Here is a 57671-nt window from a genome sequence, read left to right as displayed (position 1 = left end):
ATTGATGCGGCGTCCACGCTGCGTATGAAAGAGGATGCCATCATCATCCTCGATCCGGTAAACCAACAGGTTATTCGTCAGGGCATTGACAGTGGTCTCAATACCTTTGTCGGCGGGAACTGTACCGTAAGCCTGATGCTAATGTCGCTCGGCGGTCTGTTTGCGCAAAATCTGGTTGAGTGGGCCTCGGTGGCGACATATCAAGCTGCATCAGGTGGCGGTGCGCGTCACATGCGCGAACTGCTGACTCAAATGGGCATGTTGCACGATCACGTAGCGAAATCGCTGCAGAATCCCGCCTCAGCGATTCTTGATATCGAACGTAGCGTGACTGACTTCACTCGCTCCGGCACGCTGCCAACCGATAACTTCGGCGTGCCGCTGGCGGGCAGCCTGATTCCATGGATCGACAAGCAGTTGGACAATGGCCAGAGCCGCGAAGAGTGGAAAGGCCAGGCCGAAACCAACAAGATTCTGGGCACGCAGCACACTATTCCAGTCGATGGCTTGTGCGTGCGCGTCGGCGCGCTGCGCTGCCACAGTCAGGCATTTACCCTGAAGCTGAAAAAAGACCTGCCGCTGGCCGACATTGAACAACTGCTGGCTTCGCACAATGAATGGGTAAAAGTCGTGCCAAACGATCGTGAATTAACGATGCGTGAACTCACGCCTGCCGCTGTCACCGGCACGCTGACTACGCCAGTGGGTCGCTTGCGCAAGCTCAATATGGGGCCGGAATACCTTTCCGCCTTTACGGTTGGCGATCAACTGTTGTGGGGCGCTGCTGAGCCGCTGCGTCGTATGCTGCGCCTGCTGGTCGACTAATTCTGAAAACCTCTTCCAAAGGCCGAAAAACTTCGGCCTTTTCTCTTTTTATCCTGTAATAAGTCAATTAGCTTGCCTCCCGGAAGTGATCCGCTTCCCCTTTTTGTCTGTTAGTTAATAATTTTTTTGGTTTCTTCCCTGGCAACTTCTCTCGCCAAGCTATGATTTAACAATGATGTGCCGCTAGTAAACTGTTTTGATTTTTGAACTGAATGGTTGTTGTACACGGCAAAGACTCTTTCCCACGGACTGGCTTATCTCCCTTGCCGTTGTACTCATGGCTCAATGAAGAGCAGTGCATCTGTTGCGCGAGACAAGTCGCATCCATTTCGCCTGCCAAATATCACAGGAAGAAAGTCATGTCAGAGCTTCCCGATCGCCAGGCGATCAATGCCCTGTTTGCGGGTAATTACGCCGATCCCTTTTCGTTATTAGGGATGCACCAGACTGAGCAAGGACTTGAAGTGCGAGCCTTGCTACCCGAAGCCTCGGAAGTCTGGGTTATTGAAACCAACACCGGGCGTAAACTGGCCCAACTGAAATGTGTCGATTCGCGTGGCTTTTTTAGCGGCGTGATTCCGCGTCGTAAAAAGCCGTTTCGCTATCAGCTGGCGGTAAACTGGCACGGCCAGCAAAATTTACTGGATGATGCTTATCGCTTTGGCCCGCTGCTGGAAGAGATGGATGCGTGGTTGCTGGCGGAAGGGACGCATTTACGTCCTTATGAAACCTTAGGCGCACACGGCGCGGTGATAGATGGCGTTAACGGTACGCGCTTTTGCGTCTGGGCGCCGAATGCACGCCGCGTTTCGGTGGTAGGCGATTTCAACTTCTGGGATGGACGTCGTCACCCGATGCGCCTGCGTCAGGAGATGGGCATCTGGGAACTGTTTGTTCCCGGCGCGTTTAACGGTCAGCTCTACAAATTTGAAATCATCGATGCCAACGACAAGTTGCGCATCAAAGCTGATCCCTTTGCCTTTGAAGCGCAGATGCGTCCAGAAACCGCGTCAATGATTTGTGGCCTGCCCAACAAAGTGGAGATGAGTGCCGAGCGCAAAGCCGCCAATGCTTTCGACCAGCCTATCTCAATCTATGAAGTGCATCTGGGCTCCTGGCGTCGTCACACCGACAACAATTTCTGGCTGAGTTACAAAGAGCTCTCTGAGCAGCTGATTCCCTACGTCAAAGAGATGGGTTTTACCCACCTTGAATTGCTGCCGATTAACGAACATCCGTTTGATGGAAGTTGGGGGTATCAGCCGCTGGGTATGTACGCACCAACGCGTCGTTTTGGTGCGCGCGATGAATTCCGTGACTTCATCGCCAGTGCTCATGAGGCGGGCCTGAACGTGCTGCTGGATTGGGTGCCGGGCCATTTCCCTAGCGATGATTTTGGTTTAGCGAAATTTGACGGCACCGAACTCTACGAGCACAGCGATCCGCGTGAAGGCTATCATCAGGACTGGAACACGCTGATTTATAACTTCGGTCGCCGTGAAGTCAGTAATTACCTCTCCGGCAACGCGCTGTACTGGCTGGAGCGGTTTGGCATTGATGGATTGCGCGTAGATGCGGTGGCATCAATGATTTACCGCGACTACAGCCGCGCTGAAGGTGAATGGGTTCCCAATCATTTCGGTGGCCGTGAAAACCTCGAAGCCATTACCTTCTTACGTTACACCAACCGTACTTTGGGCCATGCGGCAGAAGGCACGATCACCATGGCGGAAGAGTCCACCGATTTCCCTGGCGTTTCACGTCCACCGGAAAGTGGCGGATTGGGCTTCTGGTTCAAATGGAATCTCGGTTGGATGCACGACACGCTGGACTACATGAAACTCGATCCGGTGCATCGTCGTTTTCATCACAATCTGATGAGTTTCGGCATGATGTACAACTACACCGAAAACTTTGTGTTGCCGCTGTCGCACGATGAAGTGGTACATGGCAAGCGCTCTATTTTGGATCGCATGCCGGGCGATGCATGGCAAAAATTTGCCAATCTGCGGGCTTATTACGGCTGGATGTGGGCGTTTCCCGGTAAAAAGCTGCAGTTCATGGGCAATGAATTTGCCCAAGGCAGAGAGTGGAATCACGATACCAGCCTCGACTGGCATCTGCTGGAAGGCGAAGACAACTGGCACCACGGCGTACATCGCCTGGTGCGCGACCTTAACTTCACTTATCGCCACTACACGCAGCTCTATCAGCTTGACTACGATCCGGCAGGCTTTGAGTGGCTAGTGGTTGATGACGCTGAAAATTCGGTATTTGTGTTTATCCGCCGCGATCGTGAAGGTAACGAGATGATTGTTGCCAGTAACTTCACGCCAGTTACGCGTCCCGGTTACCGTTTTGGTGTGAATCAAGCGGGCAACTGGCGCGAGGTGCTTAACACCGACCAGCACGAATATCATGGCAGCGATGTACGTAACCATTTAGTGCATACCGATCAGATTGAAAGCCATGGACGACCACAATCGCTGAGTCTGAGTCTGCCACCGCTTGCCACTGTGTGGTTGGTGCGGGAGGCCGAATGACATTAAAACCCGGTCAGCCTGAACCGTTAGGTGCTGTTTACGATGGTAAAGGGGTTAACTTTACCCTGTTTTCACAGCATGCCGAACGCGTCGAACTTTGTCTGTTTGATGATCATGGCGTTGAACACCGTTTTGACTTGCCGGGCCGCACTGAAGATATCTGGCACGGCTATTTTCCTGCGCTTAAACCAGGCCAGCGCTATGGCTATCGCGTTCATGGCCCTTGGGCACCGCAAAAAGGGCATCGCTTTAATCCGGCCAAGCTGTTGGTGGATCCTTGTGCCCGCGAGGTGGTGGGCGATGTACCGGATGATCCGCGTTTTCAAAGTGGTGAAGTTGAACCCGATCCCTTGGATAACGCGGCGATAGCGCCTAAGTCGCTGGTGGTGGCGGAAGATTTCGACTGGGAAGATGATATTGCACCGCGCACGCCGTGGGGAAAAACGGTTATTTATGAAGCTCACGTGCGTGGGTTAACCCTCCAGCACCCGGATATTCCGGAAACGCTGCGCGGGACTTACGCGGCGCTAGGCCATCCTGTTATGGTGGATTATCTCAGCCACCTTGGCATCACCGCCATCGAACTGCTGCCGATTGCCCACTTTGCCAGCGAGCCGCGTTTGCTGCGGCTTGGATTAAGCAATTATTGGGGCTACAACCCGTTTGCACTTTGGGCTGTCGACCCACGTTACGCCGCTGGGCAGGATGGTGCAACGCCTTTGCAGGAGTTCCAACAGGCGGTGAAAAATCTGCACGCCGCAGGTATTGAAGTGCTGCTGGACGTGGTGTTTAACCACACCGCAGAACTGCACGAGGCGGGCCCAACGATCTCGATGCGTGGTATCGACAATGCCAGCTATTACTGGCTCAACGAGCAGGGCGATTACGAAAACTGGACCGGCTGTGGCAACACAGTCAACCTTAATCATCCGCGGGTAATGGAATGGACGCTGGAAGCGCTGCGCTATTGGGTACGCGTTTGCCACGTTGATGGTTTCCGTTTTGACCTCGCTACGGTAATGGGCCGCACACCCGATTACCAGCGCGATGCGCCGCTATTCGAGGCGATACGCGCTTGCCCGCTGCTGTCGACGTGCAAATTGATTGCCGAGCCTTGGGATATCGGTCCCCACGGTTATCAGGTGGGTAACTATCCGCAGCCCTTTGCTGAATGGAACGATCAGTTTCGTGATACTGCGCGCCGCTATTGGCTACGCGGCGAAATGAGCAACAGTGATTTTGTCCGGCGCTTTGCGGCTTCCAGCGATCTTTATCAGCGTGAGGCAAGGCAACCTCATGCCACGATTAATCTCATTACCGCCCATGACGGTTTTACGCTGTGCGATCTGGTGAGCTTCAACAATAAACATAACGAAGCCAACGGCGAAGACAACCGCGACGGTCATGGCAGTAACTTTAGCCACAATCACGGCAAAGAAGGGCTTAGCGTTAGCTTCGATGTCATTGAGCGCCGACGCCTCAGCGTGCATGGCTTACTCACCACGCTGCTGCTGTCGCAAGGCACACCTATGCTGTTGGCTGGCGATGAGCGTGGCAACAGCCAACACGGAAACAACAACGCTTATTGTCAGGACAACGCGCTTAGTTGGCTTGACTGGCAGGAAGGCGATAACGGCTTGGTCGATTTCACCGCTGCATTGATCCATCTGCGCCAGCGCATTCCCGCGCTGACCAAGGATCGCTGGTGGCAGCCGGGTGACGACAATGTGCAGTGGCTCAATGCCAGCGGCAAACCACTGCAGCACGAAGAATGGACGCAGGGGGCGCATAGATTGCAGATCCTGCTCTCCGGCCGCTGGTTAATAACAATAAACGCCACGGAATCGGTGAGTGATATCGCCTTACCAGACGGAGAATGGCGTGCCCTTCCTCCTTTCGCCGGGGACGATAACCCCATTTTGTTAACTGTCTGGCATGGTCCCGCACACGGTGTGTGCGTGTTCCAAAAGCAATCATAAGGAGTCAGACATGGTTAAATTAGATAGAACAGAACACCTGATGTTGGCCCGCCAACTCCCTTCACAAACGGTGGCCCTGATCCTCGCGGGAGGACGCGGTACGCGCCTGGTCGATCTGACGGCAAAACGTGCCAAACCGGCGGTGCATTTCGGTGGCAAGTTTCGCATCATCGACTTTGCGCTTTCCAACTGCGTCAACTCCGGCATCCGCCGCATTGGCGTTATCACTCAATACCAGTCGCATACGCTAACCCAGCATATTCAGCGTGGCTGGTCGATCTTCAACGAAGAGATGAATGAGTTTGTGGATTTGCTGCCAGCGCAGCAGCGTTTAGCCACCGACCAATGGTATCGCGGCACCGCCGATGCTGTGACCCAAAATCTTGACGTCATTCGTCGCTATCAGGCGCAATACATCGTGATTCTTGCCGGGGACCACATTTATAAAATGGATTACTCGCGCATGCTGTTGGATCACGTGGGCAAAGAGGCGAAATGCACCATCGCCTGTTTACCGGTGCCGGTGCATGAAGCGACGGCATTCGGCGTGATGGCGGTAGATGAAGAGAATATGGTGGTGGATTTTGTTGAGAAACCGCCAAAACCGCCGACCATGCCGGGTGATGACACCAAGGCGTTGGCCAGCATGGGCGTCTACGTTTTTAACGCAGATTATCTTTATCAACTGCTAGAAGAAGACTTACAGGAACCTAATTCGAATCACGATTTTGGTAAGGATATTTTGCCAAAAATCGTGGCGAGCGGCGAAGGTTATGCCCATTCGTTTGTGCTCTCCTGTGTACAAAACGATGACAACGCGCCGCCTTATTGGCGCGATGTGGGGACGCTGGAAGCTTACTGGCGTGCCAACCTCGACCTGGCTTCGGTAACACCTGAGTTGGATATGTATGACTCTACCTGGCCAATACGCACGCATATGGAACCGCTGCCGCCTGCCAAGTTTGTGCAGGATCGATCCGGTAGCCACGGCATGACCATGAATTCGTTGGTCTCCGGCGGCTGCATTATCTCCGGCTCAGTGGTGGTGAACTCCGTGCTTTTCCCACGCGTGCGCGTTAATTCTTTTTGCAATATCGATTCCACCGTGCTGCTGCCTGATGTGGTAGTGAGCCGATCCTGTCGTCTGCGCCGCTGTGTGATTGACCGCGCCTGCGTGCTGCCAGAAGGGATGGTGATTGGTGAAAATCCAGATGAAGACAGTCGCCGGTTTCACCGTTCGGAAGAGGGCATCGTACTGGTTACCCGCGCCATGTTGGCCAAATTGGCTACTGCGGGGCAGTAAGCGATAAGCGGCACACGCAATCGGCACGCGGATCGTGTCCGATAACTTAATGAGGTCGAGGATGCAGGTTTTACATGTCTGTTCAGAACTTTTTCCGCTGCTAAAAACTGGCGGGTTGGCTGATGTAGTCGGGGCATTACCTCAAGCACAAATTGCAGGTGGAACGGATACGCGGGTGCTGCTTCCCGCGTTTCCTGCATTGCGTAAAGGCATTCCTGATACACAAGTCGTTGCCGAGCTACAGACCTTTGCAGGTCCTGTAAGCTTACTTTTTGGACAGTTCGATGGTGTGGGTATTTATTTAATCGATGCGCCCGGACTTTATAACCGACCGGGAAGTCCGTATCACGACGAATCGCAGTTTGCCTATGTCGATAACTATATGCGTTTTGCGCTACTGGGTTGGATGGGGTGCGAGCTGGCGTGTGGGCTTGATCCTTACTGGCGTCCTGACATTGTGCATGCGCACGACTGGCATGCGGGACTCACCTGCGCCTACATGGAAGCGCGCGGGCGTCCGGCAAAATCGGTGTTTACGGTGCACAACCTGGCGTATCAAGGCTTGTTCTCTGCGCATCACATGGCTGAGATTCAGCTGCCGCAGTCGTTTTTCAACATGCACGGCCTTGAATTTTTTGGCCAAATTTCTTTTCTTAAAGCTGGGCTGTTTTATGCCGATCATATTACGGCAGTGAGTCCAACTTATGCGCATGAGATTACCTCGGCAGAGTTTGGTTACGGCATGGAAACCTTGCTGGCGCAGCGCATGCTCGAAGGGCGGTTGAGTGGCATCTTAAATGGCGTGGATCCCTCCATATGGGATCCGGCGCACGATCTGCTGCTCAGTGCCCGCTACAACCGCGACACGCTGGAAGCCAAAGCGGAAAACAAGCGCCAGTTGCAGGTCGCGATGGGGTTGAAAGTGGATGAAAAAGCCCCGGTGTTTGCCGTCATCAGCCGCCTGACGCGGCAGAAAGGGCTGGATTTAGTGCTCGAAGCGTTGCCCGGCCTGCTGGCGCAGGGTGGACAGCTGGTGCTGCTTGGCCAGGGCGATGCGGAATTGCAGCAGGGCTTTTTAGCGGCGGCAGCGGAGCATCCTGGCAGCGTAGGGGTACAAATTGGTTATCACGAAGCCTTCTCCCACCGCATTGTTGGCGGTGCAGACGTCATCATGGTGCCAAGCCGTTTCGAACCCTGCGGACTCACGCAACTTTATGGATTGAAATATGGCACCTTGCCGCTGGTAAGAAGAACCGGTGGTTTGGCGGATACGGTTAACGACAGTTCTCTGGAAAACCTGGCAGACGGCATCGCCAGCGGTTTTAGTTTTGAAGACAGTAACGCCTGGTCACTGTTACGGGCGATTAGACGCGCTTTTGTACTGTGGTCCCGTCCCTCGCTCTGGCGTTATGTCCAGCGTCAGGCGATGGGAATGGATTTTAGCTGGCAGGTGGCAGCGCAAGCCTACCGCGACCTTTACCAACGTTTGTTGTAACGGATGGGATACTGGATATGAATGCACCTTTCACTTACGCCTCACCGACGTTGACGGTTGATGCTTTAAAGCACTCGATTGCCTATAAGCTGATGTTCACCATTGGTAAAGATCCTTCCATTGCCAATAAGCATGAGTGGCTCAACGCCGCGCTGCTGGCGGTACGCGATCGCATGGTCGAACGCTGGCTGCGTTCCAGCCGTGCTCAGCTATCGCAGGATGTGCGCCAGGTTTATTACCTGTCGATGGAGTTTCTGATGGGCCGCACGTTGGGGAATGCGCTGTTGTCGATGGGCATTTATGACGATCTTAGCCAGGCATTAGACGAAATGGGTCTCGATCTGGCTGAACTCATGGAAGAGGAGAACGATCCGGGCTTAGGTAATGGCGGGTTAGGCCGTTTGGCTGCTTGCTTCCTCGATTCTCTCGCCACTTTGGGCATGCCAGGCCGCGGTTATGGCATTCGCTACGATTACGGCATGTTCAAACAGAACATTGTGGATGGTGAGCAGAAAGAGTCGCCCGATTACTGGCTGGAATATGGTAATCCGTGGGAATTTCAACGTTTCAACACCCGATACAAAGTGCGTTTCGGTGGACGTATTCAGCATGAGGGCACCAAGGTGCGTTGGCTGGAAACGGAAGAGATCCTGGCGATGGCTTACGATCAAATCATTCCTGGTTTTGACACCGACGCGACCAACACGCTGCGATTGTGGGGAGCGCAGGCCAGTAATGAAATCAACCTGGGCAAGTTCAATCAGGGTGATTACTTTGCGGCAGTTGAAGATAAGAACCATTCAGAAAACGTCTCGCGCGTGCTCTATCCCGATGATTCAACCTATTCTGGGCGTGAGCTGCGTTTACGTCAGGAGTATTTCCTGGTGTCGGCAACGGTGCAGGATATTCTTAATCGTCACTGGCGCATGCATCAAACGTGGGACAATCTCGCGGATAAAATCGCCATTCACCTCAATGACACGCATCCCGTGTTAGCGATTCCTGAACTGATGCGCCTGTTAATTGATGAGCACAAGTTCACGTGGGACAACGCGTTTGAAGTGATTTGTCAGGTCTTCTCCTACACCAACCATACGTTGATGACGGAAGCGCTGGAAACCTGGCCAGTGGACATGATCGGCAAAATTCTACCGCGCCATCTTGGCATCATTTTTGAGATCAACGATTACTTCCTGAAAACTATTCAGGACTATTACCCAGATGACTGGGAATTGCTGTCGCGCATCTCCATTATCGATGAAAAAGATGGCCGACGAATTCGTATGGCGTGGCTGGCGGTGGTGGTGAGCCATAAAGTTAACGGCGTCTCGGAATTGCACTCTAATCTGATGGTGCAGTCGCTGTTTGCTGATTTCTCGCGTCTATTCCCTGGGCGTTTCTGCAATAAAACCAATGGTGTAACGCCGCGTCGCTGGCTGGCGTTGGCTAACCCAGCGCTGTCTGACGTGTTAGATGACGAGATTGGTCGTAACTGGCGTACCGAACTGAGCCAGTTAAATGAGTTGAAAGCGCAGATTGATTACCCGGCCTTTATCAAAAAAGTGGCTGATGCCAAATACCAGAACAAGCGTCGCTTAGCGGATTGGGTTGCCAAAAATCTTGATGTGGTGCTCGATCCTAATGCGCTGTTTGATGTGCAGATCAAGCGTATTCACGAATACAAACGTCAGTTGCTCAACGTGTTGCACGTGATTACCCGTTACAACCGAATTAAAGCTGAGCCGGATGGAGATTGGGTGCCGCGCGTCAATATCTTCGCCGGTAAAGCCGCGTCGGCCTATTACGTCGCGAAGCACATTATCCATTTGATCAACGATGTCGCGAAAGTGATCAACAACGATCCGCAGGTAAAGAACAAGCTGAAAGTGGTGTTTATTCCCAACTACAGCGTGAGTCTGGCGCAGATCATTATTCCCGCCGCCGATCTCTCTGAGCAGATCTCTACCGCAGGAACAGAAGCCTCGGGCACCAGTAACATGAAGTTCGCACTCAACGGCGCGCTGACCATTGGGACGCTGGATGGCGCCAATGTTGAAATGCTCGACCATGTTGGTGAAGAGAATATCTTTATTTTCGGTAACACTACACCGCAGGTCGAAGCGTTGCGCCGGGGAGGTTATAACCCGCGTAAATATTATGAAGAGGATGCGGAGCTGCATCAGGTGCTGACCCAAATTGCCTCGGGCGTATTTAGCCCTTCCGATCCGGGTCGCTATCGTAATCTGTTCGACTCGTTGGTGAATTTCGGCGACCACTATCAACTCCTGGCCGATTATCGTAGCTATGTGGATACGCAGGACAAAGTGGATGCGCTGTATCGTCAGCCGGATGAATGGCAACGTCGCGCCGCGTTAAATATTGCTGGGATGGGTTACTTCTCGTCGGACAGAACGATTCAGGAATATGCGGATGAGATTTGGCACATTGCGCCGGTAAGGTTGTAATCTTGCCGCGTGGATGAGAATCCAGAAGCGTAAAATGCAAAACGCAGAGAACAAAAAGCGTCCTCTGCGTTTTTTTATCGTCTGAATACTCTTCGGCTAACCGAAGAGTGGACGACTCACATTATCATGAAGCCAGCGACAACGCCGGTTTAGCCGCCAGCCACTCAGCCACACGCGCCTGCTGCTCTTTGGTCAGCCACATGCCTTGCTTGGTGCGGCGCCAGATTGCATCATCCAGTTCGCGAACCCATTCGTTCTGCACTAAATAACGCAGCTCTGCTTCATAGAACTCATGACCAAAGTTCTCACCTAAATCTTCCCGGCTTTTCGCGCCTTCTAACAAAACTTCAGTATTGCTGCCATAGGTACGTGAATAATGACGCGCCATGTTTTCACTGATAAACGGATAACGACGACGCAGGCTAGCTGCATAATCTTCACGCGTTCCCGCGATGTTACCGCCTGGCAATACGCAGGTTTTGGTCCAGGCTGGACCCGCATTTGGGAAATACTTGGTCAGTTTTTCCAGCGCATGCTCCGCCAGTTTGCGATAGGTGGTCAGCTTGCCACCAAACACTGACAGCAACGGTGCCTGGCCATTTTCATCACGCACGTCCAGCGTATAGTCGCGGGTGATGGCCTGCGGTGAATCAGATTCATCATCACATAACGGACGCACACCGGAATAAGTCCAAACGATATCGTCAGCAACCAGCTGTTTTTTGAAGTGACCGTTGTACACCTTCAACAGATAATCGATCTCGTTATCATCGATCTTGACGCTTTTCGGATCGCCTTTGTATTCGACGTCGGTGGTGCCGACAATCGAGAACTCATCCATCCACGGAATGACAAACACAATGCGGTTATCTTCGTTCTGCAGGATATAAGCCTGTTTCTCAGTATGAACGCGCGGCACCACAATGTGGCTGCCTTTGATTAAGCGAATGCCGTAAGGCGATTTCAGCTTCAGGCCGTCGTCAAAGAACTGTTTCACCCACGGACCCGCCGCGTTCACTAATCCTTTAGCGCGCCAGGTGAAGGTTTTTCCGCTGTCGACATCTTCAGCTTCTACCATCCACAAACCGCCTTCACGCCAGGCACGCGTCACACGAGTACGCGTTTTAACTTCACCGCCGTGCTTCACCACTTCCTGCGCATTTAAGACAACCATGCGCGCATCATCAACCCAGCAGTCGGAATATTCGAATCCGCGCGTGATCTCAGGCTTCAGGGCGGAATCCGCGCCAAAACGCAGGCTTTTGCTGCTGGGTAAGCTGGTGCGCTTACCGAGGTGATCGTACATAAACAGGCCGGTACGAATCATCCATGCTGGACGCAGGTGCGGGCGATGCGGCAGACGAAAGCGCATTGGAAACGCAATGTGTGGCGCCATTTTCAATAGCACTTCACGCTCAGCCAGCGCTTCGCTCACTAAGCGAAACTCGTAGTGCTCAAGGTAGCGCAGGCCACCGTGAATCAGTTTTGAACTGGCAGAAGAGGTCGCGCAAGCCAGATCCCGCGCCTCCAGCATCAGCACCGACAGTCCGCGTCCTGCAGCATCCGCTGCAATGCCGGCACCGTTGATGCCGCCGCCGATCACGATCAGGTCTTTGGTTTCCACGTCATCTCCTCCGATGTTCGGAATAGTTCATTAATGTTCGTTTTCGAGCATAATAATAATCGTAAACCAACATTGATGCCAGCTTTTAACCCGGTAAAAACATTTTTGCGTGATATAGCTAACATTCTGAACGTGAAAAAAATACAAGTCCGCAGTGTTTGTCAGGTTATTGGCGCTAATTCTCGGGTTACACTAAGCGCTAATTGTGACGCAGTAATGAGAGACACCATGGAAACCTTCGAATGTATTGATGTTCAGCAGGCACAGGCGCAGCTGGAGCAGGGCGCGCTGCTGGTGGATATACGCGATCCACAAAGTTTCGCGCTTGGCCACGCTGCGGGAGCCTTGCACCTGTCAAACAGCAACCTCAACGCCTTTATAGCGGATGCCGATCAAACATTACCGGTGTTGGTGATGTGTTATCACGGCAACAGCAGCAAAAGCGCAGCACAATATTTATTGAGTCAGGGATTTGCGGCGGCTTACAGCATTGATGGCGGTTTTGATGCCTGGCGTGCTGCTTTCCCGATGCAGGTCGCTAACGGCAGCGTTTAAACAGCACATCGTCACATGGAGAGTTACGTATCATGCGCATTACCCAATTCAATCAGCCGCGCATGGCGCAGGCGTTCGTCGATTACATGGCAACGCGCGGCGTTACGCTGCGTATTGAGCACGAAAGCCATTACGTCATCATGTTGGATGATGAAAGTAAACTGTCGATGGTCGAAAACGAACTTCAACAGTTTGTGCACGATCCGAATCATCCACGGTATCGAGCAGCCAGCTGGCACAGCGGCAAAACCGACAGCGGTTTGCGCTATGAGCGCACTAACTTCTGGGCGAATATCCGCGAGCGAGCGGGGCCGCTAACGCTTACTGGAATGGTGGTCTGTATTGCGGTGTTTATTCTGATGCAGATTGTTGGCGACCGTACCGTAATGTACTGGCTCGCCTGGCCAGATGGCCCGGATCAATATCTGGAAGTGTGGCGCTGGTTCAGCCACGCCTTTTTGCATTTTTCGCTGCTGCACATTTTGTTCAACCTGATGTGGTGGTGGTATCTCGGCGGCGCCGTCGAAAAACGGCTAGGCAGCGGTAAGCTGTTTGTCATCCTGCTGATTTCCGCCCTGCTTAGTGGCTGGATGCAGGCTAAATTCAGCGGTATCTGGTTTGGTGGTTTGTCGGGTGTGGTTTACGCCTTGATGGGATATTGCTGGCTACGCGGCGAACGCGATCCCGACAGCGGTATTTACCTCGAACGAGGTTTGATTGGATTCGCCCTTGTCTGGCTAGTGATTGGCTGGTTTGGCGCATTGGGTCTGGCCATTGCCAACGCGGCGCACGTTGCCGGTTTAGTGGTGGGATTAGCCATGGCTTTTGTTGATACGCGCAAAACGAAGCGCCGTTAGGCGTAATAAAAAGAACAGCGGCCACCGGCCGAAAACAGGAGAGCAATGTGAAGCAGACGCAACGTCATGACGCCATTATCGATCTGGTTCGGCGCCAGGGTTATGTCAGTACCGAAGAGCTGGTAGATCACTTCGAAGTGAGCCCGCAAACCATTCGTCGTGATTTGAACGACCTTGCCGATCAAAACAAAATTCAACGCCATCATGGTGGCGCGGCGCTGCCCTCCAGCTCTGAAAATACCGCCTGGCAAGATCGTAAAATGATGTTGTCGGAAGAAAAAGCGCGTATTGCTCAGCGTGTTGCTAGCCAGATCCCGGACGGCGCTACGCTGTTTATCGACATCGGTACCACGCCGGAAGCGGTAGCGCATGCGCTACTCAACCATAACGATTTGCGGGTTGTGACCAACAACCTTAACGTAGCGATGCTGTTAATGGGCAAACCTGATTTCCGGGTGATTATTGCGGGTGGCGAAGTGCGCACCCGCGACGGTGCGGTCATGGGTGAAGCCACGCTGGACTTCATTTCGCAGTTCCGCCTCGATTACGGCATTCTCGGTATCAGCGGCATTGATATGGATGGCTCGCTGCTGGAGTTTGATTATCATGAAGTTCGTACCAAGCGTGCCATCATTGAGAACTCACGCTGCGTCATGCTGGTGGTGGATCACTCTAAATTCGGTCGCAACGCGATGGTTAATTTGGGCAATATGAGCCTGCTCGATTATCTCTACACTGACCAAGCGCCACCTGCCAGCGTATTAAAAGTGATTGAACAACACGAAGTTCACCTCGAACTCTGCTAATCCCCTCAGCGCCAGCATAATGCTGGCGTTTTTCTTTGATTGCTGTCGCTTTTTTTTGCACTCGCGTCTTTACTTAACTCTTCGCTGGCTCGTTGTGGTCAGCCCGTGCGCATGCCGGTTTCGCGTAACCTCCAACGGATTCAGAAGGGAGTGATATGTCGCTGCAAAATCTCGAAAAAGCACATTTTGAAGCCGCTCTAATCCATCAATGGCAACACTCAAAGCACGCTAAATGCTAAGGAGCGGCGATGAAAGAAAATGCACTTGATAAGGCAGCGCGTGCTGCTGGAATTTCGCTGGAATATATCAATGCCAAAGGTCAACCCGAAGCGATCAGCGATGAAACCAAACGCGCTTTGCTGGCAGTGATGAATAACCCCGATAAAGGCAAAAAAACGCCCTTACCACCGGTTGCGGTATTCAGTGGTAGTCGCAAACGTCAGCTGACACCGCAAGGGCGGGGCGAGTATCACTGGCAGCTGCGCAGTGAAGCAGGGAAGCAGTTTGAAGGAACACTTGTTGGCGGTGAACTTTTTACCCTGCCTTCGCCGCTCGGACAGGGTTATCACCAGCTGACACTCAGTAAGGGCAAGCAGCAATGGCAAACGCGTATTATCGTTACGCCGCGCCGTTGTTATCTGCCGCCAGCACTGCGTGACGGTGAAAAGCGTTGGGGCGCGCTGGTGCAGTTATATACCGTGCGCTCAGCCAAAAACTGGGGTATCGGCGATTTCGGTGATTTAAAGCAGTTGGTGCAACAGCTTGCTGCAAACGGCGGCGACTTTGTAGGGTTGAATCCACTGCATGCGCTCTATCCCGCCAGTCCCGACTTCGCCAGCCCTTACAGTCCTTCTTCACGACGCTGGTTGAACATCATCTATATAGACGTGTCGCAAGTGGTGGATTTCCAGCAGAGCGCGGCGGCACAAAAGTGGTGGAAAAGCGCCAAAACACAGCGTGCGCTGGCTGAAGCTCGTGAAAATGATTTGGTTGATTACGAGGCGGTGATGGCGCTGAAACTGACGGCGCTGCGCCATGCGTGGACAGCATTTCAGCCACGAGACGAAGAGAATGAAGAGAAGCGCGCCTTTGCGGCTTTCGTGCGTGAAGGCGGAGATAGCCTACGTTATCAGGCGGTATACGAAGGCGTGCAGGCAGAGCGTCGTGCAGGCAATGCACAGCATTGGGGCTGGCCGGCCTGGCCAGAAGGGTGGCGCAACAGCCAGCTTCCTGACGTGCAACATTGGTGTGAACAGAACGAAGATGAAATCGCTTTCTGGCAATGGCTGCAATTTTTGGCGCAGCAACAGTTTTCCCAATGCTGGCAAGTCAGTCAAACATTGGGCATGAGCGTTGGGCTGTACCGGGATTTAGCCGTTGGCGTGGCGGAAGGCAGCGCGGAAACCTGGCTCGACCCGGAGCTCTATCGCCTGAAAGCTTCCATCGGCGCGCCGCCCGATCGGCTGGGGCCGCTGGGTCAATATTGGGGATTACCGCCGATGGATCCGCATGTGATGAAAGCGCGGGGTTATCAGCCGTTTATCGATATGCTGCGCGCTAATATGCGCGATTGTGGGGCGCTGCGTATTGATCACGTCATGTCGCTACTGCGGCTCTGGTGGGTGCCCGCTGGAGAAACCGCGGATAAAGGCGCTTACGTCGCCTATCCGGTAGACGATTTGCTGGGCATTTTAGCGCTGGAAAGCCAGCGCTTGCGCTGCATGGTGATTGGAGAAGATCTTGGCACCGTGCCGAAAGAGATTATCAGCCTGCTGCGCAACAGCGGTATTTTCTCCTGGAAGGTACTGTGGTTTGAACAACAGCGCGACGGGGAGTATCGCTCACCCGAGGAATATCCACGGCAGTCGATCTCCAGCGCCAGCACCCACGATCTGCCGACGTTAAGCGGTTTTTGGGATGCCGGTGATTTGCAGTTGGGCGAAAAGATAGGTTTGTATCCCGCTGACGCGGTGCAGCCGCTGCTTGAACAGCGAACGGCGCAGAAACAGGCGCTGCTGAATGCGCTGCATAAAGCCGGATCACTGCCGGCACGCAGTGCAAAACAGGCAGATAAATTAGCGATGTCGCCGCAGCTTAATCAGGCGATTCATCGATTTTTGGCCGATACCCAAAGTGCATTACTGGGATTGCAGCCGGAAGATTGGTTGGGAATGACCACGCCAGTCAATGTGCCGGGCACGGTTGAGCAATATCCCAACTGGCGACGCAAATTGACGCAGCCGTTAGAGGAAATCTTTGCGGATAAAGAGGTGCAGAAATTGCTGAAAACGGTGAGTCAGCGACGTAAAGCGAACTGAAAATGAAAGCGCGACAGCTAAACTGTCGCGCTTAATGATCGTTAAATCTGATCAGTAATAAGAGTGTTCGCCACGCTGGTGTTCGGTCAGATCACGCACGCCTTTTAACTCTGGGAAAGCCGCCAGCAGCTCTTTCTCAATGCCATCTTTCAGCGTCACGTCGATCATTGAACAGCCGTTACAGCCGCCGCCAAATTGCAGAATCGCATAACCATCTTCAGTAATTTCCATCAATGAAACCTGGCCACCGTGACCGGCGAGCTGCGGGTTGATCTGCGCCTGTAGCAGGTATTCAACGCGCTCAATCATCGGCGCATCGTCAGAGACTTTACGCATTTTGGCGTTTGGCGCTTTCAGCGTTAACTGCGAACCGAGGTTATCGGTAACGAAGTCAATTTCGGCATCTTCTAAATAAGGTTTGCTCAGCTCGTCTACATAGGCAGAAAGTTTTTCGAACTTGAGTTCGGTATCAGTAGATTCAACGGCATCTGGCGGGCAGTAGGAAACACCGCACTCCGCTGTTGGCGTACCCGGGTTAATCACGAATACGCGAATCTGGGTGCCGTCTTCTTGTTTGGACAGCAGTTTTGAAAAGTGCTCTTGGGCAGAATCAGTAATTCGGATCATGTCGATTGCTCAATAGTTGACTAATTTAGTTGGTTATAATACGCCCATCACGGATGCTCTACAAGGTACGGCACAGGCACCAAACCTGCACACTGGCCGCGCCCTGCGCCAGTAAAAAACGGCTAATTTCTTCTACCGTGCTGCCTGTGGTGATCACATCGTCGATAAGGGCGATATGGCGTCCGCGTACCGCAATTTCAAGACCGAATGCACCTCGCAAATTGGTGCGGCGCTGCTTTGCGCTGAGTTGATGCTGCAATGCGCCTTGATAATGACGCCGCAAGCCTTGGCTAAATTCACATCCCAGCCAGCGCGCCAACGGTTGAGCTAACAGGGCAGTTTGATTGTAACCACGCTGCCAGCCACGTCGATGATGCAGCGGCACGCACAGCAGCAAATCGGGCCGCGTGAGTAAGCGTGTGCGGTATGCATACAACCAGCTTAGCAAAAGCAGCCGCGCCAGCATCACCTTGAGTGCGGTAACGCGAGAAAATTTCAGCTGATGTATCCAGTGACTCAGCGGCGCGTGATAGCCGGTAACGCACACCAAGGCTTGCCACGCGGGCGGCTCACGCAGGCATCGGCCACAAGGCGAACGCAGGGAGGAAGCGGGTAATCCACAGCGCGGGCAAAGCATGGGCAGCTTCGGTAAAGCGCGTAAGCAGCAACTGCAAATACCGTGATGAGCAAAACGCAGCGGTAATGCGCATAGCCAACAAAGGGCGGGCATTGGTAGCATAGCGACCTCCTTATCAATTTTGGGATAGTAACTGATGACGTCGCTTTACTGGCACACCTGCGGAGAAGGGGATGCAGATCTTGTGCTGCTGCACGGCTGGGGACTGAATGCGGAAGTGTGGCAAAGCATTGTTCCGCGGCTCAGTGCACAATTTCGCCTGCATCTGGTGGATCTGCCGGGATATGGCCGCAGTCAGGGTTTTTCCGCACTAACGTTGGATGAGATGGTGCAACAGCTGCTGCCGTTGCTGCCGCCACGCGCTGTGGTGCTGGGTTGGTCATTAGGCGGCTTAGTAGCGACGCAGCTAGCATTAACTGCGCCGGAGCGGCTACGTGCGTTGATTACCGTTGCCTCCTCACCTTGTTTTACCGCCAATGATGAATGGCCAGGCATCAAACCAGAAACGCTTCAGAGCTTTCAACAGCAGTTGAGTCATAATTTTCAACGCACTGTTGAACGATTTTTAGCGCTGCAGACGCTGGGAAGTGAAAGCGCACGCGCCGACGCACGTCAGCTCAAAGAGATCGTATTGTCGCAACCGATGCCCGCAGTAGAGGTGCTTGAAGGTGGACTGGAGATTCTGCATCACGTGGATCTGCGCAGCGCATTACCTGAGATTAATGTGCCGTTCCTGCGCCTTTACGGATCGCTGGATGGCCTGGTGCCGCGCCGTATTGCGCAGCCGCTAGACGACGCGCTGCCCGCGTCACCTTCTATCGTGATGGATAAGGCGTCCCATGCTCCTTTTATTTCCCATCCCGACACTTTCGTTCAACATATCCTGTGTTTCATCAAAGATTTGCCGACATAACGTGTTACAAAACTGGCAAAATCGCAGGTAGCGGCAATACTTCATTCGTGAGCACAGCCGCTGCACTTATACCCTAAATAATTCGAATTGCAGGAAGGCGGCAAAGGAGTGAATCGCGATGCGCTGACTAAAGACAGTGATTCGGATGAGCGAGAACAGCCAACACGCCTGCGGTTCGAAATATGAAGAGTATTTATATGTGAATAGTCATGGATTGGACTATGCCGTTCCATATTGCCTTATCGCATTTTGCGGCTGCTTACATCTCAACAATGGATAATGAATGAGGGTAAACAAATGAAGGTTATGAAATGGGTTTTGGCTTCAGTGATGATGAGTGCCGTTTCGTTTTCTGCTCTGGCGGCTAAAGAAGTAACCAAAGAAGATGTGCAGAAAATGAATCTTGAGAAAATTGCTACGGTAACCACTACGGCAGAAACCACTTCGCCGATGGATGCAAAAAAAGAACTCTCTAAAATGGCTGACGAAAAGGGTGGTCGCTATTATCTGGTGATTGCGGGTCGTGAACATGGCAAATTCAGCGCCGTTGCTGACGTCTATAAATAATTAACCTCGTAGCCACATAAACTGCCAGGCATCCAGCGTTAAAGGCTGGGTGCCTTCTATTTTTTCCCCGCTGATTACGTCCTGCAATGTGCGCGCCTCTGGCAAACGCGTTTCTACTTTTCGACTGCTGAGATTGAACACGCACAGTAAACCCGCTTCGCTATCAGGCAGATGGCGTTTCAGCACCAGTAAAGCATTTTCACTGTCGAACAGCGTCATGGCGTTATCGGGATGAAAGGCGGGTTGGCGTCGGCGCAACTGAATCAGCTGACTGAGTTGGGTATAAACCTGCTGCCGCAACCAGTCGCCACCCACCAGCGCCGATTCGATCTCGTGCAAATCATACTTTTGACGATTGATGGCGCGGTTATGACCTGCTGCCCGCACGCCGTCATAATCATTTCGCGACCCCAACATGCTTTGAATGTAAATCGCCGGCACGCCAGGAAATGCCAATAAAATAGCGTGTGCCAGCAGGAAGCGCTTGAGGCGAGTTTCGTCGTTATCTTCCTGACGATTCAACGCATCGAGATAGGTAACATTGATTTCATAGGGGCTGGTGGTGCCATCAGCATTGTTTTTATACGAGACCAAGGCGCCTTCCAGTGCCAGATCGCGCACCAGCGCTACGATCTCTATCTCCGTCAAAATGCCACGAGCTGGGTTCAAACCAATCCCATCATGCGAAGCCAGAAAGTTAAAAAAAGTTGTACCGCGATGACTTAAATCGAGCGTGCCAGCCCACTGACGCAGCGCACGACCTGAGCCAGAATGGATCGCATGCAGCACCAGTGGCGGGAGTGAAAATTGATACACCATCTGCGCTTCATCTTGGCCGTTACCGAGATAGCTGATGTTATCTTTATGCGGCACGTTAGTTTCAGTGATAATCACCGTGCCTGGCGCGACCACATTGGAAATTGCACGGAACAGCTTAACCAGCTGATGCGTTTTTTCCAGATGGATGCAGTTGGTGCCAGGTGTTTTCCACATATAGCCCACCGCGTCCAGCCGCACGTAATCGGCACCGCGCGCCAAATAATCGAGCAGGACATTCACCATACGGATCAATACTTCGGGATTGGCGAAATTGAGATCGATTTGGTCGGCGCTGAAAGTGGTCCATATGTAGCGTGTTTCGCCATCCGCCATCTCAAACGGTGTGAGCAATGGTGACGTTCGCGGCCGCGTTACGGCGCTGAGATCGGTGGCGGGCGGCATGCTGATAAAGAAGTTGTCCCAACCGGGATCCTGCGCCAGGAAGTGTTTAAACCACGCACTGTGCGCCGACATATGGTTGCAGACGAAATCAAACATCAACCGGGTTTCCTGATGCAGCGTGGCGACATCCGACCATTCGCCACACAGCGGGTTAACCTGGTGATAATCAATCACTGAAAAACCATCATCGGAAGAGTAAGGAAAAAATGGCAGCAGATGCACCAGCGGAAAGGTGGATTGCAGATGCTGCTGATAAAAGTGTGAGAAACTGCTGAGCGTAGGTTTATCCGGCTCGCGAAACTGATCGGCGTAGGTAATTAACACCACATCCTGTTCATCCCAATGCGCTTTTCGCGGCAACTTTACTGCGTCGCGCGCCTCGGCAATATTGGCAAGCAGGCGCTCACGCGAGGCCTGTGGAAAGGTGTCAGCATAAATCTTATCGATTAAAGCAGTGATCGTTTCCATCGCAAATTGGGTGCCACAGCAGGTGTTGTTTTTATGACAGGCGTGTTTTTAGCGTAGTGTGCTAGCGAGGATTTTCCACTTCGGCAATGAGATTTGGGTTGGATTGGGTGGTGGAATTGTCCCCACCTCGGTCCTTTATTGTGCGGGGTTGTTTGTCCCCCACCTCGGTCCTCCCCCATACATGGGGGAGGAAGACGCTGCAACATGCGAATTCGGTGTCAACATGTGGCAGCGCCGCCTTCCCCCGCAAAGCGGGGGAAGGCGGCGATGGGGGGACAAACGGCGTCAATCTAACAAGGCTTCCGATGCGACTACTTCTTACCGAAAGCCGCCGCTAATGCATCGCCCATTGCGCTATTACCCGCCGGCGAGTTGGCAGGACGTGAGCGTCCTTTTGCCGCCGCTGGTCGAGCGTTTTCACGCGGTGCGCTGCGGTTACTGCTGCGCGCATTGCTTTCACCTGGCTGCTCATCAAGACGCATGGTCAGCGCGATACGTTTGCGCTGCAAATCCACTTCCATCACTTTCACTTTAACGATATCACCGGCTTTGACTACCTTGTGAGGATCGTCCACGAACTTGTCGGAAAGCGAAGAGATATGCACTAAACCATCCTGATGGACGCCAATATCAACGAAAGCGCCAAAGTTAGTCACGTTGGTTACTGCGCCTTCCAGCACCATACCTGGCATCAAATCGTTCAGGGTTTCAACGCCCTCAGCAAACTGCGCTGTTTTAAACTCTGGACGGGGATCGCGGCCCGGTTTTTCCAACTCTTTAATGATGTCAGTGACGGTCGGCAGACCAAACCGCGCATCGGTAAAATCCACGGCTTTGATGTCGCGCAGGCCAGATGGATTTCCCATCAGGTCGTTCAGCGCTTGCTCAGTGGCGGCCAGAATGCGCTCCACCACGGGATAGGCTTCCGGATGAACCGTTGAGGCATCAAGCGGATTGTCGCCATGGTTAATGCGCAAGAATCCGGCACATTGCTCAAAGGCTTTCGGCCCTAAGCGGCTGACTTTCAACAGCTGTTGACGGTTTTGGAAACGGCCATTTTCATCACGCCAGCTGACAATGTTTTGCGCCATCATGCGTGTCAAACCCGCTACGCGAGTGAGCAGCGGCACCGAAGCCGTATTCAGGTCAACGCCTACGGCGTTCACGCAATCTTCTACTACGGCGTCCAGCTTTTTCGCTAACTGGCTTTGGCTGACGTCATGTTGATACTGACCGACACCAATCGATTTCGGATCAATCTTCACCAACTCAGCCAGCGGATCTTGCAAACGGCGAGCGATGGAAACCGCACCACGAATGGAGACATCTAAATCAGGGAACTCCAACGCCGCCAGTTCTGATGCGGAATAGACGGATGCACCCGCTTCGCTGACGATCACTTTCTGTGCGGTGATGTGTGGAAACTGTTTTTGTACGTCCAGGAAGAAGCGTTCGGTCTCGCGTGAAGCGGTACCATTACCAATCGCCACCAGTTCAACCTGATGTTTCGCACAAAGCGCGGCAACAGCGGCAGCAGCTTTCGCGGTCTGGCCAGTATGGGGATAAATCGTATCAGTCGCGACCAACTTGCCGGTGGCATCAACAACCGCCACTTTCACACCCGTACGCAGGCCTGGATCAAGGCCCATGGTGGAACGCATACCTGCGGGCGCAGCCATCAACAGGTCATGCATGTTGCGGGCAAACACATTGATGGCTTCGTCTTCTGCGCGCTCGCGCACCGTGCCCATCAATTCTGTTTCAAGGTGCAGCATCACTTTGATGCGCCACGTCCAGCTCACCACCGCTTTGCGCCAGGTATCGGCTGGCGCGTTATTCAATCGCAGGTTTAGGTGATCAGCAATTAGCGTTTCGCCGTGGCTTTCACGTGGGGCTTCGTCAAACTGTGGATCGGCATTCAGCGATAGCTGTAATACGCCTTCATTACGTCCACGCAGCATCGCCAGTGCCCGGTGTGAAGGTACGCTGTTTAGCGCTTCATGATGATCGAAATAGTCACGGAATTTTGCACCCGCTTCTTCTTTACCTTCGACCACGCGTGAGACCAGATGCGCATTTTTCCACAGGTAATTACGCACTTTAGCCAACAGCGTGGCGTCTTCAGCGAAGCGTTCCATCAAAATATAGCGTGCGCCATCCAGCGCAGCACGAACATCTGCGACGCCTTTGTCGGCATCAACGTAACCTGCGGCTAACTGCTCAGGATCGTGAGAAGGATCTTGCCATAAAGTCTCAGCCAGCGGCGTCAGCCCGGCTTCAATCGCTATCTGCCCACGCGTACGGCGCTTGGGTTTATAAGGCAGGTAAAGGTCTTCGAGTTCGGTTTTGCTGAGCGTGGTATTGATGGATTTAGCGAGGTCGTCGGTGAGTTTACCCTGCTCATCAATCGATTTAAGAATCGACTGGCGGCGCTCTTCCAGTTCACGCAGATAGCTGAGGCGGGTTTCCAGCTGGCGCAGTTGGGTATCATCCAATCCGCCGGTCACCTCTTTACGATAACGTGCAATAAACGGCACGGTATTCCCTTCGTCCAACAGGCGAACGGCGGCATCAACTTGCTCTGCTCGCGCCTGCAGCTCACTTGCAATTATGTGGCTCAGCGTATCTTTCATCATCATCAACTGTCTTGCTTACAGGGTTAAGAAATAGCGGACAGTTATACGGATTGATGGTTGAAATTGCCAGCGATGCGGGCGCCTTTAGGCGATATTCTGAATCGCTATTCCAGATAATTAATTTCGTTGACGTACCACAGCGCGGGGCCGATTGGCGTCTCTACCGTTGCGGCATCGCCGACCTCTTTTTTCAGCAACGCGCGCGCCATGGGTGAGTCGATAGAGATGTAATCTTTGCGGCCAAAAATCTCGTCGTAACCGACGATACGAAAGCGTTTCGTCTCACCGGCATCATTCTCAACTTCTACCCACGCGCCAAAAAAGACTTTGCCATCCTGCTGCGGTGAATAATCTACGATGCGTAACTGCTCAATGCTTTTGGTGAGATAACGGACTCGACGATCAATTTCACGCAGGCGTTTTTTGTTGTATTGATAATCAGCGTTTTCGCTGCGATCGCCCAGGCTGGCGGCCCAGGTCACTTTCTTAGTAACTTCGGGTCGCTCTTCGCGCCAGAGATAATCGAGTTCGGCTTTCAGCTGGTTAAAGCCTTCGCGGGTAATAAGTCGGGTTTTCATACAGCAGCAGCCAAAAGTGTTTAAAGAAGCGCAGTGTAAAACAAATGCAGGTTGGCAAAAAAGAGTCGGGGAAAGGGTTTTTAAAGGTTAAAAACCCACGTTGACTTCCCCGGTGGCGAAACTGGCTAACACAGAAAGGGTATTCTAAACGTGGTTTAATTATTTTCCGGCCTGAGTCGACGTGGTGGTTGATGTGCCATTACCGTGGCCATCACCGCCGCCGCCCGCGGTTGCGAGCGCAACGCCAAACAGCGCGGCGACTGCACCCACGCCAATGGCGTTTGAGTTACCTTGTGCCGTGGTCGACGCTTGTGCACCTGCGGCTTCACCTGTTGCCGTAGCGGCATAAACCGGGTTAACACTGGTCAGCGCCAGCGCACTCAGCAGTAATACGATTTTTTTCATAGTTTTATCCCCGTAATGACATCGCAAAGCGTGATGCCAATGCAGTCTGAGTGAAATTATTCAGGGCGAAAAGATGACTTTACTGATTGATTTATTGGGCTTTAACCGATATTGGTCTTGAAGGGCAAGGCGTTGAAATTAATCCGAGAGGGGAAATGTGAATAAGCGCTAATTAGCGGGATTTTATGCTGATATTTTGCTTCAGAAGTGGCTTAAATGGAGTTCACAGGGATCGAAAGCTCGCGTTTAAGTCAAATTATCTGCTAACTCGCTGAATTTCATGCTCGAATAAAAATCGGCTTCATTATGGCGCCAGTGAATCAAAGAAAATTTGGCGAAATTTCGGAATTGTTGGAAACATCTCAACCCGCTGTTAAACGAGCTTTTTACGCTCCAGCGAAGCGGTAAATTTAAATATAAGCTCCTGTTTAATATGCTTTGTAACAATTTCGGCTAGAATATAAACCATTAATGACTGTCACTATAAGGCATGTTTTTTTAACAATATCGGCTCAGGCAATAGCGCCTTTGGGAGTACAAAAATGCAAGAGAACTACAAAATTCTGGTCGTGGATGATGATATGCGTTTGCGCGCGCTGCTCGAACGCTATCTCACCGAGCAGGGCTTTCAGGTGCGCAGTGTCGCTAACGCCGAACAGATGGATCGTTTGTTAACCCGCGAATCTTTTCACCTGATGGTGCTGGATTTGATGCTGCCGGGCGAAGATGGTTTGTCGATCTGCCGCCGTTTGCGCAGCCAAAGTAATCCAATGCCGATCATTATGGTGACGGCAAAAGGGGAAGAGGTTGATCGCATCGTTGGATTAGAAATTGGCGCGGATGACTACATTCCAAAACCGTTTAATCCACGTGAACTGCTGGCGCGTATTCGTGCTGTGCTGCGTCGTCAGGCCAACGAATTGCCGGGCGCGCCTTCGCAGGAAGAAGCGGTTATCGCCTTTGGTAAATTCAAGCTGAACCTGGGTACGCGCGAAATGTTCCGTGAAGATGAGCCAATGCCATTAACCAGCGGTGAGTTTGCGGTATTGAAAGCGCTGGTTAGCCACCCGCGTGAACCGTTATCGCGTGATAAGTTGATGAACCTGGCGCGTGGCCGCGAATACAGCGCCATGGAACGTTCTATCGACGTACAGATCTCCCGCCTGCGCCGTATGGTGGAAGAAGATCCGGCGCACCCGCGCTATATCCAGACCGTCTGGGGTTTGGGCTACGTCTTTGTGCCGGACGGCAGTAAAGCATGAGGCGGCTGCGCTTCTCGCCCCGCAGTTCCTTTGCCCGCACTTTGCTGTTGATCGTTACCTTGCTGTTTGTCAGCCTGGTAACGACCTATCTGGTGGTGCTTAACTTCGCCATTCTGCCAAGTTTGCAGCAGTTCAATAAAGTCCTCGCTTACGAAGTTCGTATGTTGATGACAGACCGATTGCAGCTGGAAGATGGGACGCAGTTAGAAGTGCCACCGGCATTTCGTCGGGAAATCTATCGCGAGCTGGGTATTTCGCTCTACACCAACGCGGCAGCAGAGGAGAGCGGATTGCGTTGGGCGCAGCACTATGAATTTCTCAGTGAACAAATGGGCCAGCAACTCGGTGGTCCAACCGATGTGCGGGTTGAAGTTAACAAAAATTCGCCGGTCGTGTGGCTGAAAACCTGGCTGTCGCCCGATATCTGGGTGCGTGTGCCGCTGACCGAGATCCATCAAGGCGACTTCTCACCACTGTTCCGTTACACCTTAGCCATCATGCTGCTGGCGATTGGCGGCGCCTGGCTGTTTATTCGTATTCAGAACCGACCCTTGGTCGATTTGGAACACGCCGCGTTGCAGGTGGGTAAAGGCATGATTCCGCCGCCGCTGCGCGAATATGGCGCTTCAGAAGTGCGTTCGGTGACGCGTGCTTTTAACCAAATGGCGGCGGGCGTGAAGCAGCTGGCTGACGATCGCACATTACTGATGGCGGGTGTCAGCCACGATCTGCGTACGCCGCTGACGCGTATTCGCCTCGCAACCGAGATGATGAGCGAGCAGGATGGTTACCTTGCCGAGTCGATTAACAAAGACATCGAAGAGTGTAATGCCATCATCGAACAGTTCATCGACTACCTTCGCACGGGTCAGGAGATGCAAACCGAGCGCGCCGATTTGAACAGCGTGCTAGGTGAAGTAGTCGCAGCAGAAAGCGGCTACGAGCGCGAGATTGAAAATGCGGTGATGCCAGAAGAGCTGATGCTCAATATCAACCCACTTTCGATTAAGCGTGCATTAGCGAATCTGGTGGTGAATGCGGCACGCTACGGCAACGGCTGGATAAAAGTGAGTAGTGGCCATGAACTGCATCGCGCGTGGTTTCAGGTTGAAGATGATGGTCCAGGCATTAAGCCCGATCAGCTTGCGCATCTGTTCCAGCCCTTTGTACGCGGTGACAGTGCACGCAGCACCAGCGGCACCGGTTTAGGCTTAGCGATTGTACAGCGCATTATTGATGCGCATCAGGGTTCACTGGAAATTGGTGAAAGCGAACGCGGAGGGTTACGCATTCGAGCCTGGTTGCCGTTAGTCGAAACACCCGCTCCGGCCGTCACCAGCCTAAGCGTACCAAGCTAAATCAGGCGCGGCAGTGATTGCCGCGCCTCTGTTTTTTAGCGTTGTGGACCCGCGTTTACCAATGCGGCGCCTGCAGCGTTATCGGTATATTTCTCGAAGTTAACAATAAAGCGCTGCGCCAGATCCTGCGCGGCTTCATGCCATTTCTCTTCGCTTTCCCAACTGCTGCGGGGATCCAGCTTCGAGGCATCCAGATCACCCAAGCTTTTCGGCATCTGCAGATTAAAAATCGGCAGTGTTTCAGTGGGTGCATCATCCAGCTCGCCGGCCAAAATCGCGTTGATGATGGCGCGGGTATCTTTCAGCGAGATGCGTTTACCGCTGCCGTTCCAGCCGGTATTGACCAGATAAGCCTGCGCGCCCGCGGCTTCCATGCGCTTCACCAGTACCTCAGCGTACTGAGTGGGATGCAACATCAGAAAGGCGGCACCAAAACAAGCAGAGAAGGTTGGTGTCGGCTGCGTGACGCCGCGTTCCGTACCCGCCAGCTTAGCGGTAAAGCCAGAAAGGAAGTGATACTGCGTTTGCTCTGGCGTTAAGCGCGAAACGGCTGGCAGAACGCCGAAGGCATCAGCCGTCAGGAAGATCACTTTCTTTGCGTGTCCCGCTTTAGATACGGGTTGAACGATGTTGTCGATGTGATTGATCGGGTAGGAGACGCGGGTATTCTCCGTTTTGCTGCCGTCGGCATAGTCCACGCTGCCATCGGCGCGTACCACCACGTTTTCCAGCAAGGCATTGCGGCGAATAGCACGGTAAATTTCCGGCTCGGCCTGCTCAGAAAGGTTGATGGTTTTGGCGTAGCAACCCCCTTCGAAGTTAAACACGCCGTCATCATCCCAGCCATGTTCATCATCACCAATCAGCTGGCGATCAGGATCGGTCGACAGCGTCGTTTTACCGGTACCGGAAAGACCAAAGAACACCGCTACATCGCCCGCTTTGCCGACGTTTGCCGAACAGTGCATAGAAGCAATACCCTTGAGTGGCAGCAGATAGTTCATTACCGCAAACAGGCCTTTCTTCATTTCGCCACCGTACCAGCTTCCGCCAATCAGTTGCATGCGTTCAGTGAGATTGAAAGCAATGAAATTCTCAGAGTTCAGGCCCTGTTCTTGCCAGTTTGGATTGGTACATTTAGCGCCATTCATGACCACGAAATCGGGCTTAAAGGTCGCCAGTTCCTCTTCATTTGGCTGAATGAACATGTTCTTAACAAAGTGCGCTTGCCACGCGACTTCGGTAATAAAGCGTACGCTTAAACGTGAATCGGGGTTGGCACCACAAAAGGCATCAATTACAAATAAACGTTTCCCGGACAGCTGCTGCGTGACACAGGTTTTCAACGCTTGCCAGGTTTCCTGAGAAAGCGGCTGGTTGTCATTTTTGCCGGTTCCCTGATCGTTCCACCACAGGGTATCGCGCGTAGTGTCATCACGAACGATGTACTTATCCTTGGGCGAGCGACCGGTGAAAATACCCGTATCCACCGCAATTGCGCCGCTGTGCGTCAGGGTGCCACGTTCAAAACCTTCGAGTTCCGGGCGAGTCTCTTCCTGAAATAGCGTGTCGTAATCAGGGTTATAAACCACTTCCGTAGTATCAATGATGCCCATGTCGGCAAGGTCTTGCGAGGTCAGGCCGTTAACGCGCATTTTACTGCTCCTCAAATCAGTATCTGTTCTGCAAAGGCAGAGAAAGGTTGGAGTCATGCAGTTTTCATGCCGTCATTTTTCAGGCAACTGCACGATCGCGCGCAGTTTACTCTTCTGAAACCTCGGTAAAAGTCTTGTTCCTCAGAAATGCGACGCAGGGCGCGTTAAGGCGATATTTCGAACGTTTTGAAGTTGTTAAGAAAGTAAAAAAAGATAATTTGCTTTGAAAATTATGGGGATAGGTGGCAGGAATTGAAAAGGGCGGCAAGGCCGCCCGCAAAAAATTAGTGCAAACGATCGCTGTTTTCGACCGTATTGGTGCGGATAGCCGCAATGTCTACTGCATCAAAAATGTAATGCGACCCGCAATAATCACAGTGCATGTCGATTTTGCCATCTTCTTCAATGATCTCATCGACTTCTTCCTGTGGTAGCGTTTTTAACACATCACCACAACGCTCGCGCGAACAGGTACATTTGTAAACGACTGGCTGCGGTTCATAAACGGTGGCTTCTTCCTGATGATATAAACGCCACAGCACGTCGTTGGCTGGCAGGTCAATCAGCTCTTCGGTTTTGATGGTTTCGGTGAGCGCCGCAAGATGATCAAAATCGTCTTTATTGGTCTCTTGTGCAGGCATGACTTGTAGCAGGATGCCTGCCGCGCCTTTTTCATTGGTACGAATAAACAGACGCGTAGGCAGCTGTTCAGAACGCATGAAATAATCTTCCAGACACTCGGCCAGCGTTTCACCTTCCAGACCCACTACGCCTTGATAACGCTCGCCTTTTTCTGGCGAAATAGTGATGACCAGATAACCGTTGCCCACCATGCTTTTCAGTGTGCTGTCATCGGGGATTTCACCTTTAAAACGTGCCACGCCGCGCAGTTCCTGGTTATTGTTGCCGTTGATCACCGCCAGCGACAGCGGGCCATCGCCCTGCAGCTGTACGGTAATTTCACCGTCAAATTTCAGCGTTGCGGTCAGCAGGCTGGTTGCAACCAGCATTTCGCCCAGTAGCGTCTGCACTGGCGCAGGATAATCATGATTTTTAACGGTCTCATGCCAGGTATTGGAGACGTTCACCAGCTCGCCGCGCACGGCCGCGTTTTCAAACAGGTAACGATGCAGTTGATCTTGTACAGACATAGGTTTTCTCTCGGTGAGGGCGAGGCGTTTCAGCGCCTGAAAGGTGTAGCGCTACTCATCGCCCGATAATTTAAATTTCATCAGATCGCGACGCTCTTTTTTATCTGGTCGGCGATCGGGATGTGGCATCGTGAGTGCATTCATTTTGCGCGCCTGCGCCATTTTCTCGCGCTTCTCAATGCTGGCGTCGGTTTCACGATACAGTTGTTGTGCTTCACTGGCGGGACGACGCTGATCGCTTACGTCCATAATCACCACGGTGCGTTCGTCATTGCCCTGCCGCAGCGTCAACTCAGCATTCAGCTCAACCAGTTTGCTGGGTTTGCTGCGCTGGCCGTTGTAATGCACTTTGCCGCCTTCAATCATTTCACGCGCGATTGAGCGGGTTTTATAAAAGCGCGCGGCCCATAACCATTTGTCGAGGCGCACGCCCTCGCTAACTTTTTCTTTCATCGCTGCTCCTGAATCAAATCAGCGTGCGGTAATCGCTTACTGCGACATGACGCTGAAAGAGTTGCTCAGGTCGACCCGAATCGGGATTACTCACGCCTAAGCACCAGCCAATGCCCCAAACCTTTGCGGCATCCAGAATCGCTTCGTTGTCATCAATAAACAGCGTACGCGGATTAATAAATCCGGTTTGCTGTTGTACCGCTTGCCATAAACGTTGGTCTTCTTTCGGATACCCAAAGGTGTGGGTAGAAAGTAATAAATCAAGGTGTGGCGCTAAACCGGTTTGAGCCAGTTTGACGTCCAGATTGTAAGGATGCGCATTGGTGAGCAAAATGGTGCGCTTGCCGGCGCGACGAAGAGCCTGCAAAAAAGGCAGCGTATCTTCGCGCATCTTAGCGCGGCTGCGCTTCTCCCAGGTCATGGCACGAATATCCAGCGCCAGCTCCTGCGCCCAATAATCCAGACAATACCAGTTTAGCGTATGCGCGACGGCCTGATACTTTTCCGCAATGATCTGCTCGGCCTGCGCCAGCGTAATACCGCGTTGCAGGCTGAGTGCTTCCGGTACATGCTCCAACCAAAAATGGCGATCAAACGCCAGATCAAGCAGCGTGCCGTCCATATCGAGCAGCACGGTATCAATTTCAGACCAGTCGAACATCATTGGTTTAACCCCGAAGCTTTACCCGAAAAAATTGGGCAACAGGGTAGCACAGAAGGAGAGGGCTCAGAATAACGAGCGCACGCTCTGTATAGAGCCGAGGTTATGATTGAAGCACTTATCGTAATAGTGCTGGATGTCGGTCATGCGCTGTCGATTAAGGTGCATGCGGCGTAGCGCCAGCAAACCGTTAATGATCCCGCAAGTCACCAGCACCAGCAGCAGCAGCGCGGTGCCGAGATAGCGCCACTGCGCCATCGCGTCAGGTTCGTTATGCAGGGCAATGTGACGCGTGCCGTTCGCATCGGTGGTGATGCTGGTAATAATACCATTGGCGCTAAAGGGAGTGTGCAGCAACATAGCGGACAAACGCTGCAGCTCATTCCACTGCGAAGGTGCATCCAGATCAAACAGTGACACACCCGGCTGCGGCTGATTCACTAACTGACGACCCTCATCGCTGACAATCAAGAAACCACCCGGCGGCGGGCTATTCAGATTTTCAGACGCACGACGCGTTTCACGGAAAAAGAAAGTTGATGTGGCGGTATTAACCAGGTTTTCCAGCGCTTCAGCGCTGACCGGACGCAGCAGCACGTTCATCCCATTCAACTGACCCGAGTCAGCGCGACGTACCAGCGCTTCCCAGTCTTTTGCATTGCCCAGGTTAACCAGCGCATTTTTCAGACGTACGCAATCTTGCTGCTGACTACAGAGATCTTGTGTTTTCAGGACTAAATCTGAGAAATCGTCTAACAAAATCATGCCCGATTTTTGAATGGCTGAAGCCAGTTGCGGGTTGAGTTTGGGATCGGTATTGGTTTCCGGGTGCAACTGTCGGGTAGTGGTATCCAGCAGCGCAGCCGCTTTATCAATAATATCTGATTGCGGCTGGGGTAACGGCGTGGCGTTGTTCCAGTAAACGGCTGAGCAATCGAATGGCATGTAAGCGTAGCTGCGATTGCTTTGATAATTATCAGGCACTGAACACATGCCTGTACCGCTGACCTTCAGGCTGTCACCAATATTGAGAGCAACGCCATTAAGTTTATCTACGCTGCTGACTTGCAGGCTATCGGTGCCTTTCGCCCAGGCAAGGCTGAGCTTGATCGGCATGCTAAGTGGAACCCAGGTTACCAGTAGCGTCAGCACCAGCAGCGACCCGCATGCCAGTACCACGTTTTTACGCCAGCGTTGAATCGGAAAATTTTTGACTTCGTCCTGCAGAGAAAGAAAACGTCCCTGACGCACGACTTGTCGATTGAGGTAGATCTCGACATCAGTCACCTGGCCCAAATCGTGGGCGACGTAAGGCAGCCAGTGTGGCGGATAGGTTAAATCAATAATGCCTAGCGTGATGTTGCTCTGCTCTTGATTAGATTCGCCAAACAAGCCCCAGCGTTTAGGTGCGCCACGCAAACAGTGAATGTCACGCAGGCTACTTTCAGCGGGAAAGCGATACAACAACCACAGGCTAACGCCAATCATGGCGCATCCAGCCAGCAGCAGCCAGATCATCAAACTCGTGGGAAGCAGCAGACTGACAAAAAACAGCAAAAAGGCCAACGAGATAGTCACGGCTTCGCGTGTGCCATCCGGGCGGGAGAGGCGATACTCTTCCGGCGTCTCTTTGCGCACCTGCAGTAGCTCAACGTTCTCACTTTCCGCTTTACGAATAGAGGCGTTGGTGGACATGGGCCGCATCAACGTCGGCAGGGCAGATTGATTTAAGGCGTAATCAATCAGCGAGTGGCCATTAAGCGAAATAACCAAAGGAATGGATTGGGTGCGAATCAGCTCAACGTAGTTCTCGTCGGCGATGTATTGTTCCCATAATGGCGGCAGATGAACTTCGACTTCATCCAGATAATAACGCCACTTGTGCGGATCGTCGGTCGATAAACCGTAGCGCGTAATTGCACGGGTAACGGGATAGACATTATTGCTTTGCGCGGTTAGCGCGATTTTGCCATTGCTAGGGCGTTTCTCGCCGGGCAAAGCATCGCGCGGCTGCTTTTCCAGTGTCGCGACATATTTTTCAACGGCGATGCGTTCTTCATCAGAGAGTTTTCTGCAAGGCGGACTGATAAATGGCAGTGGTTTCGCCAACGGCGGGCGATGCCGCATAGCGTACCAAAATCCGATGCCTGCCAAAATTGAACAGGTTAGCACTACGGCCAATAGGGTAATTATTGTGCTCATGCTTTGCTCAATTCAGCCAAAATACTGCCTTCACGTTAAATACGCACTCCTGGATGCTCCCACAAGTTAAGACAAATTATGCGGGAATAAACAACGCTGACAAGTTAAACACCAGATGAAATACTGCTGCAAATCATTTAATTAGAAGTTTTTACAACATGCCTTGTCGGAATGGTAACTGGCAAATGCTTAATTAAATATCGGTATTATCTGAATTTTAAAATGCAGCATTGACTAATTAAAAATAGTGTTCAGTAGTAACCTAAGAGGTTTATGGCATTGTGCTGACGCTTCCTGCTTCCCCGATTAACTGACTGTCGCACATTTGGACGCGGTTAGGTATGCTGATCCGCTCCTGACCGCTAGTGCAGCAATGTTTGAGGCTGATATGAAAAATACGTTAAAAAAACCTGACATCCTCAAGGTGGAAACTGTGGCGCGCTCGCGGCTATTCACGATCGAAGCGGTCAATTTAACCTTCAGTAACGGTGCTCATCGTGTTTACGAACGCATGAAACCTTCGGAACGTGAAGCCGTAATGATCGTGCCCATCGTGGATGATCATCTGATTTTGATTGAGGAATATGCCGTCGGGCTGGAAAGCTACGAACTCGGTTTTCCTAAAGGCTTAATTGATCCGGGCGAGTCGGTGAATGAAGCGGCCGATCGAGAGCTGAAAGAAGAAGTAGGCTTTGGCGCGGGCGAGCTGACGTCGCTTGGCAAACTCACCATGGCACCTTCTTACTTCTCCAGCAAAATGAATATTGTGGTGGCGGAAGGCTTGTATGAAGAGAAGCTGGAAGGGGATGAGCCGGAACCGTTAATCGTGCGCCGCTGGCCTCTGAGCGACATGCTTTCGCTGTTGCAGGAGCCCGACTTCCGCGAAGCACGCAACGTTAGCGCGCTGTTTATGGTGCGTGAATGGCTGGTGAAGCAGGGCCGTATTCAATACGAAACTTCAAAAAGCTAAGGCATAAAAAAAGGCTGACATCGTCAGCCTCGGCATTCGGAAGGGACGACGTTAGTCGTCCCTTTTTACATCAGAACAGCTCATGGCTTTGGCCATTATCCATGATGGTAGTACCAACATCGTGGACAGAATACTCAGTAGGCTGCGTGCCATTAATGAAGAATTCCTGACGCGTATTTCCGCCGTTAGCCAGTTTGCCGGTGTTACGGTCGATAGTGACCGTAACCACGCCATCGGGAGGTGTTAACGGTTGCACCGGTACGCCATCCAGCGCGGCTTTCATATAGTCGTCCCACGCCGGTTGCGCACTCTTCGCGCCGCCTTCATAACCAGAAATCTGATCGGGAATCGCACCAGACAAGGTGCTACGACCCAAATCGCGACGTGCATCATCAAAGCCAATCCACACCGACGTGACTACGCCCGGGCCGTACCCTGAGAACCACGCATCTTTTGAGCTGTTAGTGGTACCCGTTTTACCGCCGATATCATTACGCTTCAGATCGCGTGAGGCGCGCCAGCCCGTTCCCATCCAGCCCGGTTCGCCAAATATATTGGTGTTGAGCGCGCTCTTGATCAGGAACGACAGCGGGGTATTAACCACATGTGGCGCATATTGCTGATCGCCATTTTGCTGTGACTGAGTGGGAACCTGCTCCAGTTCCGGCTGCGGCACTGCACTGTTTTGATTCTGATCGGAAGCCGCGACGTTTTCGACGCTCTCCTCGTTTAACGCGAGGGCTTTCTTCGTATCACCATAAATCACCGGCAGATTACACTGTGGACAGGCAATTTTTGGCTTTTCTTCAAACAGGGTTTGTCCCTGTGCATCCTCAATCTTTTTGATGAAATAAGGATTGATCAGGAAGCCGCCGTTCGCCATGACTGAATATCCACGTACCACCTGCAGAGGCGTAAACGAGGCTGCACCCAACGCCAGCGATTCGGTATGAACAATGTTTTGTGCAGGGAAGCCGAAGCGCTGTAAATACTCAGCAGCATAATCAACACCCATTGCACGCATTGCTCGCACCATCACGACGTTTTTCGACTGACCTAAACCCTGACGCAGACGAATCGGGCCGTCGTAGGTTGGCGGTGAGTTTTTCGGACGCCAGTCCGCGCCTGCGCCTGCATCCCAGCGCGAAATCGGTACGTCATTCAGAATTGAAGCCAGCGTTAAACCGCGATCCATCGCTGCGGTATACAAGAACGGTTTGATGTTTGAACCGACCTGACGCAGCGCCTGAGTTGCGCGGTTAAACATGCTCTGATTGAAGTCAAATCCACCCACCAGTGCACGAACTGAACCGTCTGTCGGATCGAGTGAAACCAGCGCAGAGTTCACATCTGGTACCTGTCCCAGCCACCAGCTGTCACCGACTTTGCGTACCCAGATTTGCTGCCCGGCCTGTAACACTTGCGTCACGCTCTTCGGCGTTGGCCCTTGCAGCGTGTCTGATTTATAAGGACGCGCCCAGCGCACGCTGGCCAGCGTTAACGACACGTTGGTGCCGTCTTTCATTATGGCTGTGGCTTCATCGCTGTTCGCATTGGTGACCACCGCCGGAATCAGCGGACCGTAAACCGGCAACTTTTTCAGTGCTTTTTCGATTTCCGTCTGGTTCAGTGCGGGTTCACCCACTCGCCACAACACATTGGTTGGGCCGCGATAGCCATGACGCATATCGTAAGCCATCACGTTGTTGCGCACCGATTCCTGCGCAGCCTGCTGCAGTCGACGCGTCACGGTGGTGTAAACCTTGAATCCTTCGGTATAGGCATTTTCGCCGTACCGCTTCACCATTTCCTGACGCACCATTTCGCTGAGATAGGGTGCGGAGAAGGCGATTTCCGGTCCGTGATATTTGGCCACCAGCGGTGTGTTGTGCGCTTCATCATACTGCTGCTGGGTGATGTAATGCTGATCCAGCATACGGGCCAGCACCACGTTGCGGCGCGACAGCGCGCGGCTGTGAGAGTAGAGCGGGTTAAAGGTAGACGGCGCTTTCGGCAGACCGGCAATCATCGCCATTTCGCTCAAGGAAAGCTGATCCACTGGCTTACCGAAATAGACCTGTGCAGCAGCACCCACGCCATACGCGCGATAGCCGAGGTAGATCTTATTCAGGTAAAGCTCAAGGATTTCATCTTTCGTCAGCAGCTGTTCAATGCGGATCGCCAGAAATGCTTCTTTGATTTTACGCATCAAGGTGCGTTCAGGGCTAAGGAAAAAATTACGGGCGAGCTGCTGAGTAATGGTACTTGCACCTTGCGAAGCGTGGCCAGAGACCAGCGCAATGCTGACGGCACGAAATATCCCGATCGGATCGACGCCATGATGCTCATAAAAGCGGCTGTCTTCGGTCGCGATAAACGCTTTTACCATCTCAGGCGGCACCTGTTGCAAGCTCAGTGGAATACGGCGCATCTCACCATATTGAGCCATCAATTCGCCGTCTGCGCTGTAAACCTGCATTGGAGTTTGCAGGCGCACATCTTTCAGTGTGTTTACGTCGGGTAACTGCGGCTCTATGTACTTAAAAAGACCATAAACCGAGCCGACTCCCAGCAAAATGCAACACACTGCAAGGATCAATAAATACTTTACGAACTTCACCTGAGATTTCCCATCTGTTGTCAATTGGGCAGTTTATAAACAACCGCGCGGTAGTATAAAGGCAAGCCAGACGCTTTGATATGTCCATTTTCCCCTGACGATAAGGAGATCGCGCGCATGGCTTTTCACACATGGCAAATTGGACTGGATATTCAGAATAGGCAGCTTTGTGCCCTCGCCATCCAGCCTCATCGAGAAGGCTGGAAGTTGTGCCACTGGTGGCAGCAGCGGCTGCCGCAAGATACGTTAAGAAACGGCGTGCTGCAATCTTCGCCTGAATTAGTCGCGGCGTTAACCACATGGCGCAAGCGCTTACCGCAGCGCTACTCGCTACGCGTTGCACTGCCTGATCATCTGATACTGCAACGGCCTTTGCCGCTGCCAACACAATTGCTGCGAGAACCCGCAATGCGGCGTTACGTTCAGGCCGCGGCGCGAAAACTGTTTCCCATTGAGCCGGAGGCGCTGGCGCTTGATTACCGTGCCGATCCCGCGAGCGGCCAGCTCTGCGTCACGGCGGCGCGGCAAGCCGTGGTTGAACAGTGGTATGCACCGTTACACCAGGCAGGGTTACAACCCGCGGTATTTGAACTGACTTCTCAGGCATTTAATGTGACAGCTAAAGCCGCCAGGTTACCTGTAAATGGCGTACTGGTTTTACGTCATGAGACGCGCTGGCTGTGGAGCAATGGCGCCGCAAGCCACGGCACTAGCGAACTCGCCACGCTGGCAGAACTGCAACAGCAGTTACTGCCGCAAGGTATCAATATCCGATTATGTGATAACAGAGAAATTGCCCTTTCCGCTGGCGCAGAGCCGTTTTCCCCCTTCGATTTGTTTCACTATAAGCAGCCACCAATGCCGGAATACGCCAGCGATTTTACGCTCGCTGCTGGACTTGCTTTACGTGCGGAGGATCGCTGATGGTCGCAGTGAATCTTCTGCCCTGGCGTCAGTTGCACTGGCAGCGTCAGCGGCGACAAAGCTTCAGTATTGTTTCGCTGTTGCTGTCTGCCATTGTGTTACTCGTTGCGCTACAGGCGTGGCGTACGCATTCGATTTCGCAAGCCGCGCTTCAGCAACAAGAGACGCTACGCACGGCATTGGATGAGATCGCTCAACGCCTAACGCTGCAAAAACAGGCGATGCAACGGCTGGCTACGCAGCAAAAGCGGCTGGATAACCAGCAAATTCAGATTCAACAGCTTGCCCGCTGGCAACAATTTTGGCTCGATTTACCGGCCTTACTGCCTGACACGCTCTGGCTTCAACGGCTGGAAATGCGCGACCTCCAGCTATTTTTAGAGGGGCATGCGCAGGATATGCAGGCAATTCGCGCTTTCCGTCATCAACTGGCGAATTATCCACTTTTCACTTTAGTGCAGCAGGGCAGCGTAAAGCGCCAGTCAGAAGGAGATTATCGTTTCTCATTGCGGGCGCAACTGCAGGAGATAACCGATGAATGAGTGGATACAGCGCTGGTTAAATCTGAGTACATTGCCGCGCTATATCCTGTTAATGGCGGCAGCGCTGAGTTTGCTACTCATTTGCTGGATAGCGATATTGCGTCCGCTAAAAGTAGCCCAGAGCGCATTGCTGCTTTCTCTGGAACAGCAGCAACATAGCTTGCAACGGCGTCAACACCAGCTTGCGCAAAATCCCTCACTGGAAACATTGCAACAACAGTGGGTGCAAGCATCGGCGCAGTTGCGTTCCGCTTCTTCAGCCCCCGCGTTAGAAGCCCTTTTAGCGGCGCGGGGTCAGCAACTGGAACAATGGCAGCCGGATGCTCAACCGCGAGCGTTAACATTGCATCTTCAGTGGGCGCAATTTCAGCCGCTGTTCGCCGAAATGGCTACATCTTCTGCGCCGTTTCCTCAGCGTTTTCAGTTGGCTATGCAGCAGGCGCACTTAGTGGCTGAACTTTGGCTGGAGCATGAAGATGCACCGTAGCCTGCTCCTTTTACTGCTGTGTTGTTGCAGCGTGCTGGCACGCGATCCGTTTCAACCTGTTCTGGGTACAGCCTGTGTTCAGCCAATTGAACCGCTAGCGGGCTGGCGCTTGCAGGGCATCATTGGCCGTGACAACCATTTCCAGGCATGGCTGCTCGCCCCACAGGGAAAAGCCGTCAAAGTACATACAGGTGATCCTTTTCCGCTTGTGCCGTGGAGAGTGAAGACATTAACGCGGCATAGCGTCTCGCTGAGCGTTGAAAACAGCTGCTCAATGCAAACAATCTCATTCCAATTAAAAGGACGCGCACGTGATAAGGACGATCATTTTAACGTTGGCCTTGTGTTGTCTGACGCCAGCCTTCGCCAATGATGAAAAACTCAGCCTTGCCTTTGATGATGCGCCGGTGGAGCGCATTTTACAGGCGCTGGCTGATTATCAAGGTATCAATCTGCTGATCGCACCCGACGTACAAGGTGCTCTCACGCTGCGGCTGGATGATATGCCTTGGTCCCAGGCGTTGGATCTGGTTTCACGTATGGCGCGCCTGACGCTGATTGAAGAGGAGAACGTCCTACTGGTTTATCCCGAAAGCTGGCAGCAGCAACAGCAGAAAGAGGAAAAAGCGCAGCAGGAAGAGAAGCAACATCAGCTACCCTTGAAACAGCGTCGTGTCGTGCTGCATTACGCTAATGCCAGCGATGTGCATCGCAGCCTGCAGGGAGAACGCCAGTCATTGATGACGCCGCGCGGCAGCGCCACTGTCGATAGTCGTACTAACACGTTGCTGTTACGCGATACCGAGGCGGCGTTGAAAGAAACTGAGCGCTGGCTGCAAGCGCTAGATGTGCCGCTGGAGCAGGTGGAGCTGGCCGCGCATATTGTGACCATCAGTGAGGAGCATTTGCATGAGTTGGGTGTGAACTGGGGTTTGCACACTGCCGAAGGTGCTGTGATTAATGCCTTACGCAATCCTCAACTGAATATACCCCTTGCTATCAATGCGGCTGGCGTAAGCGTCGGCGTTACGCTGGCACGAATCGGTGGACAATTGCTTGACCTGGAGCTAAGCGCGCTGGAACAAGAGAATCAAATCGAAATCATTGCCAGTCCACGTTTGTTTACGTCTCATCAGCAAACCGCTTCTATTAAGCAGGGCACTGAAATTCCTTATGAAGTATCAGCGGGAAACAGCGGTGCGACCAGCATTGAGTTCAAAGAAGCGGTGCTGGGCATGGAAGTCACGCCGACGGTGTTGGGCAATGGGCGCATTCAGCTGAAAATTCGCATCAGTCAGAATGTGCCGGGCCGCAGCATTAAAACGGGTGAAACCGAGGTGCTTTCCATTGATAAACAAGAGATTGAAACGCAAGTGACGTTGAAAGATGGTCAGACGCTAGCGCTCGGTGGTATTTTTCAGCAGCAGCGAAGCCGGGGGCAAAATCAGCTGCCACTACTCGGTGATATACCGCTATTAGGCGCGCTGTTTCGTCAACAAACGGAAGAGCGTAAAAAAAAGGAGCTGGTTATCTTTATTACACCGCGATTGGTCAGGGAAGCAGCGCTTACCGCCGGATAAACCGGAAAATAGCGCCCTAAATGCCATCTACGTTGACGCAGCGCAGGAATTAGCATACAAGGTTTAGCGATTTTCAATACGTTGTAACCGTCCATGTTGGTTAAAATCCAGCAAAGGAATCAGTAATCTCCTCTGAAAGCCGCGTTGTAAAAACGCAGTGCTGACGCGTTACAGTTTCGCGAACGACAGGCCAATTCAGAAATGGATGTGCTGCAAGCAATATAATCGGTTGCCAAACAGCCTTGAGTGTTGAGATAATTTTCCATCTGACTCTTGCTAATGCTCATGAGGTCTCAGTTCCTGTCCCGCCAGCGAGAAGCTGAACGCGGGGTATCATTAACGAATTCTTAGTAATACCGACAAAATGGCAGAGAAACGCAATATCTTTCTGGTTGGGCCGATGGGTGCCGGCAAAAGCACTATTGGCCGTCAGTTGGCTCAGCAACTCAATATGGAGTTTTTCGATTCCGATCAGGAAATTGAGCGACGCACCGGAGCGGATGTGGGCTGGGTTTTTGATGTCGAAGGCGAAGATGGCTTTCGCGATCGCGAAGAAAAAATCATTAATGAACTGACCGAGAAGCAAGGCATTGTCCTGGCGACGGGCGGTGGTTCCGTTAAATCCCGAGAAACCCGTAATCGTCTCTCCGCCCGCGGTGTCGTGGTGTATTTAGAAACCACTATCGAGAAGCAACTGGCGCGCACGCAGCGTGACAAAAAACGTCCGCTGTTGCAGGTGGATTCACCGCCACGCGAAGTGCTTGAAGCGCTGGCTGGCGAACGTAATCCGCTGTATGAAGAGATCGCTGATGTCACCATCCGTACTGATGATCAGAGTGCGAAAGTGGTGGCGAATCAGATTATCCACATGTTGGAAAAAAGTTGATCCAACACCCAAAAGCTCTGTAACAGGTATTGAGCATCATGGAGAAGATCACTGTTTCATTGGGGGAACGTAGTTACCCCATCACTATCGCCGCCGGACTGTTTAACGATCCGGCTTCTTTTTGGCCGTTAAAGGCAGGCGATAATGTCATGCTGGTAACTAACCAGACATTGGCACCGCTCTACCTTGAGAAACTGTCGACGCTGTTGACAGCGGCGGGCGTGAAAGTGGATCAGGTGATTTTACCCGACGGCGAGCAATACAAAACGCTCGCCGTGATGGATCAAGTCTTTACAGCATTGCTGCAAAAACCGCATGGTCGCGACACCACGCTCATCGCCTTAGGCGGCGGCGTGATTGGCGATCTAACCGGTTTCGCCGCCGCCAGCTATCAACGTGGCGTGCGCTTTATTCAGGTGCCGACCACCTTGCTGTCGCAGGTTGACTCCTCGGTAGGCGGCAAAACCGCTGTTAATCATCCGCTCGGCAAAAACATGATCGGGGCATTTTATCAGCCCGCTTCGGTGGTGATTGATACCGACTGTTTGCACTCACTGCCGCCTCGTGAACTGGCGTCGGGTCTGGCGGAAGTCATTAAGTACGGCATCATTCTTGATGGCAAATTTTTCACGTGGCTGGAGCGCAATCTTGACTTGCTGTTGACGCTGGATACGCAAGCTATGGCTTACTGTATTCGCCGCTGCTGTGAGTTAAAAGCAGAAGTCGTTGCGGCTGATGAACGTGAAAATGGTCAGCGTGCGCTGTTGAATCTGGGCCATACCTATGGCCACGCGATTGAAGCGCACATGGGTTACGGCAACTGGCTACACGGCGAAGCGATTGCGGCAGGCATGGTGATGGCCGCACGTACTGCTGAACGTTTAGGTCAGTTCAAAACAGACGATGTCGATCGTGTTATCGCTTTACTGCAGCGCGCTGGTTTACCCGTGCACGGCCCAGAAGAGATGAAAGCGGAAGATTATTTGCCCCATATGATGCGCGACAAGAAAGTGCTCGCCGGCGAATTGCGTCTGGTGTTGCCTTTGTCGATCGGCCGCTCTGAAGTGCGTAGTGGCGTGACTCATGATAGGGTGCTGGCTGCAATTAACGATTGCCAGAAATCTTGATATTTAGCAGTTAAGCGGTAAAGCGGCGCGTAAAAGCGTAACGCGATAACCGCTTTACGGAGGAGGCAAAATGGATGAGTTCAAACCGGAAGATGAGTTAAAACCTGACGCCAGTGACCGCCGTCCCTCGCGTCCACGCAAGTCGTCTTCTGCACCTAAAGTGCCGGTTTCCCGTCAACACATGATGATGGGTATCGGCATTTTGGTTTTGCTGCTGTTAGTGTTGGGCATTGGCTCGGCGTTAAACGGTTCAGACGAGAGCAAACCGGCGTCGACTGGAAACAATCCTGCATCTTCTGGCGGCTCTAACGCTACGGGTGACAGGAATATCGATCTTACCGAATCGACCTCCATGGCGGGCGGACAAAACACGCCTGCGACCGAGGCACCCGCGGAAAACAGCGCGCCTGTGGCGGATAATGCCAGCAGCGCGCCACGTGATGTCTCCATGCCAGCGGTCTCTTCTACACCCACGCAAGCCGCACCGGTAGAAGCGCCTGCGAACCAGCAGCGTGTTACTTTGCCAGGCGATCTCAACAGCGCGCTGAGCAATCAGCAGCAGCAAGTTGATAATGCTACCCAGAGCGCTACCAGCTCTTTGCCAACGGCGCCTGCGACGGTAAGCGGTAACGCAAATAGTGGAACAGCAGCGCCTGCTATCCGTCCAGCACCGGTAAAAAACAGCACGCCAGCGCGTGCTCAGCAGGAGCAGCCGCACAGAATTGCTTCGAAACCTGCGACCAGCGAAAGCAAAACACACACCACGCCAGCGCGTCCAGTAACCAGCGGTTCGGGCACCAGCAGCACGGCAAATAGCGCGAGCAGCACATCGCTGCCGGGCGGCAATTACACCTTGCAGTTGAGCGGGGCATCGCGAGCTGACAGCCTGAATGCCTGGGCGAAAAAGCAGAATTTAAGCAGTTATCACGTATACAAAACTACCCGTAACGGTCAGTCGTGGTTCGTACTGGTGAGTGGATCGTATGCGACACCAGCCGATGCCAAACGTGCCGTTGCCTCGCTGCCAGCCGGTGTGCGTGCGCAGAATCCATGGGTCAAACCGCTGAGCCAGGTTAAGAAAGAAGCCCAATAATAGATGTGGGGCCAGCGATGTTGGCCCCGTTTTAAGCGCAGATCTGCTGTCGGTCCAGCCACAGCCTTACCATAAGATGTATTACCACGACAGCATGAAGAAAAATCGCGCTTTCCTGAAATGGGCGGGAGGAAAATTTCCCTTAGTAGAAGAGATTCATCGCTACTTGCCGCAAGGCGACTGCCTGATTGAACCCTTTGTTGGTGCCGGATCGGTGTTTCTTAACACTGAATTTGATCGCTACATCCTTGCTGATATCAACAACGACTTAATCAATCTCTACAACATTGTCAAAAACCGCACGGCAGAATTTATTCGTGATGCACAGCTGTTATTCACCCCAGAAGGGAACAGCGAAGTCTGTTATTACCTGCGCCGTACCGAATTTAACCTCAGCACCGACAGCTATCAGCGTGCGCTGCTGTTCCTCTATCTGAATCGCCACTGCTACAACGGTTTGTGCCGTTATAACCTGCGCGGCGAATTCAACGTGCCCTTTGGTCGTTATCGCAAACCCTACTTTCCTGAAGCGGAACTGTTATGGTTTGCCGAACGCTCACAGAAAGCGACATTTGTCTGTGAGTCATACGATGTTACCCTGACCAATGCCCTTAAAGGCTCCGTGGTGTATTGTGATCCACCGTATGCACCGCTCTCGACAACGGCTAATTTTACGGCGTATCACACCAACAGTTTTAGCCTGCGTGAACAGCAGCATCTGGCGGAGTTGGCGGGCAAACTGGCGACTGAAAGCCAAATTCCTGTATTGATTTCCAATCACGATACTGCGCTAACGCGTTTGTGGTATCAGGATGCAGTGTTACATGTGGTTAAAGCCCGGCGTTCTATTAGCCGAAGCATAAGCGGTCGCACAAAGGTCGACGAACTGCTGGCGCTCTATAGCTAGTCTGTTTCGTCCGCGACCAACGCATTACGCCAACCGTATGGTTGGCCACAACAGTGGGAGAATCGGATGAAACAATATTTGCTGGCCCCTTCAATCCTTTCGGCGGATTTTGCCCGTCTGGGTGAAGATACCGCAAAAGCCCTGGCGGCTGGCGGCGACGTGGTTCACTTCGACGTCATGGATAACCATTACGTTCCCAATCTGACCATGGGGCCAATGGTGCTAAAAGCGCTGCGCGATTATGGCATCACCGCACCTATCGATGTGCACCTGATGGTGAAACCGGTCGATTCTCTGATCCCTGATTTCGCCAAAGCCGGTGCTACCTACATCACATTTCATCCGGAAGCCAGCGAGCACGTTGACCGTACGCTACAGATAATCAAAGAACATGGCTGCAAAGCGGGTCTGGTGTTTAATCCGGCAACGCCACTTAGCTATCTCGATTATGTAATGGATAAGCTAGACATCATTCTGTTGATGTCAGTGAATCCAGGCTTTGGTGGACAATCCTTTATTCCTGGTACGCTAGACAAGCTGCGCGAAGCACGTAAACGCATCGACCAGAGCGGCTACAACATCCGCCTGGAAGTTGATGGTGGCGTAAAGATTGATAACATTGGACAAATCGCTGCGGCGGGTGCCGACATGTTTGTCGCGGGTTCTGCCATTTTTGGTCATCCCGATTACAAAAAAGTGATTGATGACATGCGCAATGAACTGGAGAAAGCCAATGGCTCATTTCACTGATATTCGTGCGCTGGCCTTTGATCTTGATGGTACTCTGGTGCACAGCGCACCTGGTCTGGCGGATGCCATCGATCTTGCGCTGGCTGATTTAAAATTACCTGCCGCAGGTATTGAGCGCGTTTCTACCTGGATTGGTAATGGGGCCGACGTGATGATGTCGCGCGCGCTGACCTATGCGTTGGGCCGCGAGCCGCAACCCGATGAACAACGTGATGCGCGTGCGCTGTTTGACAAGCATTATGCTGACACGGTGGAAGCGGGCAGTACGCTGTTTCCACAAGTAAAAGCGACCCTGGAAGCGCTGCAAGCCAAAGGGATTCCGATGGCAATCGTGACTAACAAGCCAACGCCTTTTGTTGCGCCTTTGCTGGCATCCCTGGGTATTGCCGATGCGTTTCCGCTGGTGATCGGCGGTGATGATGTGATTGTGAAAAAACCGCATCCCGCAGCCATTTTCCTGGTGCTGGGCAAATTCGGTGTACTTCCCGGACAATTGCTGTTTGTCGGCGATTCTCGCAATGATATTCTCGCTGCCCAGGCGGCTGGCGTACCGAATATCGGCATGACGTTTGGCTACAACTATGGTGAACCCATTGCCACTAGCCAGCCCGATTTAACACTCGACTCTTTCGAAGAACTTTTGCCCGCTATCGGGCTGTAATTATCAGGACATAAGCATGAGCAAACCCATTGTTTTCAGCGGCGCACAGCCGTCCGGCGAACTGACCATTGGCAACTATATGGGTGCGCTGCGTCAGTGGGTGCAGATGCAGGATGATTTCCACTGCATTTACTGCATCGTCGATCTGCACGCCATCACCGTTCGTCAGGATCCTGCAGCGCTGCGTAAAGCCACGCTGGACACGCTGGCGCTTTATCTCGCCTGCGGTATTGATCCTGAGAAAAGCACCATTTTTGTTCAGTCGCATGTGCCAGAACACACTCAGCTGAGCTGGATCCTGAACTGCTATGCCTACTTCGGCGAACTCAGCCGTATGACGCAGTTCAAAGATAAATCGGCGCGCTACGAAGAAAACATCAATGCGGGCTTGTTCGATTATCCGGTGTTGATGGCAGCAGACATTCTGCTTTATCAAACTAATCAGGTGCCAGTAGGCGAAGATCAGAAACAGCATCTTGAGCTGAGCCGCGACATCGCGAGCCGCTTTAACGCGCTGTATGGTGATATCTTCAAAGTGCCTGAGCCGTTTATTCCAAAATCGGGCGCGCGCGTCATGTCGCTGCTTGAGCCGACCAAGAAAATGTCCAAGTCTGACGAAAACCGTAACAACGTTATCGGTCTGCTGGAAGATCCTAAGTCGGTGGTGAAAAAGATCAAACGTGCAATGACCGACTCAGCAGAACCGCCAGTGGTGCGTTATGACATTAAAGAAAAAGCGGGCGTTTCTAACCTGCTGGATATCTTGTCCGGCGTCACCGGCAAAACCATCGCCGAGCTGGAACAAGAGTTCGAAGGCAAAATGTATGGCCATCTGAAAGGCGCGGTTGCTGATGCGGTTTCTGGCATGCTTACAGAGTTGCAGGAGCGTTATAACCATTTCCGTAATGATGAAGCGCTGCTTGAACAGATCATGCGTGATGGCGCGAGCAAAGCGCGCGCGCAGGCACAAGAGACATTGAAAAAGGTGTATCAGGCTGTGGGGTTTGTTGCGCAGCCATAAGCGTTCATCGGTAAAAACAGAAACGGCGGGCTGAAATAGCCCGCCGTTTTTATTTATTCCGATTTTATTCGATGCAGCGAATACTCAGCACCCTCCCAAAACAGGCGCGCATTACCCTCTTTCTGTACAGCATTTTGTCGTGCTTAAAACCAACGCAATGTTTCGCGTAAACTCACTACACTGCCCACAATAATCAGGCTCGGGCTGATCACCTGCTGCGACAGTTCACCCAACTGTGCCAGCGTGCCGGTCACAACGCGTTGGCGAGCACTGGTGCCGTTTTCCACCAAGGCAACAGGCATATCGGCGCGCATTCCGTGCGTTAACAATTGCCGCTGAATTTCCGGGGCTTGCGCCAGCCCCATGTAAAACACCAGCGTCTGCTGCTCGGCAGCCAGTTTTTGCCAGCCGAGTTTGCCCTCTTTTTGTAGATGTCCAGTGACCAGCCGTACGCTTTGCGCATGATCGCGATGGGTAAGTGGAATGCCGCTATACGCTGCGCAGCCTGACGCAGCCGTGATACCTGGCACCACGCTAAACGGGATCTTATGTTGCGCCAGTACTTCCAGCTCTTCACCGCCTCGACCAAAGATAAACGGATCGCCGCCTTTTAATCGCACCACGCGTTTACCGCGCTGCGCCTGCTCCAACAGCAGCTGATTGATCTGATCCTGTGGAACGCAGTGATATCCGGCGCGCTTACCCACGAATACCCGCTCAGCGTCACGGCGTACCAGATTGAGAATGTCGTCTGATACCAGCCGATCATAAACAATGACATCGGCCTGCTGAATCTGTTGCAAACCTTTCAGCGTTAACAATCCCGCATCGCCCGGTCCGGCACCGACCAACGCGACTTCACCTAGTGCTTCGGGCGCGGCATTGAATAACGTTTCCGTTATTTGTTGAGCGCGCGGGTTGTCGCCATTCGCCAGGGTTTGCGCCAGACGATCGCTATTGAAAAAGCGCTCCCAAAAATGGCGGCGCTGACCCATTGAATGAAATTCTGTTTTTACCCGAGCGCGTAGTTTACCGGCGAACTGCGCAAGTTGACCAAGGTGCTGAGGCAGCATCGCTTCGAGTTTTTCGCGCAACAAGCGAGCTAACACCGGGGCAGATCCACCCGACGACACCGCAACCATCAGCGGTGAGCGATCAATAATTGATGGCATGATGGCGCTGGCCTGTTCGGGGGCATCGACCAGATTGCAGAAAATTTGTTGGGCTTCAGCGATATCTGCCACCTGCTGATTGATGTTGTTGTCATTAGTCGCTGCGACAACCAGCCAGCAATTTTTTAACCAGCGGGGATCAAAATGGCCATCCAGTAAAGTCAGCTCTCCCTGTTGCGCCCAATGTTGGAAAGCCGGAGAGAAATCCAGCGCGCCGACATACAGGTCTGCACCCGCTGCCAGCAGCAAACGCGCTTTGCGTTCTGCGACATCACCGCCGCCCACCAGTAAACAACGTTTACCTTGTAGACGACAAAACAGGGGGAAATACTCCATGAAAACTCCTGAAAAAAGCCCGCGTTAAGCGGGCTGAAATAGGGGGATTAAGCTGTTTTAACCGGTCCGACTGAAAGATCAGGTTGTGGGCGCTGTGCACGCGGTGTGGCGTACCAGTAACCGAGCCCCATAAACACCATGCCGGAAAGCATGTTACCCAACGTCACCCAAAGCAGATTGTGACCGATGCCGCCCAATGTCAGGCTCTCATTATGCTGACCGAACCAGGAGAGTGCAAAAACCGTCATGTTAGCCACGGAGTGCTCGAAACCGGAAGCAATAAACGCCAGCAGGCACCACCAAATCGCAATCATTTTCGCTGCGCCTTCAGTACGCAATGCCATCCAAATCGCCAGGCAAACTAACCAGTTACAGAGTGCGCCTTTGAAGAACAGGGCCATGGCGGGTTGGGCAGTTTTCGCCAGTGCAGCCGCGTGGATAAGCGAATTAGCATTAGGCAGCAGCGGGCCAGCGGCAAAGTAGTAAATCAGGGCAACCGCAACGGAGCCGACTAAATTACCCAACCAGGTTTGCGGCAAAACACACCACAACTGGCCTTGCGAAATACTGCCTGCTTTAACACCGATCGTCAGGAACATCGTATGGCCGGTGAAAAGTTCCGAACCCGCAACGATCACCAGCGTCAGCGCGATGCCAAAAGTGGCACCCATCACCAACGGCCGCAGGGCAGGATCGACAAGATTACCCAGCGTGAAGATCAAAATGATCGCTAAACCGACGTAAGCACCCGCCATCGCCGAGCTAATCCAGAAAGCCAGCGGGCTCTCCTGCGCAGTACGGACAATACGCGCCGCGTTGGCCGCGCTTTTATTCAGTGTGTCAGTAAACATGGTGTTGTCTCATAAAGTGAAATTCAGGCGCAAACTTCGACCTGGCCCGCGCTAACGCGCACCGGATACGCAGCGACCGAGCGTGCTTCATCTTCCATACAGTGGCCATCATAGAGGCGAAATCGCTGCTTTTTTAGCGGACTCGCCACCCACAATGCATCCTGATGCTCGGCGATAATGCCGCGCGACAGCACGCTGGCGTCGGCAAAAGGATCGATATTGCTGATGGCAAACAGCTGCTCATCATCACGTGGACGGAAAATGGCAATCTGCTGACCATTGACCAACGCACAGACGCCGGTCGCGGGTAAGATTTGTGTCAACTGACACACGACAGTCCACTGGCTCATGCTTCACTCTCCTCAATCAGCGTGACGGCAATACGTTCAGACGGACGCGCCGGGCGATGTTGATCGCGTTCAGTCACGATTTGTACATTGGGATCGCGTTGCGGCGAATTGATAAAGTGGGCGAAGCGCGCCTGGCTTTGTTGATCCTGTAGCGTGGCGGTCCATTCACAACTCACGCTGCCGCGCAGGCGGTTCAATTCACTTTCCAGCTGCGCATTGATGCCTAATTTGTCGTCAACGATCACGCTGCGCAGATACTCAACGCCGCCTTCCAGACTCTCTAGCCACAACGACGTGCGTTGGAGGCGATCGCCGGTACGGATGTAAAACATCATGAAACGATCGAGGTAGGTCACTAAGGTGGCTTGATCGAGATCGGCTGCCAGCAGATCCGCATGGCGAGGTTTCATGCCGCCATTGCCGCAGATATAAAGATTCCAGCCTTTCTCAGTCGCAATCACGCCGACATCTTTGCCTTGAGCTTCAGCACATTCACGGGTACAACCCGACACGCCAAATTTCATTTTGTGAGGCGTACGAATACCTTTGTAACGATTTTCCAGCATCACGCCAAAGCCCAAGCTGTCGCCGACGCCAAAGCGGCACCAGGTGCTGCCAACGCAGGTTTTTGCCATGCGCAATGCTTTCGCATAGGCGTGACCGGTTTCAAAGCCCGCAGCAACCAGCTGGGACCAAATCGCCGGAAGATCATCTTTCTGGGCACCAAACAGGCCAATACGTTGTGAACCGGTGATTTTGGTGTAGAGGTTGTACTGCTGTGCGACTTCGCCAATCACTTGCAGACCTTGCGGGGTGATTTCACCGCCCGGTGAACGCGGGATCACTGAATAAGTGCCGTCTTTCTGAATATTGCCGAGGAAAACATCATTGCTGTCCTGCAGCGGCGTATGTTGCGGTTTCAGGACATAATCATTCCAGCAAGAAGCCAGCAGCGATCCCACCGTGGGTTTACACACTTCGCAGCCGTAACCCTGACCATATTTAGCCAACAGCGCATCAAAGCTTTTAATTTCGTCTACCCGAATCAGGTGATACAACTCCTGGCGCGAATAAGGGAAGTGGGCGCAAAGATGATTATTCACTTCAATGCCCTGACGGCTAAGCTCGCTGTTAAGCACCTGCGTAATCAGCGGTATGCAGCCGCCACATCCGGTGCCGGCACGGGTTTCCCCTTTTAACGCCGCCACGGTGTGACATCCGCCTTTTACTGCTGTGATGATGTCGCCTTTAGTGACGTCAAAACAGGAACAAATCTGCGCGTTGTCAGGCAGCGCATCCACGCCAATTGACGGCTTTTCGCCGCTGCCGGTCGGAAGAATCAACGCTTCCGGATTGCCAGGTAAAGGAATCGCATTCAGGACCAGTTGCAGTAGATTGCCATAATCGCTGGTATCACCGACCAGCACTGCGCCAAGCAGCGTTTTCTGATCTTCGCTGAGGATCAGGCGCTTGTAGATAGATTTGCTTTCATCCAGCCAGACAACACTTTTCGCGCCCGGCGTGTTGCCACGAGCATCGCCAATGCCGCCGACATCTACGCCCAGCAGTTTTAATTTGGCGCTCATGTCCGCGCCAGAAAAAGCGTTATCACGGCCCAATAGCGTATCGCAGGCGACCTGGGCCATTTTATAGCCCGGCGCAACCAGGCCAAATACACGATCTTGCCAGGCGGCGCATTCACCGATGGCGTAAATAGTGGGATCGCTGGTTTGGCAGCGGTTATTAATGGCAATGCCACCGCGCGTACCGATTGAAAGTCCGCACTGCTTCGCCAGTTTGTCCTGCGGACGAATACCGGTTGAGAAGACAATAAAATCGACCTGCAACTCGCTGCCATCCGCAAACTGCAGCGTTTTGCCGCCTTTGTCATGATGAAGAATCTGTTGGGTATTTTTGCCGGTATGTACCTGCACGCCCATCTCTTCAATCTTGCGACGCAGCTGTTCGCCGCCCTGTTTGTCGAGCTGTTCCGCCATTAAGACGGGCGCAAACTCAATAACGTGCGTCTCGACACCCAGATTTTTCAGCGCACCTGCGGCTTCCAAACCCAGTAATCCACCGCCAATCACCGCGCCACGTTTGCTGCGACGTGAACAGGCTTCGATAGCGTTGAGATCTTCAATCGTGCGATAAACAAAGCAGTTGCTGCCCTCGGCCCCTTTGATGGGCGGAATCCAGGGATAAGAACCGGTGGCAAAAATCAGCGTATCGTAATGAACGGCGCGACCGGTGTTAGAGTGAATCAGCTTCTCTTCCCGGTTGAGGGTAATGGCGCGTTCGCCAAGCAGCAGCTTGACCTGATGTTTTTCATAAAAACCTTCGCGAACCAGGGAAAGTTCTTCGGCGGTGTGGTGGGAGAAGTATGCAGAAAGGTGAACGCGATCATAGGCGACGCGGGGTTCTTCACAAAAAACGGTCAACGAAAACTGGCCAGGATCAGCTTTGTCGATCAGCTCTTCTATGAAGCGGTGGCCGACCATGCCGTTACCAATAATGACGACATTGTGCTTGCTCATTGTTGCCTCAAATTTGCGATATCTGCGGCTACAATAGCGCGACGTTTTTAGCCCTTATTGATGTATATCAATAAGGGCTTTATATACCTATTTAGAGTTATATGGCTGATTTTGAAAGATTTTATCTAACCCGCTTATATTGCTGAAAAAAGCGTTATCTGGCTCGCTCTCATCATGAAGCTGAATCGTGCTAGCTTTAAGCGAATACGTCTGAATGGAGAACGCATCGCTATGACTAAACCGTCCCTGAAGTCGATTATCAATTTGCGCCTGCCCGGGCGTGATGGAGAGTGGCAGATCGATATTGCTGAAGGCAAGATCGCCGCTATTCATCAGCAGTCGCAGCACGCCGAGCAGATGAATGCGGTGCTGGATGCAGAAGGCGGATTAGCCAGTGCGCCATTTATTGAGCCGCATATTCACCTCGATACCACGCAAACGGCGGGCGAACCGACGTGGAATCAATCCGGCACGCTGTTTGAAGGCATTGAGCGCTGGGCTGAGCGCAAAGCGTTGCTCAGCCATGAAGATGTAAAGCAGCGCGCGATGCAAACGCTGAAGTGGCAAATCGCGAATGGCATTCAGTTTGTGCGTACCCACGTAGATGTTTCTGATCCCACCTTGACCGCGCTGAAAGCCATGCTGGCGTTGAAAGCGGACATGGCGCCGTGGATTGATATCCAGATTGTGGCGTTTCCGCAGGAGGGGATTCTCTCTTATCCCAATGGTGAAGCGTTGCTGGAAGAGGCGATGCGCATGGGCGCGGATGTGGTCGGCGCGATTCCCCATTATGAATTTACCCGCGAATATGGCGTGGAGTCGCTGCATAAGGCATTTGCCCTTGCTAATCGTTACGACAAGCTGGTGGATGTGCACTGCGATGAGATTGATGATGAGCAGTCGCGCTTTGTTGAAACCGTGGCGGCGCTGGCGCATCGAGATGGCATGCGCGCGCGCGTAACCGCCAGTCATACCACGGCAATGCACTCTTATAACGGCGCTTATGCTTCACGCTTGTTTCGTTTGCTCAGCCTTTCAGGCATTAACTTTGTGGCAAATCCGCTGGTGAATATTCATCTGCAAGGACGCTTCGACACCTATCCCAAAAGACGCGGTATTACGCGGGTAAAAGAGCTGCTGGAAGCGGATATTAATGTCTGCTTTGGTCATGATGATGTGTTTGATCCCTGGTATCCGCTTGGCACCGCCAACATGCTGCAGGTGCTGCACATGGGTCTGCATGTTTGTCAGCTAATGGGATATGAACAGATTGATGCAGGACTGAAGCTGATTACTCACAACAGCGCGAAGACCATGAATCTCAGCGGTTACGGTCTTGAGGTCGGTAATGATGCCAACCTGATTATTCTACCGGCAGAGAACGGTTTTGATGCGGTAAGGCGGCAGGTTCCCGTACGCTATTCGATTCGTGGTGGCGCACTGATTGCGGCGACCCAACCGGCGCAGAGCGAGATTTATTTACGGGAAGCAGAGCGGGTGGATTTTAAACGCTGAACGAGGCAGGGCGGCGCCGTAACGCCGCCCTCGGGGATTAATGCGTAACGTGACCATGCTGGCGATGCTTGGTAACAAAACCCAGCAGCACACACATGACGAACACCACAGCATACAAGCCATTCGCGGTAGAGAGCGCAGTGTGTACGCCACTCTTTTCAACAATCGGACCGGTAACCACAAAGGTCAACATGGTGCCAACGGTGCCGCAGGTCAGGATAAAGTTCACCAGCTTCGGTGAAGCGACTTTGGTTTGCAGCGAACCCAGCGTGATGATGGTGGTGTAAATTGCGCTGGAGCTGAAGCCCAGAATCATGATGATCCAACTCAACATGCTGGCGTCGTTGCTGCTGACAAACCAGTACATCAATACCGTGGCGAGGCCCGCTAACACCATTAGAATGCGTTGCAGGTCGAAGAAACGCAGCAGGAAGCTGAACACCCACATGCCAACCATGTAGGCTGTCCAGAAGTTACCGACCAACTGACCTGCGCTGGCGATATCCATGCCCATGGTTTTGGTCGCGTATTCTGGCACCCAAGAGATAAAGCCAAGCTGGCCGAGGATGTAGCACAGCGCGGCAACGGAAAGCAGCAGCACGCCCACGCCCCATTTCTCTTTTTCTACGGTTGGGCTGTTTTCTGGTTTGCGCAGCACGGGGAATTCAATAAACATCGCCAGAACAAAAATAGCCACATAGATAACGCCGATGCAGACATAAACCCAGTACCATGGCAACTGACGCGCCAGCAGAATCCCTGCCAGCACCGGAAACAGCGTGCCTGCCATGCTGAAAAAGGAGTCGGTAAACAGCAGGCGTGAACCGCGTTGACGACCTTCGTACATATGGGTAATCAGGAAAGTACCAATCGACATGGTAATGCCGCTGACCACACCCAGCACGAACATGCATAGTGAGAAGATGCTGAGATCGCGGCTGGTCATCAGGCCAATGATGGCAAACACCATTAATATGAAGCCGAAAATCAACTGGCGCTTCAGCGGGATAATAACCATCAACCAGGCGTTAAGAAAAACTGCCGCCAGGATGCCGGTATTAAGGAAGGTAAACGTATTACTCATGCTAGAAATAGGGATCTGGAAATCTTTCGCAATATCACCCATTACCATGCCGGTGACGATCACCAGCGCGCCGGTAAGCGCATACGAAAAGAAGCTGATCCAGGTAAGGCCTAGTCGATTTCGGTTTGTCATGTTCTGAACCTGTTAAGAACCGGAAGGTCGGCAAAAGTGTCAGAAAGTGTAAACGCAACTGTGATCTTAATAAACAACCAGTGAAAATCAGGATCCATATTTCATTGAATGTGTGATTTTAGTCACGTAAGACGTTGGGTTTAACGTTTGCGCTGTTTCGTTGAGCTCAGCGTAAATTAAGGTAAAACGCTGGCTCTTGTATTACATGCTCTTTACAATCAATCACGTTTTGAGCTCGCTCTCCAAGGTAAGGAATCTTTCATGTTTAAACGTACTTTGACAGCGGCAGTTGCCCTGTTAGCGCTCTCCTCAGTTTCCGCCTCGGCATTAGCCGCTAAAGGCGATACACACGTTCTGCTTACTACTTCTGCCGGCAATATCGAACTCGAACTGAACGACCAAAAAGCGCCGGTTTCAGTGAAAAACTTTGTCGATTATGTGAACAACGGTTTTTATAACAATACTATTTTCCACCGTGTGATCCCGAGCTTTATGGTTCAGGGTGGCGGCTTCACCACGGATATGCAGCAGAAACAGACCAATGCGCCAATCAAAAATGAAGCGGACAATGGCTTGCGTAACCTGCGTGGCACCATTTCAATGGCGCGTACGGCTGATAAAGACAGCGCCACCAGCCAGTTCTTCCTGAATGTGGCAGATAACGCCTTCCTCGATCACGGCCAGCGTGATTTTGGTTATGCGGTATTTGGTAAAATTGTGAAAGGCATTGAAGTGGCCGATAAAATTTCTCAGGTGCCAACGAAAGATGTAGGCCCATACCAGAATGTACCGTCAAAACCGGTAGTTATCATTTCCGCAAAAGTCCTGCCTTAACGCACTTATATCGCCATCTCCCGATGGCGAACCCTATCCGCCTCCGGCAAAGGAAAATTTTGCTCTTATACTTAGGGCAAATCCCAGCAGGAGGCGACATGGCACATAAACTCACAGACAAACAAAAATCTGCGCTCTGGCAACAGCGGCGTGCTGCCAGCTATCAGGCGAGCTGTCGGCTGGAAGGCTTCACGTTAAATGAGCTGGCTTTGAAAGGTGAAGATGCTCAGGCGCGACTGGAATCGTTGAGGAGGCAATATGGCCAATAATATTGCTGCCGCCCGCGATCCTTATCTGTGGCATAACGATGATGTGCTGAAAAATCGTCTTGATATTCACGATGCCGCTCAGCTACGCAAAGCGGAGTTAAGCTTCAGCGCAGCGCGGCTTGCTACGTTAGAGCTCAGCACCTATACGCTGGGTTTGCCCTATCTTTGTTATATTCACCGCACCCTCTTCCAGGATGTGTACAGCTGGGCAGGCGAGCTACGTACTATCGATATCTGGCGCGGCGATACGCCATTTTGCCATTTCGAATATATCGAAAAAGAGGGGAATACCCTCATGAGCGCATTGGAGGAGGAGAATGGTTTAGCCGATCTTTCCCCAGAAGCGTTTGTGCAGCGTATGGCGCATTATTATTGCGAGATCAATGTGCTGCATCCTTTCCGTGAGGGAAATGGCCGCGCGCAACGCATCTTCTTCGAACAGTTAGCGCTGCATGCAGGTTATTTGCTGGAGTGGGGAAAAATCGAGTCTGAAGCATGGAACGCTGCAAATCAGGCGGGTGCTTCCGGCGACCTCAAGCCGCTTGAGAAGGTCTTTACGAAAGTGGTGAGTGAGATAGCGTAACAGCTGTAGAATGGCGGCGCTTTTAACCACTCAGGATTGGTCATGCTGCTGCTCATCGACAACTACGACTCTTTCACCTGGAATCTCTACCAATACTTTTGCGAACTCGGCGCAGAAGTCAGCGTGGTGCGCAATGACGCCATCACGCTGGAAGAGATAGAGGCGCTGCCTTTGACGCATCTGGTGATTTCGCCCGGCCCTTGTACACCGGATGAATCGGGGATTTCGCTGGCGGCGATTCGCCATTTTGCCGGACGTATACCGATACTGGGCGTCTGTCTGGGTCATCAGGCTATCGCGCAAGCATATGGAGCCAAAGTGGTGCGCGCGCGTCAGGTGATGCACGGGAAAACCTCTGCCATTCAACACACCAGCTGCGGCGTGTTCCGCCTTCTGAAGAATCCCCTTACCGTAACGCGTTATCACTCTTTGATCGTCCAGCGTGATACGTTGCCAGACGAATTTGAGATTACCGCCTGGAGCCTGCGCGACGGGCAACCCGATGAAATTATGGGGTTCCGCCACAAAACCCTGGCGCTGGAAGGCGTACAGTTCCATCCAGAAAGCATTCTTAGCGAACAAGGACATCAACTGCTGCGCAATTTTCTTGATCAGTAAAACACTGTTTGCCTTTGAATGATTTTTTATGCATATTTTGTGATTATTATTTCACATTGGCTCAACAAACAATCAAATGAGGTCGTCAATGGCAGCGGAAAAAATTGCGGTAACGCGGGAAACGTTCGATAACGTTATTTTGCCTGTTTATGCACCAGCGCAGTTTGTGCCGGTGAAAGGCAAAGGCAGTCGCGTATGGGACCAGCAAGGCAAAGAGTATATCGACTTTTCAGGCGGCATCGCGGTGACTGCGTTGGG

General features: G+C 52.5%; 51 protein-coding genes (2 of these 51 running past the window's edge). 33 read left to right on the top strand and 18 right to left on the bottom strand.

Going from position 1 to position 57671, the window contains the following annotated elements:
• The 6 genes from asd to glgP all read left to right on the top strand — a co-directional run.
• A protein-coding gene (asd, locus tag SC127_RS08780) for an aspartate-semialdehyde dehydrogenase (protein WP_243079871.1) crosses the window boundary here: on the top strand, positions 1–825 show its 3' portion. It extends 285 nt beyond the left edge of the window; the window shows 825 of its 1110 coding nt (coding positions 286–1110); its start codon lies off the left edge, out of view; it ends in the stop codon at positions 823–825.
• A gap of 359 nt (positions 826–1184) precedes the next feature.
• Complete coding sequence (gene glgB, locus SC127_RS08775; protein WP_215845369.1) at positions 1185–3368, top strand: 1,4-alpha-glucan branching enzyme; 2184 nt, start codon at positions 1185–1187, stop codon at positions 3366–3368.
• The gene (glgX, locus tag SC127_RS08770; protein WP_332625984.1) at positions 3365–5347 is read left to right on the top strand and encodes a glycogen debranching protein GlgX; all 1983 of its coding nucleotides are present in this window, start codon (positions 3365–3367) and stop codon (positions 5345–5347) included. The genes glgB and glgX overlap by 4 nt, the downstream gene beginning before the upstream one ends.
• 10 nt (positions 5348–5357) lie before the next feature.
• Positions 5358–6650, top strand: a complete 1293-nt coding sequence (gene glgC / locus SC127_RS08765; protein WP_215845371.1) for a glucose-1-phosphate adenylyltransferase — start codon at positions 5358–5360, stop codon at positions 6648–6650.
• A 61-nt stretch (positions 6651–6711) separates the two neighbouring features.
• On the top strand, positions 6712–8145 hold the full coding sequence (gene glgA / locus SC127_RS08760) for a glycogen synthase GlgA (protein WP_215845372.1): 1434 nt from the start codon (positions 6712–6714) through the stop codon (positions 8143–8145).
• A 17-nt stretch (positions 8146–8162) separates the two neighbouring features.
• Complete coding sequence (gene glgP, locus SC127_RS08755) at positions 8163–10610, top strand: glycogen phosphorylase (protein ID WP_243079869.1); 2448 nt, start codon at positions 8163–8165, stop codon at positions 10608–10610.
• Between the two features lie 124 nt (positions 10611–10734).
• Here glgP and glpD read toward each other — a convergent pair whose 3' ends face one another.
• On the bottom strand, positions 10735–12234 hold the full coding sequence (glpD, locus tag SC127_RS08750) for a glycerol-3-phosphate dehydrogenase (RefSeq protein WP_243079868.1): 1500 nt from the start codon (positions 12232–12234) through the stop codon (positions 10735–10737).
• A gap of 228 nt (positions 12235–12462) precedes the next feature.
• Here glpD and glpE point away from each other — a divergent pair, with 228 nt between their 5' ends.
• The 4 genes from glpE (at position 12463) to malQ (ending at position 16770) form a co-directional block, all read left to right on the top strand.
• Positions 12463–12789: a thiosulfate sulfurtransferase GlpE gene (glpE, locus tag SC127_RS08745; RefSeq protein WP_215845374.1), complete on the top strand. Its 327-nt coding sequence runs from the start codon at positions 12463–12465 to the stop codon at positions 12787–12789.
• Positions 12790–12821: 32 nt separating this feature from the next.
• The gene (gene glpG / locus SC127_RS08740) at positions 12822–13646 is read left to right on the top strand and encodes a rhomboid family intramembrane serine protease GlpG (protein ID WP_332625983.1); all 825 of its coding nucleotides are present in this window, start codon (positions 12822–12824) and stop codon (positions 13644–13646) included.
• A 47-nt stretch (positions 13647–13693) separates the two neighbouring features.
• The gene (locus tag SC127_RS08735; protein ID WP_215845376.1) at positions 13694–14452 is read left to right on the top strand and encodes a DeoR/GlpR family transcriptional regulator; all 759 of its coding nucleotides are present in this window, start codon (positions 13694–13696) and stop codon (positions 14450–14452) included.
• Positions 14453–14700: 248 nt separating this feature from the next.
• Complete coding sequence (gene malQ, locus SC127_RS08730; protein ID WP_332625982.1) at positions 14701–16770, top strand: 4-alpha-glucanotransferase; 2070 nt, start codon at positions 14701–14703, stop codon at positions 16768–16770.
• Between the two features lie 51 nt (positions 16771–16821).
• Here the strand turns inward: malQ and nfuA are convergent, their stop codons facing one another.
• Together nfuA and gntX are read right to left on the bottom strand one after the other, a co-directional pair.
• On the bottom strand, positions 16822–17397 hold the full coding sequence (nfuA, locus tag SC127_RS08725; protein WP_215845378.1) for a Fe-S biogenesis protein NfuA: 576 nt from the start codon (positions 17395–17397) through the stop codon (positions 16822–16824).
• 58 nt (positions 17398–17455) lie between these two features.
• Positions 17456–18136, bottom strand: coding sequence for a DNA utilization protein GntX (gene gntX / locus SC127_RS08720; protein WP_332625981.1), 681 nt, complete (start codon positions 18134–18136; stop codon positions 17456–17458).
• A 34-nt stretch (positions 18137–18170) separates the two neighbouring features.
• Between gntX and bioH the strand changes: the two genes are divergently transcribed.
• Both bioH and SC127_RS08710 read left to right on the top strand, forming a co-directional pair.
• Positions 18171–18947 (top strand): pimeloyl-ACP methyl ester esterase BioH, encoded by a 777-nt coding sequence (gene bioH / locus SC127_RS08715; protein WP_332625980.1) that lies wholly within the window; start codon positions 18171–18173, stop codon positions 18945–18947.
• A 297-nt stretch (positions 18948–19244) separates the two neighbouring features.
• Complete coding sequence (locus SC127_RS08710; protein WP_243079864.1) at positions 19245–19514, top strand: DUF1471 domain-containing protein; 270 nt, start codon at positions 19245–19247, stop codon at positions 19512–19514.
• On the opposite strand, the gene SC127_RS08705 is transcribed toward SC127_RS08710, so the two are convergent.
• From SC127_RS08705 to yjbE, 4 genes are all read right to left on the bottom strand, one after another.
• Positions 19515–21203 (bottom strand): alpha-amylase family glycosyl hydrolase, encoded by a 1689-nt coding sequence (locus SC127_RS08705; RefSeq protein WP_243079863.1) that lies wholly within the window; start codon positions 21201–21203, stop codon positions 19515–19517.
• Positions 21204–21514: 311 nt separating this feature from the next.
• Complete coding sequence (locus tag SC127_RS08700; protein ID WP_409075974.1) at positions 21515–23836, bottom strand: Tex family protein; 2322 nt, start codon at positions 23834–23836, stop codon at positions 21515–21517.
• A gap of 107 nt (positions 23837–23943) precedes the next feature.
• Complete coding sequence (gene greB / locus SC127_RS08695) at positions 23944–24417, bottom strand: transcription elongation factor GreB (RefSeq protein WP_243079862.1); 474 nt, start codon at positions 24415–24417, stop codon at positions 23944–23946.
• Between the two features lie 159 nt (positions 24418–24576).
• Entirely contained in the window at positions 24577–24822 is a 246-nt protein-coding gene (gene yjbE, locus SC127_RS08690) for an exopolysaccharide production protein YjbE (protein WP_243079861.1), read from the bottom strand.
• Positions 24823–25364: 542 nt separating this feature from the next.
• Between yjbE and ompR the strand changes: the two genes are divergently transcribed.
• Both ompR and envZ read left to right on the top strand, forming a co-directional pair.
• Positions 25365–26084: an osmolarity response regulator transcription factor OmpR gene (gene ompR / locus SC127_RS08685; RefSeq protein WP_001157751.1), complete on the top strand. Its 720-nt coding sequence runs from the start codon at positions 25365–25367 to the stop codon at positions 26082–26084.
• Complete coding sequence (envZ, locus tag SC127_RS08680) at positions 26081–27442, top strand: two-component system sensor histidine kinase EnvZ (protein WP_215845382.1); 1362 nt, start codon at positions 26081–26083, stop codon at positions 27440–27442. Before ompR ends, envZ begins: the two co-directional genes overlap by 4 nt.
• 35 nt (positions 27443–27477) lie before the next feature.
• Here envZ and pckA read toward each other — a convergent pair whose 3' ends face one another.
• The 5 genes from pckA to SC127_RS08655 form a co-directional block, all read right to left on the bottom strand.
• Positions 27478–29097, bottom strand: coding sequence for a phosphoenolpyruvate carboxykinase (ATP) (gene pckA, locus SC127_RS08675; protein WP_243079859.1), 1620 nt, complete (start codon positions 29095–29097; stop codon positions 27478–27480).
• A 284-nt stretch (positions 29098–29381) separates the two neighbouring features.
• Positions 29382–30248 (bottom strand): Hsp33 family molecular chaperone HslO, encoded by an 867-nt coding sequence (gene hslO, locus SC127_RS08670; RefSeq protein WP_215845383.1) that lies wholly within the window; start codon positions 30246–30248, stop codon positions 29382–29384.
• A gap of 51 nt (positions 30249–30299) precedes the next feature.
• The gene (gene hslR / locus SC127_RS08665; RefSeq protein ID WP_215845384.1) at positions 30300–30701 is read right to left on the bottom strand and encodes a ribosome-associated heat shock protein Hsp15; all 402 of its coding nucleotides are present in this window, start codon (positions 30699–30701) and stop codon (positions 30300–30302) included.
• 13 nt (positions 30702–30714) lie between these two features.
• Positions 30715–31362, bottom strand: coding sequence for a GMP/IMP nucleotidase (yrfG, locus tag SC127_RS08660; RefSeq protein WP_332626040.1), 648 nt, complete (start codon positions 31360–31362; stop codon positions 30715–30717).
• 66 nt (positions 31363–31428) lie between these two features.
• The gene (locus SC127_RS08655; RefSeq protein ID WP_243079858.1) at positions 31429–33564 is read right to left on the bottom strand and encodes an intracellular growth attenuator family protein; all 2136 of its coding nucleotides are present in this window, start codon (positions 33562–33564) and stop codon (positions 31429–31431) included.
• A 388-nt stretch (positions 33565–33952) separates the two neighbouring features.
• Here SC127_RS08655 and nudE point away from each other — a divergent pair, with 388 nt between their 5' ends.
• Entirely contained in the window at positions 33953–34534 is a 582-nt protein-coding gene (nudE, locus tag SC127_RS08650) for an ADP compounds hydrolase NudE (RefSeq protein WP_243079857.1), read from the top strand.
• A 70-nt stretch (positions 34535–34604) separates the two neighbouring features.
• On the opposite strand, the gene mrcA is transcribed toward nudE, so the two are convergent.
• Complete coding sequence (gene mrcA / locus SC127_RS08645) at positions 34605–37154, bottom strand: peptidoglycan glycosyltransferase/peptidoglycan DD-transpeptidase MrcA (protein WP_215845387.1); 2550 nt, start codon at positions 37152–37154, stop codon at positions 34605–34607.
• A gap of 117 nt (positions 37155–37271) precedes the next feature.
• Here mrcA and pilM point away from each other — a divergent pair, with 117 nt between their 5' ends.
• From pilM to trpS, 12 genes are all read left to right on the top strand, one after another.
• Positions 37272–38078 carry a type IV pilus biogenesis protein PilM gene (gene pilM / locus SC127_RS08640; protein WP_332625979.1) on the top strand — a complete coding sequence of 269 codons (807 nt, stop codon included), beginning with the start codon at positions 37272–37274 and terminating at the stop codon, positions 38076–38078.
• Positions 38078–38620, top strand: coding sequence for a PilN domain-containing protein (locus tag SC127_RS08635; RefSeq protein WP_332625978.1), 543 nt, complete (start codon positions 38078–38080; stop codon positions 38618–38620). Before pilM ends, SC127_RS08635 begins: the two co-directional genes overlap by 1 nt.
• Positions 38613–39107, top strand: a complete 495-nt coding sequence (locus tag SC127_RS08630) for a HofO family protein (RefSeq protein ID WP_332625977.1) — start codon at positions 38613–38615, stop codon at positions 39105–39107. Before SC127_RS08635 ends, SC127_RS08630 begins: the two co-directional genes overlap by 8 nt.
• A complete protein-coding gene (locus SC127_RS08625) occupies positions 39097–39480 on the top strand; it encodes a HofP DNA utilization family protein (RefSeq protein ID WP_332625976.1) in 384 nt (127 codons plus the stop codon). The genes SC127_RS08630 and SC127_RS08625 overlap by 11 nt, the downstream gene beginning before the upstream one ends.
• Positions 39419–40687, top strand: coding sequence for a DNA uptake porin HofQ (gene hofQ / locus SC127_RS08620; RefSeq protein WP_243079851.1), 1269 nt, complete (start codon positions 39419–39421; stop codon positions 40685–40687). Before SC127_RS08625 ends, hofQ begins: the two co-directional genes overlap by 62 nt.
• Positions 40688–41051: 364 nt before the next feature.
• Entirely contained in the window at positions 41052–41573 is a 522-nt protein-coding gene (gene aroK, locus SC127_RS08615; RefSeq protein ID WP_243079850.1) for a shikimate kinase AroK, read from the top strand.
• A 38-nt stretch (positions 41574–41611) separates the two neighbouring features.
• Positions 41612–42700, top strand: coding sequence for a 3-dehydroquinate synthase (aroB, locus tag SC127_RS08610; RefSeq protein ID WP_243079849.1), 1089 nt, complete (start codon positions 41612–41614; stop codon positions 42698–42700).
• A gap of 70 nt (positions 42701–42770) precedes the next feature.
• A complete protein-coding gene (locus SC127_RS08605; RefSeq protein WP_332625975.1) occupies positions 42771–43793 on the top strand; it encodes an SPOR domain-containing protein in 1023 nt (340 codons plus the stop codon).
• A 94-nt stretch (positions 43794–43887) separates the two neighbouring features.
• Positions 43888–44700, top strand: coding sequence for an adenine-specific DNA-methyltransferase (gene dam / locus SC127_RS08600; protein ID WP_215845392.1), 813 nt, complete (start codon positions 43888–43890; stop codon positions 44698–44700).
• Positions 44701–44766: 66 nt separating this feature from the next.
• Positions 44767–45450, top strand: a complete 684-nt coding sequence (gene rpe, locus SC127_RS08595) for a ribulose-phosphate 3-epimerase (RefSeq protein ID WP_243079847.1) — start codon at positions 44767–44769, stop codon at positions 45448–45450.
• Entirely contained in the window at positions 45434–46111 is a 678-nt protein-coding gene (locus SC127_RS08590) for a phosphoglycolate phosphatase (RefSeq protein WP_215845393.1), read from the top strand. Before rpe ends, SC127_RS08590 begins: the two co-directional genes overlap by 17 nt.
• 16 nt (positions 46112–46127) lie before the next feature.
• Entirely contained in the window at positions 46128–47132 is a 1005-nt protein-coding gene (trpS, locus tag SC127_RS08585; RefSeq protein WP_332625974.1) for a tryptophan--tRNA ligase, read from the top strand.
• Between the two features lie 143 nt (positions 47133–47275).
• On the opposite strand, the gene cysG is transcribed toward trpS, so the two are convergent.
• Genes cysG through nirB form a run of 4 tightly spaced genes read right to left on the bottom strand, consistent with a single transcriptional unit; the run spans position 47276 to position 52378 of the window.
• Positions 47276–48640 (bottom strand): siroheme synthase CysG, encoded by a 1365-nt coding sequence (gene cysG, locus SC127_RS08580; RefSeq protein WP_332625973.1) that lies wholly within the window; start codon positions 48638–48640, stop codon positions 47276–47278.
• A 47-nt stretch (positions 48641–48687) separates the two neighbouring features.
• On the bottom strand, positions 48688–49491 hold the full coding sequence (nirC, locus tag SC127_RS08575) for a nitrite transporter NirC (protein WP_243079845.1): 804 nt from the start codon (positions 49489–49491) through the stop codon (positions 48688–48690).
• 23 nt (positions 49492–49514) lie between these two features.
• Positions 49515–49841, bottom strand: a complete 327-nt coding sequence (gene nirD, locus SC127_RS08570) for a nitrite reductase small subunit NirD (RefSeq protein ID WP_243079844.1) — start codon at positions 49839–49841, stop codon at positions 49515–49517.
• Positions 49838–52378, bottom strand: coding sequence for a nitrite reductase large subunit NirB (nirB, locus tag SC127_RS08565; protein WP_332625972.1), 2541 nt, complete (start codon positions 52376–52378; stop codon positions 49838–49840). The genes nirD and nirB overlap by 4 nt, the downstream gene beginning before the upstream one ends.
• Before the next feature lie 231 nt (positions 52379–52609).
• On the opposite strand from nirB, the gene SC127_RS08560 reads away from it, so the two are divergent.
• Positions 52610–53893: a cytosine deaminase gene (locus SC127_RS08560; RefSeq protein WP_332625971.1), complete on the top strand. Its 1284-nt coding sequence runs from the start codon at positions 52610–52612 to the stop codon at positions 53891–53893.
• Between the two features lie 37 nt (positions 53894–53930).
• Here the strand turns inward: SC127_RS08560 and tsgA are convergent, their stop codons facing one another.
• On the bottom strand, positions 53931–55109 hold the full coding sequence (gene tsgA, locus SC127_RS08555; protein ID WP_215845398.1) for an MFS transporter TsgA: 1179 nt from the start codon (positions 55107–55109) through the stop codon (positions 53931–53933).
• A gap of 261 nt (positions 55110–55370) precedes the next feature.
• Between tsgA and ppiA the strand changes: the two genes are divergently transcribed.
• The 5 genes from ppiA to argD all read left to right on the top strand — a co-directional run.
• Positions 55371–55943 carry a peptidylprolyl isomerase A gene (gene ppiA, locus SC127_RS08550; RefSeq protein ID WP_215845399.1) on the top strand — a complete coding sequence of 191 codons (573 nt, stop codon included), beginning with the start codon at positions 55371–55373 and terminating at the stop codon, positions 55941–55943.
• Positions 55944–56041: 98 nt separating this feature from the next.
• Positions 56042–56212 carry a YhfG family protein gene (locus SC127_RS08545; protein WP_215845400.1) on the top strand — a complete coding sequence of 57 codons (171 nt, stop codon included), beginning with the start codon at positions 56042–56044 and terminating at the stop codon, positions 56210–56212.
• Complete coding sequence (locus SC127_RS08540) at positions 56202–56795, top strand: putative adenosine monophosphate-protein transferase Fic (RefSeq protein ID WP_215845401.1); 594 nt, start codon at positions 56202–56204, stop codon at positions 56793–56795. The genes SC127_RS08545 and SC127_RS08540 overlap by 11 nt, the downstream gene beginning before the upstream one ends.
• A 42-nt stretch (positions 56796–56837) precedes the next feature.
• Positions 56838–57413: an aminodeoxychorismate synthase component II gene (locus SC127_RS08535; protein ID WP_243079841.1), complete on the top strand. Its 576-nt coding sequence runs from the start codon at positions 56838–56840 to the stop codon at positions 57411–57413.
• A gap of 88 nt (positions 57414–57501) precedes the next feature.
• A protein-coding gene (gene argD / locus SC127_RS08530; RefSeq protein ID WP_332625970.1) for a bifunctional acetylornithine/succinyldiaminopimelate transaminase crosses the window boundary here: on the top strand, positions 57502–57671 show its 5' portion. Its footprint extends 1051 nt past the window's final position; 170 of the gene's 1221 nt are visible here — the first part of the coding sequence; the start codon lies at positions 57502–57504; the stop codon falls past the right edge of the window.

Origin of the sequence: Pantoea sp. T14 (genome assembly GCF_036663535.1) — a bacterium.
GTDB lineage: Bacteria > Pseudomonadota > Gammaproteobacteria > Enterobacterales > Enterobacteriaceae > Pantoea > Pantoea phytostimulans.
The sequence above is the reverse complement of the archived record's forward strand: the minus strand, read 5'-3'. Positions and strand labels throughout refer to the sequence as shown.

Excerpts from the sequence above, each read along its gene's own strand:
- envZ (WP_215845382.1), top strand. The coding sequence starts at position 26,081 with ATGAGGCGGCTGCGCTTCTCGCCCCGCAGTTCCTTTGCCCGCACTTTG.
- SC127_RS08625 (WP_332625976.1), top strand. The coding sequence starts at position 39,097 with ATGCACCGTAGCCTGCTCCTTTTACTGCTGTGTTGTTGCAGCGTGCTG.
- SC127_RS08705 (WP_243079863.1), bottom strand. The coding sequence starts at position 21,203 with ATGGAAACGATCACTGCTTTAATCGATAAGATTTATGCTGACACCTTT.
- bioH (WP_332625980.1), top strand. The coding sequence starts at position 18,171 with ATGACGTCGCTTTACTGGCACACCTGCGGAGAAGGGGATGCAGATCTT.
- malQ (WP_332625982.1), top strand. The coding sequence starts at position 14,701 with ATGAAAGAAAATGCACTTGATAAGGCAGCGCGTGCTGCTGGAATTTCG.
- nirD (WP_243079844.1), bottom strand. The coding sequence starts at position 49,841 with ATGAGCCAGTGGACTGTCGTGTGTCAGTTGACACAAATCTTACCCGCG.
- pilM (WP_332625979.1), top strand. The coding sequence starts at position 37,272 with ATGGCTTTTCACACATGGCAAATTGGACTGGATATTCAGAATAGGCAG.
- nudE (WP_243079857.1), top strand. The coding sequence starts at position 33,953 with ATGAAAAATACGTTAAAAAAACCTGACATCCTCAAGGTGGAAACTGTG.
- SC127_RS08560 (WP_332625971.1), top strand. The coding sequence starts at position 52,610 with ATGACTAAACCGTCCCTGAAGTCGATTATCAATTTGCGCCTGCCCGGG.
- trpS (WP_332625974.1), top strand. The coding sequence starts at position 46,128 with ATGAGCAAACCCATTGTTTTCAGCGGCGCACAGCCGTCCGGCGAACTG.
- aroK (WP_243079850.1), top strand. The coding sequence starts at position 41,052 with ATGGCAGAGAAACGCAATATCTTTCTGGTTGGGCCGATGGGTGCCGGC.
- ppiA (WP_215845399.1), top strand. The coding sequence starts at position 55,371 with ATGTTTAAACGTACTTTGACAGCGGCAGTTGCCCTGTTAGCGCTCTCC.
- glgX (WP_332625984.1), top strand. The coding sequence starts at position 3,365 with ATGACATTAAAACCCGGTCAGCCTGAACCGTTAGGTGCTGTTTACGAT.
- glpE (WP_215845374.1), top strand. The coding sequence starts at position 12,463 with ATGGAAACCTTCGAATGTATTGATGTTCAGCAGGCACAGGCGCAGCTG.
- glgB (WP_215845369.1), top strand. The coding sequence starts at position 1,185 with ATGTCAGAGCTTCCCGATCGCCAGGCGATCAATGCCCTGTTTGCGGGT.
- rpe (WP_243079847.1), top strand. The coding sequence starts at position 44,767 with ATGAAACAATATTTGCTGGCCCCTTCAATCCTTTCGGCGGATTTTGCC.
- greB (WP_243079862.1), bottom strand. The coding sequence starts at position 24,417 with ATGAAAACCCGACTTATTACCCGCGAAGGCTTTAACCAGCTGAAAGCC.
- nfuA (WP_215845378.1), bottom strand. The coding sequence starts at position 17,397 with ATGATCCGAATTACTGATTCTGCCCAAGAGCACTTTTCAAAACTGCTG.
- SC127_RS08545 (WP_215845400.1), top strand. The coding sequence starts at position 56,042 with ATGGCACATAAACTCACAGACAAACAAAAATCTGCGCTCTGGCAACAG.
- tsgA (WP_215845398.1), bottom strand. The coding sequence starts at position 55,109 with ATGACAAACCGAAATCGACTAGGCCTTACCTGGATCAGCTTCTTTTCG.
- ompR (WP_001157751.1), top strand. The coding sequence starts at position 25,365 with ATGCAAGAGAACTACAAAATTCTGGTCGTGGATGATGATATGCGTTTG.
- SC127_RS08700 (WP_409075974.1), bottom strand. The coding sequence starts at position 23,836 with ATGAAAGATACGCTGAGCCACATAATTGCAAGTGAGCTGCAGGCGCGA.
- gntX (WP_332625981.1), bottom strand. The coding sequence starts at position 18,136 with ATGCTACCAATGCCCGCCCTTTGTTGGCTATGCGCATTACCGCTGCGT.
- SC127_RS08710 (WP_243079864.1), top strand. The coding sequence starts at position 19,245 with ATGAAGGTTATGAAATGGGTTTTGGCTTCAGTGATGATGAGTGCCGTT.
- yrfG (WP_332626040.1), bottom strand. The coding sequence starts at position 31,362 with ATGTTCGACTGGTCTGAAATTGATACCGTGCTGCTCGATATGGACGGC.
- nirB (WP_332625972.1), bottom strand. The coding sequence starts at position 52,378 with ATGAGCAAGCACAATGTCGTCATTATTGGTAACGGCATGGTCGGCCAC.
- nirC (WP_243079845.1), bottom strand. The coding sequence starts at position 49,491 with ATGTTTACTGACACACTGAATAAAAGCGCGGCCAACGCGGCGCGTATT.
- glgC (WP_215845371.1), top strand. The coding sequence starts at position 5,358 with ATGGTTAAATTAGATAGAACAGAACACCTGATGTTGGCCCGCCAACTC.
- SC127_RS08540 (WP_215845401.1), top strand. The coding sequence starts at position 56,202 with ATGGCCAATAATATTGCTGCCGCCCGCGATCCTTATCTGTGGCATAAC.
- aroB (WP_243079849.1), top strand. The coding sequence starts at position 41,612 with ATGGAGAAGATCACTGTTTCATTGGGGGAACGTAGTTACCCCATCACT.
- hslO (WP_215845383.1), bottom strand. The coding sequence starts at position 30,248 with ATGTCTGTACAAGATCAACTGCATCGTTACCTGTTTGAAAACGCGGCC.
- SC127_RS08605 (WP_332625975.1), top strand. The coding sequence starts at position 42,771 with ATGGATGAGTTCAAACCGGAAGATGAGTTAAAACCTGACGCCAGTGAC.
- hslR (WP_215845384.1), bottom strand. The coding sequence starts at position 30,701 with ATGAAAGAAAAAGTTAGCGAGGGCGTGCGCCTCGACAAATGGTTATGG.
- glgA (WP_215845372.1), top strand. The coding sequence starts at position 6,712 with ATGCAGGTTTTACATGTCTGTTCAGAACTTTTTCCGCTGCTAAAAACT.
- SC127_RS08535 (WP_243079841.1), top strand. The coding sequence starts at position 56,838 with ATGCTGCTGCTCATCGACAACTACGACTCTTTCACCTGGAATCTCTAC.
- cysG (WP_332625973.1), bottom strand. The coding sequence starts at position 48,640 with ATGGAGTATTTCCCCCTGTTTTGTCGTCTACAAGGTAAACGTTGTTTA.
- SC127_RS08635 (WP_332625978.1), top strand. The coding sequence starts at position 38,078 with ATGGTCGCAGTGAATCTTCTGCCCTGGCGTCAGTTGCACTGGCAGCGT.
- yjbE (WP_243079861.1), bottom strand. The coding sequence starts at position 24,822 with ATGAAAAAAATCGTATTACTGCTGAGTGCGCTGGCGCTGACCAGTGTT.
- SC127_RS08630 (WP_332625977.1), top strand. The coding sequence starts at position 38,613 with ATGAATGAGTGGATACAGCGCTGGTTAAATCTGAGTACATTGCCGCGC.
- SC127_RS08590 (WP_215845393.1), top strand. The coding sequence starts at position 45,434 with ATGGCTCATTTCACTGATATTCGTGCGCTGGCCTTTGATCTTGATGGT.
- glpG (WP_332625983.1), top strand. The coding sequence starts at position 12,822 with ATGCGCATTACCCAATTCAATCAGCCGCGCATGGCGCAGGCGTTCGTC.
- glgP (WP_243079869.1), top strand. The coding sequence starts at position 8,163 with ATGAATGCACCTTTCACTTACGCCTCACCGACGTTGACGGTTGATGCT.
- SC127_RS08655 (WP_243079858.1), bottom strand. The coding sequence starts at position 33,564 with ATGAGCACAATAATTACCCTATTGGCCGTAGTGCTAACCTGTTCAATT.
- pckA (WP_243079859.1), bottom strand. The coding sequence starts at position 29,097 with ATGCGCGTTAACGGCCTGACCTCGCAAGACCTTGCCGACATGGGCATC.
- dam (WP_215845392.1), top strand. The coding sequence starts at position 43,888 with ATGAAGAAAAATCGCGCTTTCCTGAAATGGGCGGGAGGAAAATTTCCC.